Source organism: Staphylococcus gallinarum, from assembly GCF_029774255.1.
GTDB classification, from domain to species: Bacteria; Bacillota; Bacilli; order Staphylococcales; family Staphylococcaceae; genus Staphylococcus; species Staphylococcus gallinarum.
The window spans coordinates 865,072-922,742 of record NZ_CP069082.1; the positions used below are offsets into that span (position 1 = coordinate 865,072).

A 57,671-nucleotide genomic window follows, 5' to 3' on the forward strand; every position below is an offset into this window, starting at 1 on the left:
AGATGAATAGTTAATTTGTTTGTTATAGCAATGTACTTTAAAAAAAGGGGTTAATCAACGTGCTAATAGACTTAAATGGAATCTCAAGAAGAAAGCAAGGTAAAGAAATAATTCAAGATGTAACTTGGCAAATTCAAAAAGGTGAAAAATGGATGCTCTATGGCTTGAATGGCGCGGGTAAAACAACGCTATTAAATATTTTAAATGCCTACGAACCTATCACATCAGGTGAGATTAGTTTATTTAATATGAAACCTGGTAAACAAGGCTATTCTGCAGATGCTGTTCGTGAAAATATTGGATTTGTATCAAATAGTCTTATGGATCGTTTCCAGGATGGCGAAATAGTATTAGACGTTGTGATTAGTGGTATTTTCAAATCTATAGGCGTCTATCAATCAGTGACAAGTGAACATATTGAAAGAGCTAAACGCAGCTTACAACAACTTGGCATGACTGAATTTGAACAGCAGTATTATGGTTATCTTTCTACAGGTGAAAGACAAAAGGTATTAATCGCAAGAGCATTGATGGGAGAACCACAATTGTTAATTCTAGATGAGCCAGCTTCTGGATTAGACTTTATAGCTAGAGAAGATTTGTTATCAACATTAGATGAACTTTATGAACAACATCCAGAATTGGCAGTGATTTATGTCACACATTTCGTTGAAGAAATAACTGAACGGATTCAAAAAGGTTTCTTGTTAAAGAATGGTCAACGCTTTATGCAAGGGGACATAGAAAGTGTGTTAAACAGTGACACATTATCGAACTATTTTAATAGAAATGTAAGTATTATAAAACAAAATCGTCGTTATTCTTTATTTTTAAATGAGGATAAGATTGCGGAAAATCAGAGAAAGTGACATAATTTAGGACGATATTAAATGTTGGAGGCAAACAAATAATGGATAATGTAAAAGCAATATTTTTAGATATGGATGGAACTATTTTACATAAAAATAATAGAGTAGATTCTGAAACAGCAGATGTAATTGCACAATTGAGAAGTAAAGGGTTTAAGGTGTTTTTAGCAACTGGTAGAGCGCATAATGAAATTCATTATTTAGTCCCAGAAACATTTGAAGTTGATGGTATTATAAGTTCAAATGGTACGCTTGGCATGGTAAATGACGAAATTATCTTTAAACACAGTTTGTCGTTTAATGCAGTAAATGAAATTGTTAGCCGTGCACAACAGCAATCAATTTATTATGAGGTATTTCCGTTTGAAGGTAACAGAATTGTGCTTGCAGAAGATGAGGCTTGGGCTAAATCATTATTTGATGCTGAAACGCCACCTGGTAAGGTTGGAGAAAGTGAATGGACATCACGTAAAGAATCTATAGTTGAAAAGGTAGATTGGTCATCTGAATTACCAAGTACTACTTATTCTAAAATATATTTATTCTCAACTGATTTTGATAAAATTACTGCTTATAGAGAGCAATTAAAGAAAGATGCTGAGTCATTGCAAATTAGTGTATCAAATTCTTCTCGCTTTAATGCTGAAACGATGGCTTATCAGACTGATAAAGGTACAGGTATCAAAGAAATGATAGAACATTTTGGGATTGAGCAATCTGAAACGCTAGTCATTGGTGACAGTGATAATGATAGAGCGATGTTTGAGTTTGGTCATTATACTGTAGCAATGAAAAATGCGCGACCTGAAATACAGTCTCTAACAAAAGATGTAACTTCATATACCAATGAGGAAAATGGTGCAGCGCGCTATTTAGCAGAACACTTTTTAAAATAAAGATGTGTAATGATTTATTAATAAGTAAGTTAATGCTATAGTGCATCACAAAAATATTTTTTATTGAGGGATGCTGCAAATATTATATATGACACTTCGTGGATTAACTTTAATAATGTCTATTAAATTGTGCGAAGTGTCTTATTTTTTGTGTTTTGATGCGTAAATACCATAGGGTTAGAATGTTTGATTGTTTGGTATTTGAGTATGTGTAATGCCAATTGAGTTATATTCCTATACAAACGATACATTTAATACGGGCAACCTAAAGTATTTCAATGTAAAAATCATACGTTTTTGTAAAGTATGTTGGCGAGACTCCTGTGGAAACAGGACAAGCTGAAGACTACAGGCTGAAGCTGTCCCCCAGGAAAGCGAGCTAATATTACGAATATATTGTAAATCAAATCGTCAGTAAATGTAAGATTAGACATTTAATGATTAGCATTTAAGTTTATATATTCTGACACAAATTTAAAATGAAGTTCGTAATGTAATTTATTATTAATATGTAAAACAATATTTACTGAAAAGTATTATGGCGAGACTCCTGAGGGAGCAGGACAAGCTGAAGACTACAGGCTGAAGCTGTCCCCTAGGAAAGCGAGCCAATAATACAAAATATAAAAAAAGTAGCACTCAGATAAATTGAATTCAATTATCTGAGTGCTACTTTTCTAGGATTAAAAATCCAGATTTGTTTTAAATTGTTATAAAAACATGTTGTTATTTCTCTGACTGATTAAAATTGTCTTTTAGTTTAGAGCCTTCTGATTTAGCTTTATCTTGTACAGACTCTGTTTGTTCTGAAACATTAGATTTAGCTTTATCTTGTGCTAAATCTGTTTTATCAGAGGCACTTGCTTTAGCTTTTTCTGTAGCATTTGCAACGCTCTTATTCGCTTTAGCTTTCTTTTTAGCGTCAGGATCAATATTTTTGCCGTCAAGGTTATAATATTGAATTGTTGCTAAAATATTAATGTAATAGATAAACAATCTTACTAAAATAACAACGATTGTTACGATATAAACAATTACTGTAGCTATATTTTGTGAAATACCGCCTGTACCAATAGAAATTAATTGACTAACCGGATTTGCTAAGATAATTACAATTAGGTTTAATAGTAAGATGCCAAGGAAGAATTTGAACCAAGTTTTTTGGCCGTTTTTAACACCTTTAAAGCCACGTTTAACTGCCTTCCATGCACCATCTTCTGGTGACTTGATAAATGCAACTGTAAAATTGATAATAACAATAGCCATAAACCAAATGATAAATGATTGGATAAATAAAACGATTGTGGCTGCAATAATTTGGAAAGTAAGTGAAATTGCTAATGCATGGTCTGCACCACTAATAGGTCCTTGTAATGCAGTGTATAGACTTACAATTCCTAAATTTAGTAATTTAGCTAGTAATAAATTAATAGCCATAAATACTACCACAGTTAATAAAGTAAATAGAGATAATTTAACTGATTTTAAGTATTTACCCTTTTTAAACATGGCAAAGATATCTTTAAATTTAGCTTGATCTTTATTAATTGCTTTATCGATTGTGTAGATAGTTCCAGCAATAATAGGGTAACCTACAAAGATAACGACAATTAATGGAATTAAAATAGTTAATATGAGCAAGAACAACGGTTTAGCAATTGGTTGTTGCATTGCCATTGACATTACAAAGCTATATATTGATGTTTGCATTGGAATCAAAGTTAAATAAGTCAATGCAAATAGAATTACAAAACTCACTAATGTAAACAATAAAATTTTAGCATTTTGTGGTTTAGCATTTTGTAAAGCTAGTTTATGAAATTTAAACAAAATTTAAGCACTCCTTTTTGATGATAAGAATACGATATCAAAAATTTGAAGATTTTAAAATTAATAGGTAGCAAAATTGAAATAAAATGTTAAAATATCCAATTGAGTATGAAGGAAAGGTGGCAAAATCATGAAATTTGCAATTATAACTGATGTTCATGGAAATTTTGATGCATTAGAAGCAGTTTTAGATGATATTGATCGACGAGGAGATATCACTAAAATTTATAATTTAGGAGACAATATAGGTGTAGGGCATGAAACCAATAAAGTTTTAGATGCTATTTTTGAAAGAGATGACATGGAAATTATTGCTGGTAATCATGATGAAGCGGTCATGTCTTTAGTGAATGATACGCCATATCCAAGTGATTTAAAAGATAAGTTTTATGAACATCATCAATGGATTGAGAATCATCTAGATGAAGATTATTATGATGCATTGAATAACTTGCCGCGTGTTTTAGAGAAAAAAATTAATCATAAGGATGTTTTATTTATCCATTATGAAATTGAGAATGATAAATTACAAACACCAATCGATGGTCAACCGTTTAGTCCAATTGTTGAACCGACTGAGGATAATATCACCCAGTTATTTGAAGATAAAGATGCAGATCTTATTACATTTGGTCATAATCATACAGTTCATTTATTTGATGATAAGTCGACAATTTATTTTAACCCTGGTTCGGTAGGTCTAAATAATGGGGCATATGCAGTTTATGGTATTGTCACAATAGATGATAATGAAATAGCTTGTGATAGAATAAAGGTCCCATATGATAACGAAGAGTTTCTAAAAGGATTTGATGAAAAGCAAGTACCTGGTAAAGCTTTAATTTTTGATAAATTTATTTAATAAGGAATTGTTAAAAAAGTAAAGAATGAAAAGACATAAATGAGATATGACACTGTCATCAAATCGGTAAAAGTTATAAAGTTGATTGACTAAGTAAGTGTCCTAAGCTAAATAAGTTGATAATAAACTAAAAAAGCTGTTCCATTTGAAGTGACTTGATATACACTCCAAATGTTGGATCAGCTTTTTTATATAATATTAATTTATTGCAAGATATGGGGTTACATTAATATATCGTTAATGCGCATGTGAATGATGACTGTGATGGTGTGTATTTAGTACTGCGGAACATAATGTTTTATCATCATGTTTATGTGCACTTGTTTCTAATTGAATCGTCATATGCTGAATATTTAAATGTTCGAGTGTCTGCTCAATACGATGTAATAACTGCTCACCTTCGGCAATGGACATTTCATTATCAACAACGGCATGGCAACTTAATGCATTCATTTCATTGGAAATAGTCCAAATGTGGCAATCATGTACGGCATGTATAGCAGGCTCGCTTTTTATAGATGCAATCACTTGATTGATATCTACATTTGATGGCGTACCTTCCATCAAGATATTGAGTGAAGATTTAGTAATACCCCAACTACTTTTAATTATGAGTAGTGAGACAATAATACTCGCTATTGGGTCAGCTACGTACCAACCAAATGACCATATTAATATAGCTGCAATAATTGCTCCAACTGATCCTAATAAATCTCCTAGCACATGTAAGAAAGCACCACGCATATTTATATTCTCGTGGGTATCTCCACCTTTAAACATAAATGAGGCAACGATGATATTTACAATTAAACCAATGACGCTAATGATAAACATTTCAGTGGATTGGACATTTTCTGGTACAAAGAATCTACGAATGGCCTCAATAATAATGACTACCCCTATAACAAATAATGTCACACCATTAAATAGGGCAGCTAGAATTTCAAACCGTTTGTAGCCAAAGGTTTTGGACTTGGTAGCATTTTTTTCAGCATATATAAAGGCTAATAATGCGACGCCTAGTGAAACTGAATCACTTAACATGTGTAGTCCGTCTGATAAGAGTGCTAAACTATTAGCGAAAAAGCCACCTATAATTTCGATAATCATAAATAAACCGATTATAATAAAACTAATTAATAAGACCTTTTTATTGTTTGTGTGTACATGACCGTGTGCATGATTATGTCCATGATGATCTGACATTTGGATTTCCACCTTTCATCTATGCTTTATGTGTTGCGTGATGTATTGCTTGATCTAGTAATGTAGTGACATGTGTATCGTCTAAGGCATAAATCATAGATTGACCCGAACGATTTGATTTAACGAGATGTGCTTGCTTTAATGTGCGTAATTGGTGTGAAACATTAGATTGACTTAAATTCAAAGTGTGTGCGATATGGCCAACACTACAATCACCTTGAGATAATAAGTGCATAATCCTAATTCGGTTTGCATCACTTAAAGCTTTAAATATTTCTGTTACATGTTCTAAAGTTGATTCATCAAATGATTCTGTCATACTTTCACCTCACCATATTAATATATGAACATTTATTCATATATTAATATATATTTGTCTTTTTGTCAAAATGATGGGATGAGTCGTTTTAGTTTTAAATTCTTATAAAAGTGGTAGACTTTTATTATGAAATCAATAAGGAGGTAACGAATATATGAGTATTTTACTTATTGGAGCAAATGGTGGCGTAGGTAAACACTTAGTAAATCAATTTAAAGATAGTGATGAAGCATTTACAGCTGGTGTAAGAAAAGAAGACCAGGTAGAATCATTAAAAGCAGAAGGCGTAGATAGTTTATTAATCGATGTAGAAGCAGATGATATTGATACGCTCAAAGAAAAAATTAAAGGATTTGATAAAGTTATTTTTTCTGTTGGTTCTGGTGGAAGCACTGGTGCAGATAAAACAATAAGTGTTGATTTAGACGGTGCAATTAAATCAATCAAAGCAAGTGAAGCTAATAATGTAAAACAATATGTAATGGTATCAACATATGATTCTCGTCGTGAGGCATTTGATGCAAGTGGTAGCTTGAAACCATATACGATTGCAAAGCATTATGCTGATGAATATTTAAAGCAAGCCTCAGTGCCATATACAATCGTACATCCTGGTGGTTTATTGGACGAAGCAGGTAATAACAAAATAGAAGTAGGCGCATTCTTTGAAGGACGTGGATCAATACCACGTGAGGATGTTGCAACAGTATTAAAAGAAGTTGTGTCATCTGATGATTATATTAATACTGAATTCCAAATCATTAGTGGTGAAAAAGATATTAAATCAGCTTTAGCTGAATTTGTTAAATAAACAAATGGTTGAACGCATAAACTGCTAAGTCAAATGTGATTATATTGGTGTATATCATAATAAATCATATGTTAGTAGGAGTTTAGCATTATGAGCTGTTCTTCTTGAGAGTTAATCCGTTTATGGATTAACTCTTTTTTTATTGAGAAAGTTATTCAATTTTGAGCTCACAAGTATTAAAATTTGATACAATAATACATATCGTGTGGAGGTTATTATGAAGATTTCAAACACAAAAATATACGAACAAGTTGCAGATATCATATTAGAAAGCATTAAATCAGGTGAATATAAAGTTGGAGATCGTTTACCCTCAATACAACAGTTGGCTCAAATATACGGTGTTAGTGTTGCGTCTATACGAGAAGCTTTAAATGCTTTACGAACAATTGGTGTAATCGAATTAAAACAAGGTTATGGGACATTTATTAAGCAAGTAAAGCCTACATTTTTTGAATTAGGTGACAAGTTTACATCGATCGAGCAAATTAAAGAACTATTAGAATTGAGAGAAATAGTTGAGAGTGCTACAGTGGAAAAGGCTGCTTTAAATCGTAATGACAGTGACTTGGCTCAGTTAAAGCAATCACTAGATGACATGGGAAAGGCAGTTACAGATGGAACTTCAGGAGAAAAAGCGGATCTTCAATTTCATTTGGCGATTGCTAAAGCTGCGAAAAATACTTTGCTAGTAGAGTTACTTAATAATATTTCAGGTTTAATTCAAGATTCCATGGAAGAAACACGTAAAATATTTATATATAGTGCTCAAAAAACAATGCATCGTTTACATGAAGAACATGTACGCATATACAACGCTATCAAATCACAAGATTCCAGTGAAGCAGTCATGGCGATGGAGGCACACCTGACAGAAGTAAGGGATACAATATTAACAAACTTTAAGCAATATTAATTAGTTATATCTATGAGTATCGAAGTTAGACGTTGCTCATAGATTTTTAAGATTGTGATGACAATATGTGACTCAAAGCTAGTTTTTAGACTGGCTGCATTTATGTGATTAACCATTATTAATAGGATATAAACTAAAAATTTTACATAAAAAAGAAGCCCAAACTTTCCATGTTTGGACTCCCTAGCAAATTTTATATTGTTGAAGGGGTTAACAACCCATTCAAGTGCATAATTAATCTTTAACTACCTTATACGCAGAATGCGCATGGGATACATTTTGTAACCCGAAGATTATTATACTATCACTAAGTTTGAGAAAGCAAGTGTAAAATTAATTTAATTTTAACAAATTTAATATATTATATAATCGGTGGTGTGAAATCGTTTGAATAAATAGCAATTCTTCTGTTGTTACGTCACAACAAAGCTTGGGTTATGATTTAACTTGATAATTCAAATTTAAAAGATTAATGACTACAAACATAGAAGTAAAAATTAAACGTTTTTAATAACTTGAGCAAAATTATGATACAATAATAATCGTGTAAGCAATATAATGAAAGCTTTATTAATCCATAGATAGATAAATAATTTTAAAAATTTCGATAGATAAATAAACAAATTGAACAATTTGGAGGTGTAAGTCATGGCATTATTTCTCAAGCCTATTTTCCATGAAAAAATATGGGGTGGCACAAAATTAAGAGACTTAGGATATGATATTCCAAGTGATAAGACAGGAGAAGCCTGGGGCATAGCTGCACATCCCAACGGTAACTGTGAAATTTTAAATGGACCATACAAGGGCCAAACATTAGCAAATCTGTGGAATGAACATAGAGAATTATTTGGAGACTTTCCAAGTAAAGACTTTCCATTAATGACCAAGATTGTTGATGCTACAGAATCGTTATCGGTTCATGTACATCCAGATGATGCTTATGCATTTGAGATGGAAGCAGGCCAATACGGTAAATCAGAATGTTGGTATATTATTGCTGCAGAAGAAGGCGCAGAAATTGTATATGGATTAAATGTTGATCATAAAGAAGAAGCGATTGATGTGATTGATGACGCTGCATTTGATTCAGCATTTAACAAAGTTAAGGTTAAACCTGGCGAATTTTATTTTATTCCAGCTGGGACAGTGCATTCCATTGGTGCAGGTGTATTAGTATATGAAACAATGCAATCTTCGGATGTTACATATAGAATATATGATTATGATAGAACAGAAAATGACACAAAACGCACATTAGACCATGACAAAGCAAAAGATGTGATTGAGATATCGACTGAAAATATCAATATTGCGACAGATACAGAAATAATAGAGAATCATAGACGTACACAGTTGGTTTCTAATGATTTCTTTACTATGGTTAAGTGGGAAATTTCTGGAACTTTAAATTATATGAAACCAAGAGAATTTGTCTTAGTATCGGTTATTGGTGGCGAAGGACAAGTGATAGTAGATGGAACTGTTTTTGATGTGACACAAGGTCAGAATTTCATTTTAACTTCAGATGACTTAGATACAATATTTGAAGGAGACTTTGAATTAATCATAAGTTACTTATAGTACTTTATTGTGAAAGGAGAGATGTGTGATGTATAAATATCTATATATTTCGTTAATATGTGGCATTATTTCTGGTGCAGGTATTTTCTTAAAAATACCACAATATCCTAGTCTCTTCATTCCTATGGCTATCAGTTTAATTGGTATGATTGCTGCAATAGTGACAATTCGAGATAAACAGGTTAGTAGCATGTTGCGTTTAGGTGGTATTTTAATTAATTTAATGCCATTGTTAGGTGCGTTTACAGTGACACAATAGTTTAATAGATAAGTATCTTTGCATTTATTAATGTAGGAGATACTTTTTTTGTGAAACTGTATAATATTTATTCAATATATTAAAAATCTAAAGCATTAATTACTTTTTGCGTTGAAATTTATTTAATTGAAATAATAGAAGTAGACATGATGATTAATTTTGATGCTGTGATAATCGCTTTGAAAAGTTTTTAGAAGGAATGGTGACAGTGGAAAAGGTTAGAGGTATTATTATGACCTTAGTGATTGCGATGGTAGCAACGATATTAGGTAGTAAGTTTCCTGTTATAGGAAGTGCAATTTTTGCAATTATTATTGGTATAATAATTAACAATATATTTTGGATTGCTCCAAAATATCGAGCAGGGATACAATTTAGTAGTAAAAAAATACTGCATTATAGCATTATAGTATTAGGGTTTAGTCTTAGTTTTCAGTCAATAGGTAGCGTTGGTTGGAAATCATTACCAATTATAGTTGTCACATTATTTGCAGCTTTTTTCACTGTATTTCTATTTATGAAATTATTCAAAATCAATGAAAACTTAGGTATATTAATAGGTGTTGGCACATCTATTTGTGGTGGTTCGGCAATTGCAGCAACAAGTCCTGTTATCAAAGCGAAAGAGAGTGAAGTAGCATTTGCGATAACGACAATTTTTCTATTTAATATCATTGCTGTCTTTATATTTCCTCCATTAGGCCACATATTCCAGATGAATCAAGTTACGTTTGGTTATTTTGGAGGTACAGCAATTAATGATACATCTAGCGTTATAGCGGCAACTTCGAGTTATGGTGATCAAGCACTAGCAACAGGTGCTATAGTAAAACTTACACGAACGTTAATGATAATTCCGGTCGTCTTATACTTTACCTATCGCACGATTAAAAAAGAAAAAGAGCAACATACAAACGTTGCAATAAAAAATATATTTCCTTGGTTTATCCTTTGGTTTGTTATCGCATCAATCATTAGTACTGTATGTCATTTTCCATCACAATTGATTCAAATATTCCAACAGTTGTCAGTATTTTTAATAACAATGGCTATGGCTGGAATCGGCTTAACAGTTAACTTAAAACAATTTAAATCAGCAGGTATTAAACCGATTTTGTTAGGCTTAATTACATGGCTCATTGTCATAATAACTAGTATCATTACAATGAAGCTAATTAACTTAATGTAATGTTTGTTCAATAAGCAGTTTTTGCATATAATAGGTAAGATAGAATTTATAAATTAAGATAAGGAGCATCTAAATGGCAGAGGAAACGAGTTATTTTTGGTTGAATTGCGGATACAATCGCTGGAATCATAACGAACCATTAGTAGGGCAAACCACATTATTTGAATCAGGTGCACAATTTAGTCCTTCACAAGGTTTCCGATCATTCAAACAAGCAAAAATAGGTGACTATGTTATATTTTATCAAGTTCAGATGGATACTGGTTTATTAGGCTTTGGTCAAATTACTAGTGTGCAGACTGGCGCGCAAAACAAAATTAGAGTGCATTTTCAATTACAAGAGCAACTTAAACCATTGACTGCAGACTATTTAAAGCGTAGTGAGCAATTGGAATTTAGAATGAGCAATATGAAAGAAACATTGTTTAATCAAATTACTAAAGATGAATTTGATTTGATTGTTAGTCTTGGAAAAGGTGAAACAAAAGTGCCTAGATACTTTTTTGTTTCCGAAGAAGAAGAATACGAACCTGAGTCTACACACACAATTTTCACTCATACATATAATGGCATTAAACGTAATGGCTATCATTTTTACACACAATTAGAAATTGGAGATCAGTTAGTTTTTTATAATAGAAAAAAAGATCAATCTGTAATAGGCGTTGGTGAAGTAAGTCGACATATTCATGAAAAACCGCCAATTCCGGGTAGAACGAATAGCACGGCAATTGAAATTTATTTCGACAAGGCAATTGAACCTGTTTCATTGGGCACGTTAAATAAACATCCAAAATTAAAAAATCTATATTTCTTACAAGAAAATGCCAAACAAGCTATTGCCAGTATGTCAAAAACACAATTTGAAGCAATCATAGAAATGAGTGAGAATGACGGCTTAAAATCACAATTTGAAATGGTTAAAAATGAACAGGTTATTGATACACAAAGTGAGGATTTGAAACCATTTATACTATTGGTTGCCGATAAAGGGGAAGGTTTACAAGCAGCGGAAGATTTATTACAAAAGACAAATGCTAATCCGGTATTGGTTGCTGGACATCCGGACTTTTCAGAGGATATGTTGTATGGTAAATATTTACCTAATGAATCGGGTGCACTATATTATCGTGAGGGCTTTATTACTAATTTAATGCCGAGAAAAGATAAAAGTTATTTAGTGATTGATAACTTTAATCGTGTGGATCCAGATATTTTTCAGACATACATTAATGTGTTAGAAGGTTATGAAATGACAATGCCTAGATATAATAAAGAAGGTAATATGATTAAATGGTCGAGACAGAAAGACTCATATTATCACTTTAATCCGAATTGGCATATTGTAGGTATCACATATGATGACTTAAACGAAATTAAACATAAGTATACTGAGCAATTCTTGAAATATACAAGGATTGTAAAAGTTAAGCAAGACGATTAAATTAAATAGAATGATTTAAATTGAACTTACCACTGTCCTAATTTGGCTTGTTTTAAATAGAGCTAATCACATTATGGCGACGTGGTAAGTTTTTTTATTGTGTCGGAGCTAATCAAAATGAAAGATTAACACTTAGAAAATCATATTATGATTTATTATTATAGTTTTAGGATATAATAGAGGTATGAAGAAATAATATTCAAGTGGTATTGAAATTTCAAATTTCAAATTTCAAATAGGGGTGAAATAGATGCCAATAATTTATTATGATGGAACGTGTGTATATTGTTATAATTATGCGATTTGGTTAATACAAAACGGTCTGTCGAAACGCTATGAATTTGCGCAATTACAAGGAGAAACGGCGCAACATTTATTTGAGAATTATCCAGAAGCTGATGTGAAAAATAGTGTGATTTTGCAAAATGGTGATCAATTTGAATTTAAATCAGATGCGATTGCAACATTAATTACTTCACTGACAGGATATAAATGGTTGGGCATATTACTCAGATTAACACCCAAATTTTTAAGAGAGTTCGGTTATAATACGTTTGCAAACAATAGAAATCGTATGTGGAAGACACATTGGCATAAACCAAATAAATATGAACAATCATTTTTTATTGACTAATGAGTAATGACAACGGAGGAAAGACAAATGGGAAATATAATTGTAATAGGAAGTGCATCGATTGATTTAGTTGTAAAGACAGATATTATTCCAGAAGCTGGAGAGACAGTTATGGGGTCATCATTTTTTACAACGCCAGGAGGGAAAGGTGCGAACCAAGCGGTGGCAGCAGCTCGTCTAAGCGATCAAGTTTATATGATTGGTGCAGTAGGCGATGATGACTATGGACAACAAATACTAAGCAACTTAAAAGAAAATAATGTAGATACACAATTTATGGACGTCATAGATAATGAAAGTTCTGGTACTGCACATATCACATTATACGATAATGATAATAGAATTATTGTCGTACCTGCGGCGAATCAATATGTTACTGCAGAGCGAGTGTTACCAAAATTAGCACAATTCCAAGCAGGTGATATTATACTCATGCAACATGAGATACCTGAGGAAACAATCGAAGCGGTCGTAGATTACGCAGTACAGCATCAAATAAAGGTGATGCTTAATCCAGCACCATATCGTAAATTGCAGCAAGACATTTTAGATAAGGTGACTTGGTTAACCCCGAACGAAACAGAGAGTGAATTACTGTTTGATAATCAAGTAGACAGTGCTTTGCAATCATATCCAAGGAAGTTGATAGTTACAAAGGGTGCTGACGGTGCCGTCTTTTTTGATGGATCTCTACAAAAAGTACCAGGATTCAAAAAGGAAGTAATTGATACAACTGGTGCAGGCGATACATTTAATGGTGCATTAGCAGTTGCGCTAAATGATAATAAGACATTAGAAAAAGCCGTAGATTTTGCGAATTTAGCAGGCAGTTTTTCAGTGACTGGTTTGGGTGCTCAAGGTGCAATGCCATACAGAAAAGACTTAGATTAACAACTCGATTTTAGGGTAAATGACTATTGTGTGACAACCACACATTCAGATTATAATAATTCTAATTTAAGTAGGTCAAACACTTTACAGATTATAATTATTATAATATAATAGTTAATGTAATCAATAGAGAGATAAGCCTATTAGAAAGGCAAAGTAATAATATTAAGGAGAGGTTATATAATGGCAAATAATCAAGAAGTAGTAACAGTATTAAATCAACAAGTGGCAAACTGGACTGTAGCATTTACTAAATTACACAACTTCCATTGGTATGTTAAAGGACCAAACTTCTTTTCATTACACACTAAATTTGAAGAGTTATATGATGAAGCAAGTGGATATGTAGATGATTTAGCTGAACGTATTTTAGCTGTTGGAGGAAATCCAGTTGCAACATTAAAAGAAAGTTTAGAACTTTCAATTATTGATGAAGCAGGTAAAGGCTATAAAGCAGAAGAAATGGTAGAAGAATTATCTAAAGACTTTACTAATGTATCAAAACAATTAGAAGAAGCAATTGAAGTTGCGTCTAAAGCAGAAGATGATGTGACTGAAGATATGTTTATCGGTATGCAAACAAACATTGAAAAACATAACTGGATGTTAAAATCATACCTAGCTCAATAATAGATAGAATATTATATAATGTATTGCAAATGCCTTATGAATGGTGCTATTTAGCCTGTTCATAAGGCTTTTTTCTACAAATAAAAAACTATGAAGAAATCAAACGTTATAGATTTCTTCATAGTTTAACTGTTTATTAAATATGGTTAGGTATTAATATCCTAAGCACATAGTGATTGGAATGCGAATTATTCAGCTATCTCTAAAGCAATTTCCATCATTTGAGTAAATGAATTTTGACGTTCTTCGGCAGTTGTCGCTTCATCTCTTAATATATGATCACTTACTGTAAAGACGCCTAGTGCTTTTTTGTTAGCGTAAGTAGCATTTAGATACAATGCAGCTGATTCCATTTCAATTCCTAAGATACCCATACGTTGCCATCTTTCATTAAATGTTGAATCTGCATTGTAGAATGTATCAGAAGATAAGATATTACCTACATGTGACTTTGCACCAATTTCATCTGCTTTTTGTTTTGCTTTTAAAATTAAATCAAAGTCTGCTAATGGCGCATAATGTCCAGGAATATTGTATTGATCTACATAGCTTGAGTTTGTTGAAGCACCTTGAGCTATAATGATGTCATAAAGATTGACATTTTCTTGTAATGCGCCACAAGAACCAATTCGAATAATCGTGTCTACATCAAAGAAATTATATAATTCATAAGAATAGATACCGATACTAGGAATACCCATTCCAGATCCCATAACTGATACTTCTTTACCCTTATATGTACCTGTGTATCCAAACATATTTCTTACTTCGTTGAATTGCTCTACATTTTCTAAATAATTGTCGGCAATGTATTTTGCACGTAATGGATCCCCTGGCATTAATACTGTTTTAGCTATTTTAGTCCCATTAGGTTGAATATGAGGTGTTCCTTTTGTCATAATCATCTTCTCCTTTAAATTCTTTATCAAAATAAAGATAACATTTGTTTATTATTTTTGCGAATTTTTGTAGTATAGAGGTAAAGGGAAAGGCAATAAATCAAGTAAAAATTTACTTTTAACAATTTAAGTGAAGATAAATATTACTTTAAACAAAATTTAGGAGGATTCTAAATGAATTACGCAAAATATATAGACCACACATTATTAAAACCTGAGGCGACAAAGGATCAAATTGATAAATTAATTTCAGAAGCAAAAGAATATAATTTCAAATCAATTTGTATCAATCCAACACATGTGCAATATGCTGCAGAACAATTAACTGACAGTGATGTCTTAGTTTGTACTGTAATTGGTTTCCCATTAGGAGCAACAACAACAGAAACTAAAATCTTTGAAACTGAAGATGTCATCAAAAAAGGTGCTTCTGAAGTAGATATGGTAATTAATATTGGCGCATTAAAAGATGGGAATTATGATTTAGTTCAAAAGGATATTGAAGGCGTAGTAGGCGCTGCTAACGGAAAAACTGTCAAAGTGATTATTGAAACTTGTTTATTAACTGATGAAGAAAAAGTAAAAGCATCTGAATTAAGTAAAGCAGCTGGTGCTGATTTTGTTAAGACATCTACTGGTTTTGCAGGAGGAGGCGCTACACCTGAAGATGTTAAATTAATGAAAGATACTGTTGGAGATGCACTCGAAGTTAAAGCATCAGGAGGCGTTAGAAATCTTGAAGACTTTAATAAAATGATTGAAGCTGGAGCGACACGCATTGGTGCAAGCGCAGGTATCCAAATCATCCAAGGTCTAGAAAGTGATTCTGATTACTAATTATATTTTCAATTTATTGTTGAAATAAGGGAGGTCTACACATATGAGAATGGTAGATTTAATTGAAAAGAAACGTGATGGCCAAGCGCTAACAGAAGAAGAAATTAATTTCTTTATTGAAGGTTATACTAAAGGGGATATACCAGATTATCAAGCTTCTAGTTTAGCCATGGCAGTGTATTTTCAAGATATGAATGAAGCAGAAAGAGCAGCGTTAACTATGGCAATGGTTAATTCAGGAGATGTTATTGATTTATCCAATATTAATGGTGTGAAAGTGGATAAACATTCTACTGGTGGTGTCGGTGATACGACTACGCTTGTACTTGCACCATTGGTTGCTGCAGTAGGTGTACCAGTTGCAAAAATGAGTGGTAGAGGATTAGGACATACAGGCGGTACCATTGATAAATTAGAGTCAATTGAGGGCTTTCATGTTGAAATTTCGGAAGAGAAATTTGTAAAGTTAGTAAATGAAGATAAAGTAGCTGTAATTGGTCAAACTGGGAACTTAACACCCGCTGATAAAAAATTGTATGGCTTACGTGATGTAACAGGTACAGTGAATTCTATACCATTAATTGCATCATCTATCATGAGTAAAAAAATAGCAGCCGGTGCTGACGCGATTGTCCTCGATGTCAAAACAGGTAACGGTGCATTTATGAAGACATTAGAAGATGCAGAATCTTTAGCACGTGCGATGGTGAATATTGGCAATAATGTAGGTAGAAATACGATGGCCATTATATCAGACATGGGTCAACCCCTAGGTAATGCGATTGGCAATGCATTAGAAGTCAAAGAAGCAATTGAAACATTACAAGGTCAAGGACCAAAAGACCTAACTGATTTAGTATTAACGTTAGGTTCGCAAATGGTAGTTGTTGGAGGGAAAGCACAAGACTTAGCAGAAGCGCGTACTTTACTTGAAAATGCAATTGCTGACGGATCGGCACTAGCACGCTTTAAAACATTTATTGAAAATCAAGACGGTGATGGATCAGTAGTAGATGATGTATCAAAATTACCGCAAGCACAATATCAAATTGACTACCCAGCTACAAAGTCAGGGGTCGTAACGGAAATTGTAGCAAACGAAGTAGGTGTTGCATCAATGATGCTCGGAGCAGGTCGTCAAACGAAAGAGGACGATATTGATTTGAGTGTAGGCATTGTCTTGAATAAAAAAGTTGGAGATAAGGTAAAAGCTGGTGAATCATTATTAACAATACACAGTAATCGCGAACAAGTAGATGATGTTATTGAGAAGTTAAACGCGAGCATTACCATAAGTGATAGCGGTAAAGCACCAACATTAATTCACAAAGTAATTACTGAATAGGAGTGAAACACAATGACGACACCTTTTAACAGAGTACATTTAATAGTTATGGATTCGGTTGGTATAGGCGAAGGTCCGGATGCTAAAGCATTTAATGATGAGGGGAGCCATACTTTAAAGCATACACTTGAAGGATTTGATCAAACATTACCTAATTTACAACAATTAGGATTAGGAAATATCGAAGCTTTGCCAGTCGTTGACAAAGTTGATAAACCACTAGCTTTTTACACAAAAATGAGTGAAGCATCAGTAGGTAAGGATACAATGACAGGTCATTGGGAAATAATGGGCTTAAATATTATGCAACCATTTAAAGTTTATCCAGAAGGCTTTCCAGAGGAACTCGTTTCAGAAATTGAACGGTTAACTGGACGTAAAGTCGTTGCGAATAAACCAGCTTCAGGTACTCAAATCATTGATGAGTGGGGAGAACATCAAATGAAGACAGGCGATTTAATCGTTTATACTTCAGCTGACCCTGTATTGCAAATCGCTGCTCATGAAGAAGTTATTCCATTAGAAGAACTTTATGACATATGTGAAAAAGTGCGTGAATTAACTAAAGATCCTAAATATTTGATTGGTAGAATTATTGCTCGTCCATATGTCGGAGAGCCAGGCGCGTTTAAACGTACATCAAACCGACATGATTATGCTTTAAAACCATTCGGTCGTACAGTGATGAATGAATTAAGTGATAGTGGTTATGATGTTATTGCACTGGGTAAAATCAATGATATTTATGACGGCGAAGGTGTGACCGAAGCGGTTCGTACTAAAGATAATATGGATGGTATGGATAAATTAATTGAAACAGTTCAAAAAGACTTTACAGGATTGAGTTTCTTAAACTTAGTAGACTTTGATGCACTGTATGGCCACAGACGCGATAAGCCAGGCTATGCACAAGCGATTAAAGACTTCGATGAGCGTTTACTTGAACTAATGAAATATTTACGAGAAGATGATTTAGTGATTATTACAGCAGATCATGGTAATGATCCGACTGCGGATGGTACGGATCATACAAGGGAATATATTCCAGTATTGATGTATAGTCCTAAATTCCAACAAGGTCATGAATTGTCTGTAGACGATACATTTAGTTCAATAGGCGCGACAATCGCTGATAACTTTGGGGTAGCACTTCCGAAGTTTGGTAAAAGCTATTTAAAAGAAATGGGCGTTGAAAAATGAAACGACTTTTAAGTATCGTGTTCGGTTTAGCTTTTTCATTTGTAGGCGTATTACATTTTAAAAATGAGGCTAATTTCACACGAATTGTACCAGCATATTTACCATTTAAACGAACAGCTGTTATAGTAACAGGGATAATAGAGTGTATTTTTGGCATATTATTATTGATTAAACAACCAACTACACGTTTGAAAAATGCAATTTCCGCGTTCTTATTGGCAGTATTCCCTGCAAATATTTATATGGCGCGTAAACAATTGCCTTTAGGGGATAAGACGCTTTCGCCTTGGGCATTATATCTACGTTTACCAATGCAGTTTCTATTCATTGGCATAATTCGTAAATTATAGAAACGAATGTATTAAATAATAAAGAAAGGTATGCAAAGACTTAATTAAGTCACGCATACCTTTCTTTGTGTTTTTCTAAAATAATCAAAATTTACGAGTAGAAATGAGATTATGTCACTTATTTCAACAGCATAGAGACATTAATGTACAATAAGACGAGATAATTGATGAAAGTATATGATAAGAAAAAATTTGTAGTTGAGTTTATTAAGGTGATGGTAATTTAAAAGTCACAAATGTTTTCAATGTATTTTGACGAGACTCCTGTTGTAGGACGAGCTGAAGACTACAGGGTGAAACTTTCCCCTAGGAAAGCGAGCCAACAATACGAATAAGATGAATAAAAATAAGCACTCAGATAAATTAAATTATCTGAGTGCTATTTTTCTGGAATTTATGTTCCAGGGTGGTCTTAGTAATGCTTAGAGCAGTCTCACGATCAAGATGTATATGACTCGGTAATTATTTGGAGTTATATACTTTATAGCGTGAAATGATTATTTATTTTCACCATAAACATCGTTCCATTCTGAACGTTTGTCTAAAAAGGCTTGCGCTATTTCTTTGGCACCTTCTAATGAATGACTCGCTGCCCATCCACATTGGACCTCATTACAAGCAGGTACTTCTGTAGCTGCTAATACATCTTTAATTGTTAATTCGATGATATTTAACACATCATTATAATCATCATGGTTAATGAATGAAACATAAAATCCAGTTTGACAACCCATTGGACTTAGATCGACAACTTTATCAGAATGATTTCTAATATTTTCAGCCATTAGATGTTCTAATGAGTGAAGGCCAGGCATCTCCATATGCTCTTTGTTTGGTTGTTTGAAACGAATATCATACTTATGAATGACATCGCCATTGGCACCTTCCATTTTTCCTGCAAGTCTTACAAAAGGCGCATCAACAATTGTATGATCTAAATTAAAACTTTCAACGTTCATTTTTGGCATTATGCTTCCTCCTAAAATCTTAATAAAGTTATTGTAACAAGATGAACCTGCTTTTACAATTTGTTAAATGTGGTATAGAGACTAATACAAAAGTAAAAATGTTTTAAATTTCAGAAAATTAATGACAGAATACAATAAAGCCGATAGAATAAGTAATAATTAAAAGTGTTTTGTACACTTGATTAGATAATTAAATGAATTGGTATTGCATATAATTTCTTAAAATTTAAGTAATAACTAGCTCGTAGTAATGTGGAAAGTAGGGTTTCAGCAATGGAAAATAAACAAAATATTTTAGATTATATAGAAAATGAAAAGAATAAATATATAGAATTAAGCCATCAAATACATCAAAGACCAGAACTTGGTAATGAAGAAATTTTTGCATCTCGAACATTAATTGAGCAATTAAATCGCCATAATTTTGAGGTAGAGACTGATATTGCAGGTCATGCTACAGGGTTTATAGCTAAATATGATTCATCGAAACCCGGTCCGACAATTGGTTATCTAGCGGAATATGATGCTTTGCCGGGGCTAGGCCATGCATGTGGACACAATATAATTGGAACAGCAAGCGTATTAGCTGGGATAGCCTTAAAGCAAGTGATAGATAAAGTTGGGGGACAAGTGATTGTCTTGGGCTGTCCTGCCGAAGAAGGTGGAGAGAATGGTAGTGCCAAAGCATCATATGTTAAGGAGGGCATTATTGATGAATTAGATATCGCATTAATGGTGCATCCAGGTAATGAAACGTATCGTACGATAAATACTCTAGCAGTAGATGTGCTAGATATTAAGTTCTATGGTAAGAGTACACATGCATCTGAAAATGCACATGAAGCAAGAAATGCTTTAGATGCAATGATTTCTTATTTTAATGGTGTGGCGCAATTGAGACAACACATTAAAAAGAGTCAACGTGTACATGGAGTAATTTTAGATGGAGGAAAGGCAGCAAATATTATTCCAGATTTCACACATGCAAGATTTTATACTAGAGCAACAACTAGAAAAGATTTAGACGTCTTAACTGAAAGAGTTGGTCAAATTGCGAGAGGTGCAGCGATTCAAACGGGTTGTGACTATGAATTTGGCCCAATTCAAAATGGTGTGAATGAATTTGTAAAAACTTCAAAGTTAGACGATTTATTCGCAAAATATGCGACTGAAATGGGTGAAGCCGTTATTGATGATGATTTCGGATATGGTTCAACAGATACAGGAAATGTGAGTCATGTTGTACCAACGATTCATCCCCATATTAAAATAGGTTCTCGAAATCTAGTTGGTCACACACACCGCTTTAGAGAAGCAGCAGGTAGTACACACGGTGATCAAGCATTAATTCGAGGCGCAAAAATATTATCCTTAATGGGCTTAGAATTAATAGAAGATAGCGCACTATTTAAAGAAATTGTTGAACAACATCAATTTATAAAGGAGCACAAAAAATGACAAAACAAAGTTCTCTAAGACCTAAAATAACACTTAGTGATCTTTATGATTCAAATATAGTATATACGTCTCGTCCATCATATATTTCAAATCCGTGGTTAGAGCCAGAAGAACACCAATCTAATTTTTTAACTGGTAGAGAATTATTGATTGCTAATCAAATGCCTGTGATTGTACATGAAGCGAGTGTTACAGAAAATTTAGCACAATTATTTCAATTAATTGGTCAAGATATGCCTAGTAATATTTATAAATTTAACGATAAATCTAGTTATGAACAATTACTAGCTACGTTAGCGCAAAGTCTTGATAAAAAAATTTATTTTCAATATATACATGATGAAGCGATATTGAAAAAACACTACTATGCATTGAATAAAGATATATTTGTTGCTTTAAATAATAAATCTCGTATACCAGAGTGGACGAATAATAAATATTTGCCAAAACGAGAAGTAGTGAATATAGAGGACTTTGAACAAGCAATCAAGCATTGGGAGTTTCCATTTGTTTTAAAACCAGGTGATGATCTACCTACAGCTGGTGGTTATGGTGTAATGATTTGTTATAATCAAACAGATTTAGATAAGGCATCCAAACGAATCGAGAAGGCTAAAAGCGAAACAGACACAATCATAATTGAACAGAAAATTGAAGCAGTTGCAAACTATTGTGTGCAATTTGCATATACACCGAAACTCGGTGTGCAATATATTGGAACATCACAACAACTGACTGACAAATACGGTCATTATAATGGTAATTTGAATGTTCAAGATGTACCAAAGAAAGTGATACAAGCTGGTAAAGAAATTATGGAAATCGGTGTTGCTCAAGGATATTATGGTGTTGCAGGCTTTGACTTATTAGAGGATGCACAGGGTGATATTTTTGCGATTGATTTGAATTTCAGACAAAATGGTTCTACAAGTATGTTATTACTCGAACCGATTTTAACCCAAGGATTCCATAAGTTTTATAGTTATATTTCACCGGGGGATAATAAACATTTCTTTGATACGATTGTAAAGTATATTAAAAAAGGCGTGTTATTTCCGTTATCATACTATGATGGTGATTGGTACACAGAAGAGCAAGTGAGTTCAAGATTTGGTTGTATTTGGCACGGTGAATCACAAAGTCAAATAGAAAAATTAGAATTACAGTTCCTTGAAGATTTAAAAAAAGGATAAATATGAGATAATGTATTTTAATGTGAATCAAAACATTTGCTATGTCATGTTTATAAATACTAATTGAGGTGTTTGACTGTATTATATATGTCATTTATATTTTGATTAGATTAAAAATATAAAATGAAATGAAGGTGTTAGGATGTCCTATAAAGAAAATTCATTTTATCAAGATATTTTGGTAAGTGAGTGCTTTTATGTTGCAACGGAAGCAAAGCAATTAGTCAGTTATGAAATACTAGGTGAGTCACGCGTGTGTTTGTGGAGTGACAAGTCATTAGCTCAACCATTCCTTGATGCTAAAGATATTGCGTTTGATAAAGTAAAGAAAATTGATGTGGATCGATTTGTTACTTATGAATTAGATGATATATTTAACGAAGGAGATCAAGTGTTGGTCAATCCAACTTCGAAATCAGATGGTGATTTAATAGATGTCGTGAAAGTTAGTGATGAATTAATGTCTGATTTAGATAGTATACGTTTGAAGGAATTTGCTAAAGATGTAGCAAAAGAGGATGCAGTTTTTGGATTATCTGAAAAGGGTGCAAAGCAATTTGCATTAATTAGTGACGATGAACATCAAAGGCCACATATTATGCCCGTATGGAGTATAAAAAGTAGAGCGGAAAAAGTCCGTCGAGAAGACTTTGACAATCTTGAATTAGTTGAGATTGAAGGCGCTGTTTTTGATGAGTGGTTAGATACGTTAAGAGATGATGATAAAGCTGTAGCTATTGATTTGAAACCTGGTGTAGTGGGTACCGTTGTTTCAGCGCAAAAAGTGATTGATCAACTTGCGCTATAGAACGAGTAATTACGAAATTGAAATATGATGATTTGAATGATGTCTTATATAATTTATTTATAAAAAATTAAGGTCAACAAACGTATCTGGAATGTCTCAGATACGTTTGTTGACCTGTTTCGTTTTATAGATGAAGTGCACCAAGAGCACCAGAAAAAGCACCATGTTCAATGTAATAAGGTTTGAATCCTCGTAATACAGTATAATCTTCAATAACGTGTCGTAATAGTTGATTATTGATAAACGTTGAGCCAATATAAGCGACATTTTCGGTTTTGTGTTCTCGTGCTACTGTAATAGCCATCGTTGTAATTGCTTCACCCACTACACCAATTACAGAAGAAAGTTTATCGGCATCGGTAAATGATTTATCCAAGTTATGTAAGACATTACCGAAATTAGCTGCCGTTAAATCTCCTGGAATAGGAGGTTGAGTGTTTTTATAGATATGTTTTACCTTTAAATCGATGATATCTCTATTGCCATCTTGAGCAGTATCCGTCAATAACTGATAATCTTGAATGCCAGTTAATAAATAACCTAAACCTTGAATCATACCGCCACCGGTACCTACACCACCAACACGTTTTTGAGCTTTACCGTCATAATAATGAATTGACGTACCAGTCCCAACGTTAGCAAATATGTAATCATCTAGTTGATGGCCTTGTTCAGTTAATAATATATTTAATCCGACAGCCGAAGCATCGAATTCAACAAATATATTAGATTCGCATTTAAGTTGTTGTTGAATTGTAGCAGCCTGACCACCAGTTAAACTGATACGCTCTGCATCAATTGAATTTAACCATTCTATAACTTGATCAATCTCAGTCGTTAGCTTTGTATTATATGAACGTTTGCCATTCTCGTCTTGAACTATTTTTATTAATGTGCCCCCAGCATCAATGCCTATTTTCATAATGGTATTCCCCCAAATATTTTCATTCTTACTTATAGTATAATAAAATATAAGAAAATCAAATATGAAAGTAAAGGGAGCGATTGATTTATGATGCAATTAAGTCCTTACATTATTGTTGATGATGTAGAAGAAGCGTTAGATTTCTATAAAACGGCATTTAGTGGAGAAATAAAGATATTAAATGAAACGAATGGACGTTTGTTACATGCTGAATTACATGTAAGTGATGATGTAGTATTACATATTTCTAGCAGTTATGGTCGACCAACGTCTAACGATAATACCAATATTATTTTGACTTTCGATCGTTTGGAAGAACAACGTCAAGTTTACGAGGCACTCAGTGTGGAAGGGGATCCGCATATGCCATTAGATAAAACTTTCTTTAATGCCATGCATGGACAAGTCAAAGATAAATACCAAGTGAATTGGCTGATGAATTGTTTTTTAACTTCATAAAAACGGTTAGTAAGTTCATATAAGTGGTATGTTTTTGATAGATATATAAAACAGTTTAAATAGGGGATTAAATATGTTTACAAAAGAACAATTTGAAGATATTACAGTGCAGGTGTATGAAGATAAATACAAAGAAGCACTCTATGATTTTGAATTAAGTGAGCGCCAGCAAATTTATTCATCTCTGCCAAAGGATGTATTAGATGAAGCGTTAGAGGATGATGATAGAATAGCGAACATTGCATTAAACAGTGATGGAGAAGTGGTAGGTTTCTTTGTACTACACCAATATTATCAACATGAAGGTTACGATACACCAAATCAAGTTGTATATGTTCGCTCATTATCCATTAATGAAAAATATCAAGGCTGTGGATACGGAACTAAAATGATGATGTATTTACCGCAATATGTGCAAATCTTATTTCCGAACTTTAATCATTTGTATTTAGTGGTTGACGCAGAAAATAAAGGTGCTTGGAATGTATACGAGCGCGCAGGATTTATGCATGCTGCAACGAAAGAAGAAGGTCCGATTGGTAAAGAAAGATTGTATTATTTAGATTTAGACTCTAAATATGTTTCATCTTTAAAATTACAAAAGAGTACAGATGAAACACCATATAATATTCATATGATAGATTTACTAAAAGATGGACAGAAAGTCGGCTTTATAGCGATTGAAAAGCATGAAAATCGTATGAATATTTCATCTATTGAAGTGAATGAAGATGAAAGACATCACGGTATTGCTGAAAGTGCATTACGCCAATTATCAACGTATATTAGAAAGCATTTTAATGATGTGGCTGTGCTGACAATCACCTTATATGGGGAACATAATGAATTAAAGCCTTTATGTATAAATAGTAATTTTGTTGAAATTGAAAGTGCTGATGATTTTATCACTTTTGAAAAATATATAAATTATTAATAGCGATTGCGAAATCAAGCATTGTCATTTATAATTTACATTTGTTATTATTACTTAAGAAAACATAGTACTGATTTGGATAAATGCCTTTGAAAGGAAGAATATATAATATGAGAATTCAAGATTATACAAAAGAAATGGTTGATGAGAAATCATTTATTGACATGGCTTACACGTTATTACACGAAAAAGGCGATACAATGAATCTGTATGATATCATTGATGAATTTAAAGCGATTGGACATTATGAAGATCACGAAATTGAAGATAGAATTGTGCAATTCTATACAGACTTAAACACTGATGGACGTTTCTTAAATATTGGTGAAAATATTTGGGGCTTACGTGACTGGTATTCAGTTGATGATATTGAAGAGAAAATTGCGCCAACTATTCAAAAATTTGATATTTTAGATGACGATGATGAAGAAGATAAAACATTGAAATTACTTGGTGAAGATGAAGCGGATGACGATGATGATATCCCTACAGTAACGGATGACCAAGAGACACTAAACGATCCTGAAGATCCAGAAGATGAAGAAGTGGACGAAGAGATTGAAGAGTCTGATATTGTAATTGATGAAGAAGATGAAGACTTAGAAGACGAAGAAGAAGAAGATGAGTACGAGGAAGATGAATTCACAGAAAATTAATTCTGCGATATTTAATTGACTTTTTTCGTGAACATGATAAAATTTTATTCGGGCTCCTTTAATTAGGACGACGTGTATAAATCATATACGCTCCCCCTTACAAATTTGTGAGAGGGAGCGATTTTTTTATTTTATAAACTAGTTAACTTATTATTTTTAATATCGTTACTTGTGTATTGGCGCTATTGTTAACGCTAAACCAATCTCCCATTAAAAATAATTTAAAAATGTAAAACATTAGATTAAAGTTTAACGATTCAATTGAAGTTAAGCATGTCAATTGCTGGTATTAATTTCTATACCATTATATTTATAGGAGGCAGAACATGACAAAATTTATTTTTGTAACTGGTGGAGTAGTTTCTTCATTAGGTAAAGGTATTACAGCAGCATCTTTAGGAAGATTGTTAAAAGATAGAGGATTGAAGGTTACAATTCAAAAATTTGATCCTTATTTAAATGTTGACCCAGGTACAATGAGTCCGTATCAACATGGTGAAGTATTTGTAACTGATGACGGTGCTGAAACAGATTTAGATTTAGGACACTATGAAAGATTTATCGATATCAACTTAAATAAATATTCAAATGTTACAGCTGGTAAAGTATATTCTCACGTATTGAAAAAAGAACGCCGTGGTGATTATTTAGGTGGTACAGTCCAAGTTATTCCACATATCACAAATGAAATTAAAGAACGCTTATTATTAGCTGGCGAAAGTACCAATGCGGATGTAGTCATTACTGAGATTGGTGGAACGACTGGTGATATTGAATCATTACCATTTATTGAAGCAATTCGTCAGATTAGAAGTGATTTAGGTAGAGAAAATGTGATGTATGTACACTGTACATTACTACCGTATATTAAAGCTGCAGGCGAAATGAAAACAAAACCAACACAACACAGTGTTAAAGAATTACGTGGTTTAGGTATTCAACCAGATTTAATTGTTGTACGTACTGAGTATGAATTAACACAAGACTTAAAAGATAAAATTGCATTATTCTGTGACATTAATAAAGCAAGTGTTATCGAATGTCGTGATGCAGATTCTTTATATGAAATTCCTTTACAATTAAGTAAACAAAATATGGATGACATCGTAATTGATCGTTTAGAGTTAGATGCAAAATATGATACACAATTAGATGAATGGCAGTACTTGTTAGATACAGTGAATAACTTAGATGGCAAAGTAACTATTGGCTTAGTAGGTAAATATGTAAGCTTGCAAGATGCTTACTTATCAGTAGTTGAATCCTTGAAACATGCAGGTTATCCATTCAAGAAAGATGTAGAGGTAAAATGGATTGACTCAAGTGAAGTGACAGATGACAATGTTGCACAATATTTAGCTGATGTTGATGGTATCCTTGTACCAGGTGGTTTTGGGTTCCGTGCAAGTGAAGGAAAAATTTCAGCAATCAAATATGCTCGTGAAAATAATGTACCATACTTTGGTATCTGCTTAGGTATGCAATTAGCTACTGTAGAATTTGCAAGAAATGTTATCGGTTTAGAAGGTGCACATTCAGCAGAATTAGATCCAAATACACCTTATCCAATCATTGATTTACTTCCAGAACAAAAGGATATAGAAGATTTAGGTGGTACATTACGCTTAGGTTTATATCCTTGTACGATTAAAGAAGGTACATTAGCACATAAAATTTATGATGCACAAAATATTGAAGAACGTCATCGTCATCGTTATGAATTTAACAATGAATATAGAGAGCAATTAGAAGAAAATGGAATGGTCTTCTCTGGTACTAGTCCAGATGGTCGATTAGTCGAAATGGTAGAAATACCAGAAAATGATTTCTTTGTGGCTTGTCAGTTCCATCCTGAGTTTTTATCAAGACCTAACCGTCCACAACAAATTTTCAGAGCATTTGTTGAAGCTTCATTGAAACATCAAAATAACAAATAACTATAATATATAGTTGAATATCTTTTGACTGTCGACCGTGTATCGGTCGGCAGTTTTTTTATAAAAATGAAGTAAGAAATATAAAAAGGTTGGAACATGGAATTTGTCCCAACCAGAATAATGCGATTGATATTGAAGTATTGATTTAAATTCAACATAATTTATAAATCTAAATCATTTATCATTTCAACCATTTGTGTATAAATATCATAATAGATGTAATTAAAAGCGATAGGGTGAGGCGTGACAACTTTGTCATAGTCCTCTGTATAGACAATGGGTCTAGGCGTGCTTAAATTAACAAAGTGAAATAAATGATCAGAAAAATCTACATCCTTTGGCTTATTACAAATCAACACAAAGTCTACATCTGCAGCTATTAATGCATCTACATCCTTTGCGACTGTAGAAGTATAATTAGGAGCGAACAAGCATACTCTATCTGTTGTATCTAATTGATCGATAGATGATAAATCAGTTAAACGTTTGCTTGATTTCAATCGCTCTTCACTTTCTAAAATATATGACTCATAAAACTTTAAATCATCGTAGCCCTTTATATAGACATGACCTTCACCGCCAATTGCTTGAATCAAACATTGGCTAGCCATTTGTATATCAAGTTCTTGGGTTTCAATGCGATTAAAAATTCCGTTAAGTTGCGTATTCAATATTTTTGACATACAACGTACCTCCATTCTACTCATTTAACTATTGTAAATAAGCTTTTAAGATATTGCAATTTTATAAAAATAGGTGCAAAAATACGAAGTTTGCAGAAATTAAAAATAAAAGTTTAAATAAAAACGCTTACAATTGTATAGAATAATGCAAAAAGTTTATGGTTTTGATATAATTAGATTGTAAAAATATGTGCTTAAAGCACCAAGGAGGAACTTTCATGCCTTTAGTTTCAATGAAAGAAATGTTAATCGATGCAAAAGAAAACGGTTATGCGGTTGGTCAATACAACTTAAATAACTTAGAATTTACACAAGCTATTTTAGAAGCTTCTCAAGAAGAGAACGCACCTGTAATCTTAGGTGTTTCTGAAGGTGCTGCTCGTTACATGGGTGGTTTCTACACAGTCGTTAAAATGGTTGAAGGTTTAATGCACGATAAAGAAATCACTATTCCAGTAGCGATTCATTTAGACCACGGTTCAAGCTTTGAAAAATGTAAAGAAGCAATCGACGCTGGTTTCACATCAGTAATGATTGATGCTTCACATGACCCATTCGAAGAAAATGTTGCAACTACTGCTAAAGTAGTTGAGTATGCTCACGAACACGGTGTTTCTGTTGAAGCAGAATTAGGAACTGTTGGTGGACAAGAAGATGACGTTGTTGCTGAAGGTGTTATCTATGCAGATCCTAAAGAGTGTCAAGAACTAGTTGAAAGAACTGGTATTGATACACTTGCACCAGCATTAGGTTCAGTACACGGACCTTATAAAGGTGAACCAAAATTAGGATTTAAAGAAATGGAAGAAATCGGTGCTTCAACTGGTTTACCATTAGTATTACACGGTGGTACTGGTATCCCAACTAAAGATATCCAAAAAGCAATCCCATTTGGAACTGCTAAAATCAATGTAAATACTGAAAACCAAATTGCATCAGCACAAGCTGTTCGTGACGTATTAAACAATGATCAAGAAGTTTATGATCCACGTAAATATTTAGGTCCAGCTCGCGAAGCAATCAAAGCAACTGTAATCGGTAAAATTAAAGAATTTGGTACTTCAAACCGTGCTAAATAATTTTAATCGTAAAAATAACTATTATACTTCGGTATAATAGTTATTTTTTTTAACATCAAAATCAAATAAAACTAAAAATAAACAGTTAATGGAATTAAAATTTACATAAAATTTATAAGAAAAAACCTTTGTTTATGATTTGAGTTGTGAAACATTGGGAAATAAAAGGTATAACAATTAATTTTTACATACTGTATATGTACTTAATATCATTTTTAATAGGTTTTGTTAGATTAATGTATTTTGCAAACACTAATGTTTTCATAGTATAATGCTAATGATGTTAAGAAAAAGAACGATTGAAAGTATGGTAAAGGAGAACGGATAAATGGGTCAAGAAGTGATAAAAATTAGAGGTGGTCAAACACTTAAAGGTGAAGTAAATATCAATGGTGCAAAAAATAGTGCAGTTGCTATTATTCCGGCAGCTATATTGGCCGAAGATAATGTAACAATTAAAGGTTTGCCACAAATTTCAGATGTTGAAACATTGGTGAGCTTATTAGGTGATTTGAATATTAAAACAAATTTAACAGGTACGACACTCGAAGTGGATCCTGAAGAAATAATAAATGCCCCATTACCAAATCAAAAGGTAGAATCATTACGTGCTTCTTACTATATGATGGGAGCAATGCTTGGAAGATTTAATAAATGTGTTATCGGTTTACCGGGAGGATGTCCATTAGGACCAAGACCCATAGATCAACATATTAAAGGTTTTAAAGCTTTGGGTGCGACAATCGATGAATCTAGTGAAACTTCTATGAAAATTGAAGCGGATAAATTAGTCGGTGCCAATATCTTTTTAGATATCGTAAGTGTGGGCGCAACAATCAATATTATGCTCGCTGCAGTTCGTGCTGAGGGTCAAACTGTAATTGAAAATGCAGCAAAGGAACCAGAAGTAGTAGATGTTGCAAGATTCTTAATTAGCTTAGGTGCTGATATTAAAGGTGCAGGTACAAGTACATTAAAGATTAATGGTGTAAAACATTTACATGGCTCAGAACATCAAGTTATTCCTGATAGAATAGAAGCTGGCACTTATATGTGTATTGCAGCTGCTTGTGGTGAAGAAATAAAAATAAATAACATTATACCTACACACGTTGAACCATTGATCGTAAAATTAAAAGAATTAGGTTTAGATATTAATGTTGGTGAAGATCATACTCAGATTAAACGTGGAAACAAATATACTAGTGTTGATATTAAGACGCTTGTTTATCCAGGATTTGCAACAGATTTACAACAACCGATTACACCGTTGTTATTTATGGCTGATGGTGTATCATTTGTAACTGAGACGATTTATCCAGCACGCTTTAAGCATGTAGACGAATTGAAAAATATGGGTGCGGATATTGTAGCTGACAATGGTACTGCAACGATCAAACCATCTAAATTAAAAGGTGCTAAGGTTTATGCGAGTGATTTACGTGCGGGTGCAAGTCTAATTGTTGCCGGATTAATTGCTGAAGGCGTAACAACTATTTATAATGTGAAACATATTCATAGAGGTTATACAAATATTGTGAATACATTGAAATCACTTGGTGCAGACATTTGGACTGAAGAAGTTTAGGATTTGTGGTATAATAAATATACTACATAATTGAAGCGCACTATCCTAACTTTAATCTTCAATTATAATATTAAGTGATATGAGGTGATGACCATGGAGGTTTGCCCTTATCTTGAAGAAACCTTTAAAATAGTAGGTAGAAGTTGGAATGGTTTAATCATTAATTATTTGTCTCGGTGTACTGAAAAATCAGCACATTTTTCAGATATGAAACGTGATTTGAAAACAATCACGCCACGTGCACTAAGCATTAAATTAACTGATTTAATGGAATGGGGACTAGTTGAAAAGAATGTTGTTTCTACTAGCCCAGTCAATATCATATACCAACTTACAGATAAAGGTAATGCACTAGCGGCAGCATTAGTACCAATGGAAAAGTGGGCCCAAGAATATATTGAGCTCGAAAGTTAATGTATTGAAAAAAGTATTTAATAAATAAAATAGCATTCGACTTCTATTTAAACTGTAAACAACTATTGTGTTGTTTACAGTTTTTATTTTATTGCAAATTCATACATACTCTCATGAACCTTCAATAATAGTTTGAAATTTGGTATTAAATAGCATAACACAGGGAATAAAAGAATGTGCACATATGCAAAGTGTAATTATAATCGAAAACGTTTTATTCATAAAATTATATATCTTTGTGAGCAGTTTAGTTTAATTTTAAAATATCTAGGTTAAAATATGATTAGTAATTTACTTAAGGAGTGAATAATTAATGAGAAATTTCACTAAACAATTTATCAATGGAGAATGGGTAGAAAGCGCTAGTGGAGAGACTATAGAAGTAATCAATCCTGCAACAGAAGAGGTTGCTGGCACTGTAGCTAAAGGAAACAAAGAAGATGTGGATAAAGCAGTTGATGCTGCAGAAAGTGTATATTTAAAATTTAGACATACTTCTGTTAAAGAAAGACAACAATTATTAGATAATATCGTTAAAGAATATGAAAATAGAAAAGATGACATAGTTGATACTATCATCGATGAATTAGGTTCACCTGCATCAGTAGCGGAAAGTGTTCATTATCAAATGGGCTTAGATCATTTCACTGCAGCACGTGATGCATTAAATGACTTTGAATTTGAAGAACGACGTGGAGATAACTTGGTTGTAAAAGAAGCGATTGGCGTTGCAGGACTAGTAACACCATGGAACTTCCCAATGAATCAAACGTCATTAAAATTAGCAGCAGCATTTGCGGCAGGTAGCCCAGTGGTCCTTAAACCATCTGAAGAAACACCATTTGCGGCAGTTATTTTGGCTGAAATCTTTGAAAAAGCTGGCCTACCAAAAGGTGTGTTTAACTTGGTTAATGGTGACGGACAAGGTGTCGGACGTCCATTAAGTGCACATCCAAAAGTAAGAATGATGTCATTCACAGGTTCAGGTCCAACTGGATCAAGCATTATGAAAGAAGCGGCTGAAGATTTCAAAAAAGTATCACTTGAATTAGGTGGTAAATCACCATTTATCGTATTAGAAGATGCTGATATCAAAGAAGCTGCTAAAGCAGCAACGAATAAAGTTGTTCATAATACTGGTCAGGTTTGTGCTGCCGGTACAAGAACACTCGTACCAGCAAGTATTAAAGAGGAATTCCTAACTGCAGTTAAAGAAGAATTTAGCAATGTTAAGGTTGGAAATCCAAGAGAAGAAGGCACGCGTGTCGGACCAATTATCAGTAAAAAACAATTTGACCAAGTTCAATCTTATATCGATAAAGGCATTGCAGAAGGTGCTGAATTATTATTCGGTGGCCCTGGCAAACCTGAAGGCCTAGAGACTGGATATTTTGCAAGACCAACTATTTTCAATAATGTGAATAATGACATGGTTATTGCTCGTGAAGAGATATTTGGGCCGGTAATGTCAATTATTACGTATAATGATTTAGATGAAGCAATTGAAATTGCAAATGATACAGAATATGGCTTAGCAGGTTATGTATTTGGTACTGATAAGGACACATTATTAAAAGTTGCTCGTTCAGTTGAAGCGGGTACAATACAAATTAATGAAGCACCACGTCGTCCAGACCTACCATTTGGCGGTTATAAAAAATCTGGAATTGGTCGCGAATGGGGAGACTTCGGTATCGAAGAATTCTTAGAAGTTAAAGCTATCGCTGGTTACTTCAATTAATTTAAATAATATTATAATATGTCAATGTCTGAGACTTAAATTGAATCTTAGATGACCTTAATAGCGACAACTTCTATTGTGTAATGAAATAGAAGTTGTCGCTTTCTTTTTTTATTGAAGTAATGTATACGCATGGTGTGGTGGTTTTTAAGTTATGTAATCATTTTTAAATTTGAGAAAATGAAATACATTTTGTAATTAAAAAGAAAATTTGCTATAGTTAAAAAAGTAAATAGCGTAGTATTTATTACGTTGTTTAAAAACTTATTTATGAAATGGGTGCAAGATAATGCCTGAAAAAGAACGTACATCACCTCAGTATGAATCGTTCCACGAATTATACAAAAATTACACTACTAAAGATCTCACTCAAAAAGCAAAATCTCTTAAATTGATAAATTATAGTAAATTAAATAAAAAAGAATTGGTGCTTGCAATTATGGAAGCACAAATGGAAAAAGATGGAAACTATTATATGGAAGGTATCTTAGATGATATCCAACAAGATGGTTATGGTTTCCTTCGAACTGTAAATTATTCAAAAGGTGAAAAAGATATCTATATTTCAGCTAGTCAAATACGTCGTTTCGAAATTAAACGTGGCGATAAAGTGACTGGTAAAGTTAGAAAGCCTAAGGATAATGAAAAATACTATGGTTTATTACAAGTTGACTTTGTTAATGATGAGAATGCAGAGGAAGTAAAGAAACGACCGCATTTCCAAGCGTTGACACCTTTATATCCAGAAGAACGCATAATGTTAGAAACAACACAGCAAAATTATTCTACACGAATTATGGATTTGATCACGCCGATTGGACTTGGTCAACGTGGACTTATCGTTGCACCACCAAAAGCAGGTAAGACCTCATTACTAAAGGAAATTGCCAATGCGATTGCTACGAATAAACCAGAAGCAGAATTATTTGTCCTACTTGTTGGAGAAAGACCGGAAGAGGTTACAGATATTGAAAGATCTGTTGAAACTGCAGAAGTAGTTCATTCTACATTTGATGAACCGCCTCAACACCATGTAAAAGTAGCAGAATTATTATTAGAACGTGCAAAGAGACTCGTGGAAATTGGTAAGGACGTTATTATCTTAATGGATTCAATTACACGACTGGCACGTGCATACAACTTAGTAATCCCACCTAGTGGTCGAACATTATCAGGTGGTCTAGACCCAGCATCATTACACAAACCTAAAGCATTCTTTGGTGCGGCAAGAAATATTGAAGCTGGTGGAAGTATGACTATTTTAGCGACTGCTTTAGTTGATACTGGATCACGTATGGATGACATGATTTATGAGGAGTTTAAAGGTACGGGTAATATGGAATTACATCTTGATCGTAAACTTGCAGAACGTCGTGTATTCCCTGCTATTGATATTGGTAGAAGTTCAACACGTAAAGAAGAATTACTAATTTCACCAAAAGAATTAGAATCTTTATGGCAATTGCGTAATATGTTTACAGATTCACTCGATTTTACAGAACGTTTTGTACGTAAATTAAAACGTACAACTGATAATAAAGAATTCTTTGAACAGTTACAAAAAGCTGCAGAAGAAAGCACAAAGACAGGAAAGCCAATTATTTAATAGAAGAAACATATTTGTTTAAGCTGTAATCTTAGATTTAGGGTTGCGTTTTACATGTATAGCTATTATAATTACGTAGTATTGGGTAAAAAACTCACAAACAACTCTGTTCCGGATGGTTCAGGGCAAAGGAGCTGAAAGTAATGAGACAAAATATTCATCCTGAATACCACAAAGTTATCTTTTTAGATACAACTACAGATTTTAAATTCTTAAGTGGTTCAACAAAATCATCATCTGAAACAATGGTATGGGAAGATGGAAATGAATACCCAGTTATTCGTTTAGATATTTCATCTGACTCACATCCATTCTACACAGGTCGCCAAAAATTCGCTGCTGCGGATGGTCGTGTGGAACGTTTCAACAAGAAATTCGGATACAAATCAAGCAACGAATAATCGTTGGTTTAAGGCATTCTCATTTTATGAGGATGCTTTTTTCGTTTAAAATAGTCATATGCTATTAAATAGAAGTATATTGATGAATAAAGCTGATACATAAAATAGTAAATATCTTTCAAAAATTGCACATTTCAAATAAAAAAATATGATATAATGAGACGATTATGTTTTGAAAAAAGGTGGAACGAATCATGTATGAAACTTATCATTCCGGGTGGATTGAATGTATTACTGGAAGCATGTTTAGTGGTAAATCGGAAGAATTAATACGTCGGTTAAGACGTGGTCTTTATGCTAAACAAAAAGTAGTCGTATTTAAACCGGCTATCGATGACCGCTATCATAAAGATAAGATTGTTTCTCATAATGGTAATGCAATCGAAGCGATTAATATTTCGACTGCTGCTGAAATACTTAAACACGATTTATCAGATGTCGATGTTATTGGCATTGACGAAGTACAATTCTTTGAATCTAAAGTTGTAAATATAGTTGAGCAATTAGCAGAAAGAGGCCATAGAGTAATCACTGCAGGATTAGATATGGATTTTAGAGGGGAGCCTTTTGAACCAATACCGCATTTACTTGCAGTTAGCGAAGATGTAACGAAATTACAAGCAGTATGTGCTGTCTGTGGTTCTTCTTCTAGTCGTACCCAAAGATTGATTGATGGAAAACCAGCTAAGGTAGATGATCCAGTTATATTGGTGGGCGCAAACGAAAGTTATGAACCTAGATGTAGAGCGCATCATATTGTTGCACCTAGTGATAATGAGAAGGAGGAAATGTAGTGTTTGATCAATTAGATATTGTAGAAGAAAGATATGAACAATTAAATGAACTATTAAGTGATCCCGACGTTGTAAATGATCCTGATAATTTAAGAAAGTATTCAAAAGAGCAAGCAGATTTACAAAAAACTGTTGAAGTTTATCGCGAATATAAACAGGTTAAAGAGGATATTTCTGAAATCGAAGAAATGTTGAATGATACCAAAGATAAAGATGAAATCGAAATGCTAAAAGAAGAAAGCCAAGGTTTAGCGAGTCGTGTACCAGAATTAGAAGAATCATTGAAATTATTATTAATTCCAAAGGACCCTAATGATGACAAAAACGTAATTGTTGAAATTCGAGCGGCTGCAGGTGGCGATGAAGCTGCAATTTTTGCTGGTGACTTATTTAGAATGTATTCTAAATATGCGGAAGCACATAATTATAAGACAGATATAGTAGAAGCTGCTGAAAGTGATCATGGTGGTTACAAAGAAATTAGTTTCTCAGTTTCTGGAGCAGATGCTTATAGTAAATTGAAATTTGAAAATGGTGCACACCGAGTTCAACGTGTACCCGAAACTGAATCGGGTGGCCGTATTCACACTTCTACAGCAACAGTTGCAGTATTGCCAGAAGTAGAAGATGTTGAAATAGAGATAAGAAATGAAGATATTAAAGTCGATACGTATCGTTCAAGTGGTGCAGGTGGACAACACGTAAATACGACAGATTCTGCAGTTCGTATTACCCATTTACCAACGGGTATTATTGCAACATCTTCAGAGAAATCCCAAATTCAAAACCGTGAAAAGGCAATGAAAGTATTGAAAGCACGTTTATTTGATATGAAATTGCAAGAAGAACAACAAAAATACGCAGCGCAACGTAAATCGGCTGTTGGTTCAGGAGATCGTTCTGAACGTATTAGAACATATAATTATCCGCAGAGTCGTGTGACCGATCACCGTATTGGATTAACTTTACAAAAGTTAGATCAAATTATGGAAGGTAAGTTAGATGAAGTGATTGACGCACTAACAGTATCAGAACAAACTGAGAAATTGAAAGAATTAAATAATGGTGAGCTTTAAATCAGTACTTGATCGTGCGAAGTTAGAATGTAGCGAACAGAATATTGAAACGACGAGAGTAGAATGGTTAATGATGGATATGTTTCAATGGTCTAGAGCAGCGTTGATCGTACACTTGAATGATGAAATGACTACTGAACAATTACAACGGTTTGATATTGCCAAAGCGAGAATGTTGAAAGGTGAGCCTATTCAATATATTGTCGGCTATCAATCCTTTTATGGTGAAAATTTCAAAGTTAACCGTCATTGTCTGATTCCACGCCCAGAAACAGAAGAAGTTATGTTGCATTTTTCTCAAAGCCTCAAGCATGGCGATACGATCGTCGATATTGGTACAGGTAGTGGAAATATTCCAATCATGTTGAAGAAAATAGACACTTCATTGATTGTGTATGCGACAGATATTAGTGAAGAAGCACTGACAGTAGCTAAAGAAAACGCACAACAGCATCAAGTCGATATAGAATTTCTAAAGGGTGATGCATTGAAACCTTTAATTGCACAAGGCGTTAAAGTGAATGGTCTGATTTCGAATCCACCGTATATAGACCAAGCAGATGCAACATTTATGGAGGATACTGTTTTATCATATGAACCACATTCAGCACTATTTGCTAATGATCAAGGATATCGTGTTTATAATGATATTTTAGCTGATTTACCAAAAGTATTATTGCCTGGCGCGCAAGTTGTCTTTGAAATAGGTTATAACCAAGGACCAACGTTAAAAGATAAAATTCAAACAATGTATCCAGAGCTAATGGTATCGATTGTTCAAGATATTAACCATAATGATAGAATTATCAGTTTTAAATGGCATGACTAAGTTATGTATGTCTCATGTTTCACCATGAGCGTGCATAACTTTTTATTTTGCTTTAAAATTAAAAAAGTACAGGAAAGGATGTGTTTAAGTGGACACAAAAATATGGGACTTTAGTAATCAAAATGATATCAATAACAATGTAAATGTAGCTCATATCAACGAAATAGCTTCCATATATAATGAAGGTGGATTAATTGCTTTACCAACAGAAACTGTATATGGGTTGGGAGCAGACGCTAGAAATGATGTAGCAATAAAAAAAATTTATGAAGCAAAAGGAAGACCATCTGACAATCCGTTAATCGTACATATTTATGATATGGATCAAATGAAACAATTTACTACAAACTTAACGGAGAATGTAAAAATATTAATGAAACATTTTTGGCCTGGTCCAATTTCATTTATTCTTCCATTAAAGGAAGGCTATTTATGTGATAGAGTGAGTGGAGGTTTAGGTTCAATTGCCGTCAGAATGCCAAGTCATCCGGTTGGTCGAGCTATTCTTAAACAGGTCTATTTACCGATAGCTGCTCCAAGTGCTAATTTGAGTGGCAGACCATCACCCACAACATTTGACCATGTCTTCAATGATTTGAATGGTAGAATTGATGGGATCATCAAGGCCGAGCAAAGTGAAGAAGGATTGGAAAGTACAGTATTAGATTGTACACAGTATCCTTATAGAATTGCACGACCTGGCTCTGTAACTAAGCAAATGATTGAACAAATTTTGCCAGGCAGTATAGAAGATAAAGCATTGAACACTGAAAAGCCTATTGCACCAGGAATGAAATATAAGCATTATTCACCAGACACGCCTTTAACCATAGTTCGACATTTAGAACGTCAACCAAATACTGAAAAAGATTGGACTCGAACAGCCTTTATTTTACCGAAGGATCATGAAACATGTGTGCCTAATCAAGCAAAATTCATTCCATTATGTAATAATAAAAACGATATAAAGGGTGCAAATCACAATTTATATCAAATATTGCATGAATTGGATAAAAATGAAGATATTCAGAATGCATATATATATGGTTTTGACATAAATGATCAGACTACAGCAATCATGAATCGTATTATGAAAGCTGCAAATCAAACTATTGTTGAAGGTGAAACACTATGAAAGTAATCTTTGTATGTACTGGCAATACTTGTAGAAGTCCATTGGCTGAAGGTATAGCTAAACAGAAAATACCAAATATTGAATTCGCATCAAGAGGTATATACGCAATGGATGGACATCCTATTTCAAATAATTCACATCAAATTGGTTTAACTGAAAGTTTGGCAATGCCATCGCATTCGACAAAATTTGTTGCAAGTGATCTATCGGCAGATTTAATACTTACTATGTCTAATTCTCATAAATTGGCATTGTGTCAAATGTATAATAATACAGAAAATGTATTTACCATAAATGAGTATGTCGGGGCAACTGGAGAAGTTTCAGACCCGTTTGGTGGCACAATAGAAGACTATAGAGAAATATTTAATGAATTAAATTGTTTAATTGACAGATTAAAAAATAAAATATTAAAGCAATAAATTTATGAAATTGGTATAAGTGAGTTACTAAATAAGTTATAATGATTACGTGTAGCAAATTTGCTATCAATCATTTTCGTATGTTTTTTTTATTAGGATTTGCATATTACTTTTTTTATTTAGTTAAAAGGGGTGGGAAAATGGAAAGTTTAAAGTTATTACTCGATGAATTAAAGTCAAATTCATTCTTTAAAGCAGATGAATTGTGTATCATTGGCTGCTCTACGTCAGAAGTTATTGGAGAACGTATTGGTTCTGTAGGTTCAATGGACGTCGCCCGTGAAATATTCACGGCGCTGAAGGAAATTGAACGTGAGACAGGCGTATCATTTGTCTTCCAAGGTTGTGAACACATCAATCGAGCGGTCACAATCGAGCGTTCTCATTTTAACCCTTTAACAATGGAAGAAGTTACTGTAGTTCCAGATGTACATGCTGGTGGTAGTCTAGCCACATATGCATACCAGTATATGGACGATCCAATGGTCGTTGAACACATTACTGTGCCAAAAGGTATAGATATTGGTCAAACGTTAATAGGCATGCACATCAAGCATGTTGCAATTCCAGAACGTACAAGTGTAAAGCAAATTGGTGAAGCGGTTGTTACAATAGCTTCTTCAAGACCAAAAAAAATTGGTGGCGAAAGAGCAAAATATAACTAATACAGAAAAGAGGAATATATCCATGTCATTTATTCAAGAGCAAGATAAAGAAATCTATGAAGTGATTCAAAATGAGTTCAATCGTCAAAACAATAACATCGAACTTATCGCTTCAGAAAACTTTGTTTCAGAAGCTGTTATGGAAGCACAAGGTTCAGTATTAACTAACAAATATGCTGAAGGTTATCCAAACAGAAGATATTATGGCGGTTGTGAATATGTAGATGTATCAGAAACGTTAGCGATTGAACGCGCGAAACAAATCTTTGGTGCAGAACATGTAAACGTGCAACCTCACTCTGGTTCACAAGCCAATATGGCGGTTTATCTCGTAGCATTGGAGCACGGTGATACTGTATTAGGAATGAACTTAAGTCATGGTGGGCATTTAACACACGGCGCACCTGTTAACTTTAGTGGTCAATTTTACAACTTCGTAGAGTATGGAGTTGATAAAGAAAACGAACAAATCAATTATGACGAAGTATTAAAAGCAGCAAAAGAACACCAACCAAAATTAATTGTAGCTGGTGCTTCTGCTTATTCACGTACAATTGATTTTAAACGCTTCAAGGAAATTGCTGATGAAGTCGGCGCGAAATTGATGGTAGATATGGCTCATATCGCAGGATTAGTTGCTGCTGGATTGCATCCTAACCCAGTTGAATATGCAGACTTTGTTACTACAACAACTCACAAAACTTTACGTGGACCACGTGGTGGTATGATTTTATGTAAAGAAGAATACAAAAAGCAAATTGATAAAACAATCTTCCCTGGTATCCAAGGTGGACCTTTAGAGCATGTGATTGCAGCAAAAGCAATTGCATTTGGTGAAGCATTACAAGATGATTTCAAGACTTATCAACAACAAGTTGTTAAGAATGCTAAAACTTTAGCAGAAACTTTAATTAATGAAGGTTTCAAAGTGGTATCAGGTGGAACAGATAACCATCTTGTTTCTTTAAATGTTAAAGATTCAGTAGGTATTACAGGTAAAGTTGCTGAAGAAACATTAGATGCTATTGGTATTACTTGTAATAAAAATACAATCCCATTTGATCAAGAAAAACCATTCGTTACAAGTGGTGTGCGTTTAGGTACGCCTGCAGCAACAACTCGTGGTTTTGACGAAGCAGCATTTGAAGAAGTTGCTAAAATTATTAGCTTAGTATTAAAAAATCCAGAAGATGAAAAAGCATTAGAAGAAGGAAAAGAAAGAGTTAAGGCATTAACAACAAAACATCCTTTATATAATTAAAATTGGAGGAAGTAAATTATGGGCAAAGTACATGTTTTTGATCACCCACTTATTCAACACAAATTAAGTTATATTCGTGATGTACATACAGGGACAAAAGAATTTAGAGAATTAGTAGATGAAGTCGGTATGTTAATGGCATACGAAGTGACGAGAGATTTAGAATTACAGGATGTTGAAATTGAAACGCCTGTAACCAAAATGGTTGCCAAACGTTTAACAGGTAAAAAATTAGCTTTCGTACCAATTTTACGTGCAGGACTAGGCATGACTCAAGGTATTTTAAATCTGGTACCGGCAGCAAGAATTGGTCATGTTGGTTTATATCGAGATCCAGAAACATTAGAAGCGGTAGAATATTTTGTTAAATTACCTCAAGATATTGAAGAACGTGAAATTGTTGTAGTGGATCCAATGTTAGCGACTGGTGCATCAGCAATTGAAGCAATTAACTCACTTAAAAAACGTGGCGCGAAACACATTCGTTTTATGTGCTTGATTGCTGCTCCAGAAGGTGTAGAAAAATTACAAGAAGCGCATGAAGATGTTGATATCTTTATCGCAGCATTAGATGAAAAGCTAGACGACCATGCATATATTACACCTGGCTTAGGTGATGCTGGAGATCGTCTGTTTGGTACAAAATAGTTTCTCCTAGGAGTGGAGTTGTATGAAGAAAATAATGACTGTATTCGGTACAAGACCGGAAGCAGTGAAAATGGCACCACTTATTTTAGCATTGCAAGAAGACCCTGATCTACAACCAATTGTTGTCGTGACGGCACAACATAGAGAAATGTTAGATTCTGTGTTAGCTAGTTTTGATATCAAACCAGATTATGATTTGGATATCATGAAACAAGGACAAACACTTTCTGACATTACTTCACGCATACTTACTAGAATAGAGGATGTTATCAAAGAGGAACGACCAGACATGATACTTGTTCACGGTGATACCATGACAACCTTTGCTGGTAGTTTAGCGGCATTATATAATCAAATACCTATCGGTCATGTAGAAGCAGGATTGAGAACATTTGATAAATATGCTCCATTTCCAGAAGAAATGAATAGACAGATGGTAGGGGTAATGGCAGATTTACACTTTGCTCCTACCAATAATGCTGCAACAAATTTATTAAATGAAAATAAACCATCTGAAACCATTGTAGTTACAGGAAATACAGCAATAGATGCAATGAACACGACCATACATGAATCATATGAATCAACTATTATAAATAAACATAAAGATAAACGAATTATCTTACTCACTGCTCATAGAAGAGAAAACATTGGTGAACCAATGACACATATCTTTAAGGCAGTACGAGATATAGTTGATAGGTATGAAGATGTTGTCGTTGTTTATCCTGTACATAAAAACCCAAAGGTTAGAGAAATTGCAGACAAATATTTGTCTGATCATTCACGCATTGAATTAATTGAACCGTTAGAAGTGGTTGATTTTCATAATTTTGCTCATCAAGCGTATTTAATATTAACGGATTCTGGTGGTGTACAAGAAGAAGCACCTTCACTGGGAAAACCAGTATTAGTGCTACGAGATACAACAGAACGACCAGAAGGTGTCGAAGCTGGCACATTAAGAATTGTTGGCACTAATGAAGAAAATATCTTTGAAGCGACGCAACAACTATTAGATAATGCTACTTTATATGAGCAGATGAGTCATGCACGCAATCCATATGGTGATGGCTTAGCGTCTAAAAGAATTTGCGAGAATATCAAATATTATTTTCAGTTAATTTCTGAAAAACCGGAATCATTTAAATAAATAAAGGTGGTTAATGTGTCGAAAATGTGACAAGTTTGTAAAAATTTTAACTACAATTTGAATAGAATTGACACGTTAACCGCCCTATATTATTATTAAAACTATATGAATGGAACGGTTTTCATAAATGAACTACAAAATGAAATGAGGCACAAAATGAAACGTTTCAGCATCATTTTTAAACAGTACTTACAATACTATTTATATGGTATAATTGTGCTCTTTATTGTGTTTATTTTCACAAGGTCACCAGTTGTATTAGGACTTATTTTAGGACTTACAGGTTCTTTATGTATTACATATACATTTGAATATTACCTTGCAAAAGCTAAAGATAAGGATAATATACATATTTCAACGGGCAACGTTTGGAGATATTTAACTGTGATTATAGCTTGTTGTATTTGGGTTCTATATAAGGAATATATCAATATTTTTGGTGTCATTGTTGGTTTATCAGTTTCTTATGTTTTAATTATTTTAAAACCTTTGATTCAAAAGAATTAAATATTAATCGTGAAAGAGGTGAGAACAGATGCAACATGAAGATCCTCTAGTTGGTTGGAAATTGTTTGGTATAGACATCGTGTTTAATCTTTCATCTATTATGATGTTGATTATTACAGCGGTTATTGTTTTTGTCATAGCTATTATTTGTACACGAAACCTCAAAAAACGTCCTTCCGGCAAGCAAAACTTCATAGAATGGGTTTTTGATTTTGTAAGAGGCATTATTGAAAGTAACTTATCATGGTCTAAGGGTGGACAATTCCATTTCCTTGCAGTGACATTGATATTGTTTTTATTTGTCAGTAATATGCTAGGTTTACCTTTTTCAATTGTTTCAGGGCATACCCTATGGTGGAAATCACCAACGGCTGATGCCACTGTAACCTTAACGTTATCAACGTTAATTATTCTACTAACACATTATTATGGTATTAAGATGCGTGGTACTAAGAAGTACTTTGGCAACTACACGAAACCAATTTTCTTGATGCCAATTAATTTGTTCGAAGAATTTACTTCAACGTTAACGTTAGGTCTTCGACTTTATGGTAATATCTATGCAGGTGAATTATTACTAACATTACTTTCAGGTTTAGTTGTTAATCACTTGGCATGGGGTTGGATTATCGGTGTGCCAGGATTAATTGTTTGGCAAGCATTCTCGATATTTATCGGTGCAATCCAAGCATATATTTTCATCATGTTATCAATGGTTTACATGTCCCACAAAGTATCGGACAGCCATTAATAATATAATTTAAAAAATAAAAAAAGAGAAAAATTAGGAGGATTTTATAAATGAATTTAATCGCAGCAGCAATCGCAATTGGTTTATCAGCACTTGGTGCAGGTATTGGTAACGGTCTTATTGTATCTAGAACAGTAGAAGGTGTAGCACGTCAACCAGAAGCACGTGGACAATTGATGTCAATTATGTTCATCGGTATCGGTTTAGTTGAGGCATTACCAATCCTTGGTCTTGTTATTTCATTCATCGTAATGTTCATGTAATTACAATTTTAGTTAAAGGCGAAGTCGATTCCGACTTTCGCCGTTCGTTTTATCTTAAAGAATTACGATTAATTTGAATGAAAGGAGTGTCTATGTAAGTGACTGCTACGACAAACATGTTTGTGCTTGGTGCAACCGAAGCTACAGGCGTTCAGTGGGGAACAATAATCGTTACAGCTATAACATTTTTAGTCTTACTAGCTTTATTGAAAAAGTTCGCATGGGGTCCTTTAAAAGAAGTTATGGATCAACGTGAACGTGATATTAATAAAGATATTGACGATGCTGAACAAGCAAAATTAAATGCACAAAAATTAGAAGCACAAAACAAACAAACGCTAAAAGAAACACAAGAAGAGGTTCATAAAATTCTAGAAGAATCTAAAATTCAAGCGCGCAAACAACATGAAGAAATTATTCACGAAGCTAATATTAGAGCTAACGGCATGATCGAAACTGCACAAAATGAAATCAATAGTCAAAAAGAACGTGCTATCGCTGATATTAATAATCAAGTTTCTGAGCTTTCAGTATTAATCGCATCTAAAGTCTTACAAAAAGAAATTTCAGAGCAAGATCAAAAAGCATTAGTTGAAAAGTACATAAAAGAGGCAGGCGATAAATAATGGCTAAGATAGCAAAAAAATATGCCAAAGCATTATTTGATACCGCTGTTGATCATAATGAACTAGAGACAATGTATGAATCATTTTCAACAATAGATAGCGCTGTAGAACCAGAAACTACAAAATTAAAAGAATTAGATGAGGACCCACAAAAGGATGCTGAACAACGCATCCGTTTTGTGACGTTAGTCTTTGGCGAAACGAATCAGTATTTACTTAATATGTTGAAAATATTAGCTAAAAATCGCCATCTTTCGTATATTCATGAAATATTTAAGGCTTTTGAAGCATTATATAATCTACATCATAAGCAAGATTTTGCAGTTGTCGAATCTGTTTATGCTTTATCTGAAGATGATTTAACCCAAATCGAGACAATTATCAAAAAGCGTACTAACTTAGAAAAAGTGATGTTAACGAATCATATTAACCCAGAGTTAATCGGTGGCGTTCGAATTAAAGTTGGTACAAAAGTAATGGATGCAAGCGTTCAGAATGACCTTGCTCAATTAGAAAAGCAATTTATACGAGTGAAATAAAAAATTGGAGGAGTGACATAGATGGCCATTAAAGCTGAAGAAATCAGTGCATTACTTCGCTCTCAAATAGAAAACTATGAGTCAGAAACTTCTGTTACCGATGTAGGTACGGTCTTACAAATCGGTGATGGTATTGCATTAATCCACGGATTAAATGATGTTATGGCTGGAGAGCTAGTAGAATTTAAAAGCGGCGTTCTAGGTTTAGCTCAAAACTTAGAAGAATCAAATGTTGGTGTCGTGATTTTAGGACCATACGCAGACATCAAAGAAGGGGACGAAGTAAAACGTACTGGACGTATTATGGAAGTGCCTGTTGGTGAAGAACTAGTAGGTCGCGTAGTGAATCCACTAGGACAACCAATTGATGGACAAGGTCCAATCAATACTACAAAGACACGCCCAATCGAAAAGAAAGCAACTGGAGTTATGGATCGTAAATCAGTTGACGAGCCATTACAAACAGGTATTAAAGCCATCGATGCGTTAGTACCTATCGGTAGAGGTCAACGTGAGTTAATCATTGGTGACCGTCAAACTGGTAAAACAACAGTTGCTATAGATACAATACTTAATCAACATGATCAAGATACAATTTGTATTTATGTTGCCATTGGTCAAAAGGATTCAACAGTTCGAGCTAACGTTGAAAAATTACGACAAGAAGGCGCGTTAGATTATACAATTATCGTTTCAGCGTCTGCAGCTGATCCAGCCCCAATGTTGTATATTGCACCTTATGCTGGTGTGACAATGGGTGAAGAATTTATGTTTGCTGGTAAAGATGTACTAATTGTTTATGATGATTTAACAAAACAAGCATCAGCTTACCGTGAACTTTCATTATTACTTCGTAGACCACCAGGTCGTGAAGCATACCCAGGTGATGTCTTCTACTTACATAGTAGATTATTAGAAAGAGCTGCAAAGTTAAATGATGAATTAGGTGGCGGTTCAATCACTGCGTTACCAATCATCGAAACACAAGCTGGAGATATTTCAGCTTATGTACCTACAAACGTAATTTCTATTACAGATGGTCAGATCTTCTTACAATCTGATTTATTCTTCTCAGGCGTTCGCCCTGCGATTAATGCAGGACAATCTGTATCACGTGTAGGTGGTTCTGCACAAATTAAAGCTATGAAAAAGGTAGCAGGTACGTTACGTTTAGATTTAGCGTCATATCGTGAATTAGAATCATTTGCTCAATTTGGTTCTGATTTAGATGAATTTACAGCTCAAAAATTAGAACGTGGTAAACGTACTGTTGAAGTGTTGAAACAAGACCAAAACAAACCACTACCTGTAGAGAACCAAGTGTTAATCATTTATGCATTAACTAAAGGATACTTAGACGATATTCCAGTTGTTGATATTACTCGTTTTGAAGAGGAATTCAACCAATGGGCTAAATCAAATGCATCAGAGTTATTAAATGAAATTAAAACTTCAGGTGGCTTACCAAGCGACGAAACTTTTGAAACTGCAATTCAAGACTTTAAAAAGAGTTTCAGTAAAACAGAAGCATAATATCGTAAAGTAAAATAAAGGTGGTGAGATAATGGCCTCTCTTAAAGAGATAGATACACGTATAAAATCAACAAAAAAGATGAAACAAATTACGAAGGCAATGAACATGGTATCGAGTTCGAAATTGCGTCGTGCTGAGAAAAACACGAAACAATTTAGACCATACATGGAAAAAATGCAAGATGCGATAACAGCAGTAGCTGGTGCGAATAAACATACACATCATCCTATGTTAAAGCAACGTGAAGTAAAGAAAAGTGGATATTTAGTAATTACCAGTGATAAAGGTCTTGCTGGCGCTTATAATGCGAACGTGTTAAAACGTCTACTCAAAGATATCGAACAGAAACATAACAGCAAAGATGAGTATACTATTTTGGTCTTAGGCCAAGTTGGTGTAGATTTTCTAAAGAATAAAGGATATGACATCAAAGAATCATTAGTTGATGTTCCTGATCAACCTTCTTTTAAAGAAATACAAGCGATTGCTAAAAAAGCAATTGATTTATATAGCGATGAAGAAGTAGATGAAGTTAAAATTTACTTCAGTCATTTCGTCAGTGTATTAGAACATAAACCATCAATGAAGACCGTACTTCCATTATCTCCAGAAGATTCAAGTTTAGGTCATGGTCAAATGTCATCTTATGAATTTGAACCAGACAAAGAATCAATATTGAGTGTCATACTACCTCAATATGTTGAGAGTTTAATATACGGAACAATATTAGATGCAAAAGCGAGTGAGCATGCAACACGTATGACAGCTATGAAAAATGCATCAGATAATGCGACAGAACTTATTGATGATTTATCACTAGAATATAACAGAGCGAGACAAGCAGCAATTACACAGCAAATCACTGAAATTGTTGGTGGTTCAGCTGCACTTGAATAATAATTAAAGGAGGAAAACAGCATGGGATTAGGCCGTGTAACACAAGTTATGGGTCCAGTAATTGATGTTCGTTTTGAACACAATGAAGTTCCGGAAATTAATAATGCTTTAGAAGTTGAAGTTGTAAAAGACGATGAAACAGTTTCTTTAACATTAGAAGTAGCATTACAACTTGGTGATGACGTAGTTCGTACGATCGCTATGGATTCGACTGATGGCGTAAAGCGTGGTACAGAAGTTAAAGATACCGGTAAAAGTATTAGCGTTCCTGTAGGTGACGCAACATTAGGTAGAGTGTTTAACGTTCTTGGAGATACAATTGATTTAGAAGAAAAAATTGATGACTCTGTCAGACGTGACCCTATCCATAGAGAGTCTCCTGCATTTGATCAATTATCAACAAAAGTTGAAATTTTAGAAACAGGAATTAAAGTTGTTGATTTGTTAGCACCATATATTAAAGGTGGTAAAATCGGATTATTCGGTGGTGCCGGTGTAGGTAAAACCGTTTTAATTCAAGAATTAATCAACAATATCGCACAAGAACACGGTGGTATTTCCGTTTTTGCCGGTGTAGGAGAGCGTACACGTGAAGGTAATGATTTATACTTCGAGATGAGCGATAGTGGTGTTATTAAGAAGACAGCGATGGTCTTTGGTCAAATGAACGAACCACCTGGTGCTCGTATGCGAGTAGCACTTTCTGGTTTAACTATGGCTGAGTATTTCCGTGATGAAGAAGGGCAAGATGTTTTACTATTTATCGATAATATCTTCAGATTCACACAAGCTGGTTCTGAGGTTTCAGCATTATTAGGCCGTATGCCTTCAGCAGTAGGTTACCAACCTACACTTGCTACTGAAATGGGTCAATTACAAGAACGTATTACGTCAACGAATAAAGGTTCTGTAACGTCAATCCAAGCGGTATTCGTACCTGCCGATGACTATACTGACCCTGCACCAGCAACGGCATTTGCTCACTTAGATGCTACAACAAACTTAGAGCGTAAGTTAACTGAAATGGGTATTTACCCAGCAGTTGACCCACTGGCTTCAACTTCAAGAGCACTTGAGCCTACAATTGTTGGACAAGAACATTATGAAATTGCACGTAATGTCCAAGCTACTTTACAAAAGTATAGAGAGCTACAAGATATCATAGCTATTTTAGGTATGGATGAGTTATCTGAAGAAGATAAACAAACAGTTGAACGCGCACGTCGTATTCAATTCTTCTTATCACAAAACTTCCATGTAGCTGAACAATTTACTGGTCAAAAGGGATCTTATGTACCAGTGAAGAAAACTGTAGAAGACTTCAAAGCAATCCTTGATGGTAAATACGATCATATTCCTGAAGATGCGTTCCGTTTAGTCGGTGGCATGGAAGATGTAATCGCAAAAGCAAAAGATATGGGTGTTGAAGTTTAAAAATTAGGAGGTATGGATAGTGAGTAATACATTAAGCCTTAATATTGTCACTCCTAATGGTTCTGTTTACGACCGAGACGATGTAACGCTAGCAGTTTTGCAAACAACTGCTGGTGACATCGGGGTTATGTATGGACATATACCTACAGTTGCAGCGCTAGAAATTGGCTATGCCAAAATTAACTTTGATGGCGGTTCAGAATATATTGCAGTGAGTGAAGGTTTTGTCGAGGTTAGACAAGATAAGTTATCTATTATTGTTCAAACTGCAGAACCTGCAAATGATATAGATGTATCAAGAGCTGAACAAGCTAAATCTAAAGCAGAGTCGCATTTAAACGATAGCAATGGTAATAGTGACATTAATAGAGCCAAACGTGCACTAGAACGCGCAAATAACCGTATTCGTGTTGCTAACTTACAATAGTTTTATGAAATTGAAGTTCCTTAATTTTAAGGAGCTTCATTTTTTTTGGTGAAATTGTACATGTTAATCTATTTAAAAATGAGTAAACTACTTTAAATTCGGGAAAAATAATATAGTGTAATTTAATCGTGTATCTAATTTACTGCTTAAGTATCTTTTCAAGCTTATTTCATGTAAAATAAGTAGATAGTGAATTGAATAGTGAGGTGCAGAAATTATGGAATACATGGCACAATTTTCAATAGTTCACCTAATCTTGCATGTTATTTGTATTTGTATTGCTTATTGGGCTTTAAACGCCGTGAGATTAGATCAGTTTTTTAAAAAGGGGTATCCCTTACAAATTCAAATCTGTATGATATTTTTAGCTATTTTATTAGGTACTGCTGTAAGTAATTTTCTTGTAGATTTATTACAATTTTCAACACAAATAAAATATTTGGCACAATAGTTCAAATGCTTGTACCTTTTTTAAAATACTAGATATAATGATTTGGAAGAATCATGAATTAAATAAAATTAGATGAAAATATTTATAAGTAGTAAAGTGGAGGATTTTAAGATGGATAAGATAGAAATTAAAGGTGGAAATAGATTAACAGGGGAAGTTAAGGTATCTGGTGCAAAAAACGCGGTATTACCTATACTAACTGCATCATTACTAGCATCTGATGGTGAAAGTAAATTATTAAATGTTCCTGCACTAAGTGACGTTGAAACAATTAATAACGTACTTTCAACATTAAATGCTGAAGTATCTTATAACAAAGAAGAAGATGCTGTAACAGTTGATGCAACGAAACAGTTAAATGAAGAAGCGCCATATGAATACGTAAGTAAGATGCGTGCAAGCATCTTAGTAATGGGACCATTATTAGCGAGATTAGGACATGCTAAAGTAGCACTTCCTGGTGGCTGTGCAATTGGTTCAAGACCTATTGAGCAACATATCAAGGGCTTTGAAGAACTAGGTGCAGAAATTCATATGGATGGTGGTTTCATTTATGCGACTACTAAAGATGGTTTGAAAGGTACAACAATCCATTTAGATTTTCCTAGTGTAGGTGCTACTCAAAATATTATTATGGCTGCATCACTTGCAGAAGGTAAGACTGTGCTTGAAAATGTTGCACGTGAACCTGAAATCGTCGATCTTGCTAATTACATTAATGAAATGGGAGGAAATGTAATTGGCGCAGGAACTGACACGATTACGATTCACGGCGTTGAGAAATTACATGGAGTAGAACATTCAATTATTCCAGATAGAATCGAAGCAGGTACATTGATTATTGCTGGTGCAATTACACGTGGTGACATTATTGTTCATGGTGCAATTAAAGAACATATGACAAGCTTACTATATAAGTTAGAAGAAATGGGTGTGGAATTAGAATATAACGGTGATTCTATACATGTTAAAGCAGAAGGTGAGTTAAAACCTGTAGATATTAAGACACTTCCGCATCCAGGATTCCCTACTGATATGCAATCACAAATGATGGCATTACTGTTGACTGCTGAAGGTCATAAAGTAGTTACAGAAACAGTATTTGAAAACAGATTTATGCATGTTGCAGAATTTAAACGTATGAATGCACGTATTACTGTAGAAGGTAGAAGTGCTAAAATAGAAGGTAAGAGTCAACTTCAAGGTGCTCAAGTTAAAGCAACAGACTTACGTGCAGCTGCAGCACTTATCTTAGCTGGTTTAGTTGCAGACGGTGTAACACAAGTTACAGAATTAAAGCACTTAGATAGAGGATATGTTGATTTACATGGTAAACTTAATGGATTAGGTGCAGATATTAAACGTACCCAAGACTAATCATAGTACGATATGAAACAGCAATGAATATTGAGTTGGAGGAAATAAGTCATGGAAACAATTTTTGATTACAATCAAATTAAGGAAATCATCCCACATAGACAACCATTTTTATTGATTGATCGTGTTGTCGAATATGAAGAAGGTCAACGTTGCGTAGCGATAAAGCAAGTTTCAGGAAACGAACCATTTTTCCAAGGACATTTTCCAGAATATGCGGTAATGCCTGGTGTATTGATAACTGAGGCTTTGGCTCAAACAGGTGCCGTCGCAATGTTAAACAATGAAGCCAATAAAGGAAAGTTAGCTTTGTTTGCAGGTATCGATAAATGCAGATTTAAAAAGCAAGTAACTCCTGGAGACACTTTAAAATTAGAAGTGGAAATTACGAAGATGAAAGGGCCAATTGGTAAAGGTAATGCTAAAGCAACTGTAGATGGACAAGTTGCATGTAGCTGTGAACTAACATTTGCCCTACAAGATAGTAAATAATAAAAATAACCGTAAAAGTTTTATGTATGTAAATACTATAACTTTTACGGTTATTTTATTTTTATTCTTTTTCAAACTTTTCATCTTTTAATCGAGGTTTAGATTGCATCATTCTATTAAATGATTTCTTGAGTTCTTCTCCAGATAATCCTTCATCGATTAATTGTTCTAATAAGCTTTCAGCATAAACTTGTCTCAATGTATAAATATGACATTCAAAAACTACCGAAATCGACTGTGCTTGTTCCAATTTACTAATATGTTTTATCGTGGCATCAAACAATGCAGGATCATTGGCTGGACGTGTAATAACTACACGGATATCTAGTAGTGTTTCATCGTCCATATATTTTTTCATTGTTTCATAATGAAAATCTGAAATGACGATTTCAAGCAACCAGCCAGTGCCACTACTCTCTTTATTGATAATGACACCATCATCTAATTCGTATTCAGTTACACCACCATTTTCTGATACAATTTGAAATCGAACGGCTTTAAAGGTCTTCATCGTCTTCACATCCAATTATAATTTTTAAAATCTACGATATTTCTATTTATAGTAGTATTATAACGTAATTTTAATTGAGAAAGGTAATATTTATAAAAATGTGATGAATCTACTCTTAATATATGTATATAATTGTGTTTTGACTATAAAGACCGCTTTGCATATGATAAGGCTATGAAGGAGGTGACACATGATTAATAACATTGTCATTGTCGGTAGACTGACAAAGGACCCACAAATATATGAGAAGGAGGGAAAGAAATTAGCTACGTTCTGTGTAGCTGTTAATCGGAGTTACAAAGACAAAGACCAGAATACCATTTGTGATTATTTATATTGTAAAGCATTCGGTAAACTAGCTCATAATATTGAACACTATATCAACCAAGGTTCACTAGTCGGCGTTACTGGCCAGTTACAATCTAGTAAATATGAGAAAGAAGGTCAGACACATTTTGTATCTGAAATATTTGTCGAATCAATTAAGTTCATGTCTAAACGTGCTACGAAAGAAAGTACATCACTTTATGAAACTATCCCACTAGATGCGCAACAACAATTAACCGAACAATCTGAAATAGCAAACAATAAATTATTTGAAATTGTTTAATACATCCACTTTATAACAAATAATCCCTTTTATAATCCATTCAAATTAATATACATTTAATCCTACTATTCATTATACTTTTCAGGCTATTCTTCTCTAATGATTGAAATTGAGAAGGATAGCTTTTGTCATGTTGAAAATAAAGATAATCACATTCAAATAGAGTGTAATAACACACCAAAAAACACTGTTGTGACAGTTTTTATTGACTGAATAGTCAGATAAATTACAATAATATTACGCAGTTAATAACAATCACAAACGCTTAAAAGCTTTCATAGCAATCTAAAACAGTTTAAATTCAAAAAATATATAATTTTTTTGATGTAACTAGGATGTAAAAAAGACTGTTGTTTTTTTATTTCTCTGTAACCTACAGGTATGTTTTGAATGTTATAGTTGCTTTAGCAAATTAATCATAAAACTAATTACCTTATAGGAGGAATTTTTAGAAATGAAAAAGACAGTAATTGCATCAACATTAGCAGTAGGTTTAGGAGTAACAGGCGTTGCAGCAGGAAATTCAGCAGACGCTTCAGAACAAGGTGTTAATAAAGCTGAGTTAGCGCAATTAGCTCAATCAAATCCACAACAATTAAATGAATCTCCAGTACATGAAGGTTCATATAACTATAACTTTAACTTAAACGGTGTCAACTATAACTTTGAATCAAATGGTGAAACATGGTCATGGAGTTATGGCGAAGGCGCTTCAAATAATAATTCTGGTTCAACTGAAGTTGAACAACCACAACAACAAACAACTACACAAACTGAACAACCAGCTCAAGAAGCAGCACCACAAACTGAACAAACACAACAACCACAACAAGAAGCAACAACACAACAAGCTTCAACACAACAAAGTTCAAGTAGTGAAGAATCAACTGGTTCATCAGTAAATGTAAATAGTCATTTACAACAAATCGCACAACGTGAATCAGGTGGCGATCTTAAAGCTGTAAACCCATCAACAGGTGCAGCAGGTAAATATCAATTCTTACAAAGCACTTGGGATTCAGTAGCTCCTGATGAGTACAAAGGCGTATCTCCAACAGAAGCTCCAGAATCAGTTCAAGACGCAGCAGCAGTTAAATTATATAATACAGCTGGTGCTTCACAATGGGTAACTGCATAATATATATGAAATAAGTTATTTTAAGCTCACTCCAGACTAGGGGTGAGCTTATTTTGTGAATTGGACTTTATTGCAATGTTATAAACATTTTGTTATGTTTAAATAAATATAAAGATTAAAAAATACTACTAGGGGAGCCAAATGGCTGAGATGAATAAATTCAGACCCTTACAACCTGATTTGGTTAGTACCAACGTAGGAAAGTAGTGCAATTTATAGTAGGTCATGTTTTGTTACGACTTCTATAGATTTACTACATTCCTATTGTTGGAATGTAGTTTTTTTTATTATAGGAGGACTTTGATTTTGTTATTTTCAGAAGAATTAAAAAAAGCAGCAGCACCTATTTTAAATGACATATATGATGATCCATTTATCCAAGACATGCTCCATGGAGAGTTGTCGTACGAGGCGACAAAATTTTATTTAAGAGCAGATGCGTCTTATTTGAAGGAATTTGCGAATATATATGCATTGTTGATACCAAAAATGCCTGAATTGACAGATGTTAAGTTCTTAGTTGAACAAATTCAATTTATAGTAGATGGTGAAGTTGAAGCACACGAAATTCTTGCGGATTATGTGCAAGCTCCATATGATGAAATCGTTAAAGAAAAGGTTTGGCCCCCAAGTGGAGACCATTATATAAAACATATGTATTATTATGCCTTTGCTAAAGAAAATGCAGCATATACAATAGCTGCTATGGCACCTTGCCCATATGTATATCAAGTGATTGCTAATAGAGCACTTCAAGATCCAGAATTAAATACAGATTCAATTTTAAAACAATGGTTTGACTTTTACAGTACTGAAATGGATGAATTGGTTAAAGTCTTTGATGATTTAATGAATAAATTAACAGCACATGTTAGTAAAGATGAACGAAATGAAATTAAAGAATCATTTTTACAAAGTACGATACATGAAAAAAACTTTTTTGCAATGTCTTATAATCAAGAGGCATGGTCATTTGGAGGAGATAAAGATGAATAAACCTAAAATAGCTTTGACAATAGCAGGTACTGATCCTACAGGCGGAGCAGGTGTTATGGCTGACTTGAAATCATTTCATGCATGTGGTGTTTATGGTATGGCGACAATAACAAGTATTGTTGCTCAAAATACAAAAGGCGTACAACATATTCATAATTTAGAAACAGAATGGTTAAAAGAACAATTAGAAAGTGTCTTTGATGATGAATTGCCTCAAGCTATAAAGACAGGGATGATTGCATCTAAAGAAATGATGGAGTTAATTGCACAATATTTACAAGCATATCCAGAAATTCCATATGTCATAGATCCAGTGATGCTTGCAAAAAGTGGAGATGCCTTAATGGATGACGAAGCAAAAGCAGATTTACAGAATATCTTATTACCATATGCCACTGTTGCAACGCCAAATATCCCGGAAGCAGAGGAAATTGTTGGATTTAAGATTAATTCTGAAGCAGATATATATAAAGCAGGAAAGTTATTTATCGAAGAAATTGGAAGTAAAGGTGTTGTGATAAAAGGTGGACATTCTACAGATTTAACGACTGCTAAAGATTACTTGTTTACCACGGAAGACGTTTTTACGTTCGATTCACCTCGTTATGAAACAAAGCATACACATGGTACAGGTTGTACATTTTCAGCAGTTATTACAGCAGAATTAGCCAAAGGCAAATCAATTTATGCTGCTGTGCAAAAAGCTAAAAACTTTATAGCGTTAAGTATTAAACATACACCAGAAATCGGACAAGGTAGAGGACCAGTAAATCACTTTGCATATATGAAAGAAGTGGGGTTAGATGATGAATAATTTAGATAAGATAAAAACCATGCAGCCATTAATTATTTGTTATACCAATGGCGTTGTTAAACATTTTACTGCAAATGGCTTACTGAGTTTAGGGGCAAGTCCGGCAATGAGTGAAGCACCTGAAGAAGCGACAGAAATGTTATCCGTTGCACAAGCATTATTAATCAATATTGGCACAATTACTAAAGATAGAGCGAAAGATATGTTAGAAATTGCTAAAATTGCAAATAAAGTTGGTACACCTGTGATATTTGATCCAGTTGCAGTTGGTGCATCTGATTTTAGAAAACAGTTCTGTAAGCAATTTATAGAGGAAATTGATATCGCAGTCATTAAAGGTAATGCTTCTGAAGTACTAACACTAATCGATGATGAAACAACGATGAAAGGTACAGATAGTGATGTGAATTTAGATGCAATAGATATCGCACGTAAAGCACTTGATCAATTACAAACAGCGATTGTAATTACAGGTAAAGAAGATATTATAGCGCAGGATA

The 57,671-nt window shown here is 33.7% G+C and carries 64 protein-coding genes and 1 riboswitch (2 of these 65 only partly in view); of the genes, 56 read left to right on the forward strand and 8 right to left on the reverse strand.

Going from position 1 to position 57,671, the window contains the following annotated elements; genetic code table 11:
• The 3 genes in view from JN168_RS03835 to JN168_RS03845 are tightly spaced (at most 58 nt apart) and all read left to right on the forward strand, a layout consistent with a single transcriptional unit that may run on beyond the window.
• Position 1 carries a 1-nt sliver of a DUF2200 domain-containing protein gene (locus tag JN168_RS03835; RefSeq protein WP_107512925.1) on the forward strand. It extends 356 nt beyond the left edge of the window, so just 1 of its 357 coding nucleotides falls inside the window; its start codon lies off the left edge, out of view; its stop codon straddles the left edge of the window (only 1 of its three bases is visible, at position 1).
• Positions 2–59: 58 nt separating this feature from the next.
• Positions 60–869 (forward strand): ABC transporter ATP-binding protein, encoded by an 810-nt coding sequence (locus JN168_RS03840; protein ID WP_279526185.1) that lies wholly within the window; start codon positions 60–62, stop codon positions 867–869.
• Between the two features lie 41 nt (positions 870–910).
• Entirely contained in the window at positions 911–1,765 is an 855-nt protein-coding gene (locus JN168_RS03845) for an HAD family hydrolase (protein WP_042739461.1), read from the forward strand.
• Between the two features lie 726 nt (positions 1,766–2,491).
• On the opposite strand, the gene JN168_RS03850 is transcribed toward JN168_RS03845, so the two are convergent.
• Positions 2,492–3,595, reverse strand: coding sequence for a hypothetical protein (locus tag JN168_RS03850; protein ID WP_279526186.1), 1,104 nt, complete (start codon positions 3,593–3,595; stop codon positions 2,492–2,494).
• 130 nt (positions 3,596–3,725) lie between these two features.
• Here JN168_RS03850 and JN168_RS03855 point away from each other — a divergent pair, with 130 nt between their 5' ends.
• Entirely contained in the window at positions 3,726–4,457 is a 732-nt protein-coding gene (locus JN168_RS03855; RefSeq protein WP_042739463.1) for a metallophosphoesterase family protein, read from the forward strand.
• Positions 4,458–4,694: 237 nt separating this feature from the next.
• On the opposite strand, the gene czrB is transcribed toward JN168_RS03855, so the two are convergent.
• Both czrB and JN168_RS03865 read right to left on the reverse strand, forming a co-directional pair.
• Entirely contained in the window at positions 4,695–5,663 is a 969-nt protein-coding gene (czrB, locus tag JN168_RS03860; RefSeq protein ID WP_042739464.1) for a CDF family zinc efflux transporter CzrB, read from the reverse strand.
• Between the two features lie 19 nt (positions 5,664–5,682).
• Positions 5,683–5,982 (reverse strand): ArsR/SmtB family transcription factor, encoded by a 300-nt coding sequence (locus JN168_RS03865; RefSeq protein ID WP_042739465.1) that lies wholly within the window; start codon positions 5,980–5,982, stop codon positions 5,683–5,685.
• A gap of 154 nt (positions 5,983–6,136) precedes the next feature.
• Between JN168_RS03865 and JN168_RS03870 the strand changes: the two genes are divergently transcribed.
• The 9 genes from JN168_RS03870 to JN168_RS03910 all read left to right on the forward strand — a co-directional run bounded on the left by JN168_RS03870 (position 6,137) and on the right by JN168_RS03910 (position 14,340).
• Positions 6,137–6,793 carry an SDR family oxidoreductase gene (locus JN168_RS03870; RefSeq protein WP_042739466.1) on the forward strand — a complete coding sequence of 219 codons (657 nt, stop codon included), beginning with the start codon at positions 6,137–6,139 and terminating at the stop codon, positions 6,791–6,793.
• Between the two features lie 217 nt (positions 6,794–7,010).
• Positions 7,011–7,709, forward strand: a complete 699-nt coding sequence (locus JN168_RS03875) for a FadR/GntR family transcriptional regulator (RefSeq protein ID WP_042739467.1) — start codon at positions 7,011–7,013, stop codon at positions 7,707–7,709.
• A 648-nt stretch (positions 7,710–8,357) separates the two neighbouring features.
• Complete coding sequence (locus JN168_RS03880) at positions 8,358–9,293, forward strand: type I phosphomannose isomerase catalytic subunit (RefSeq protein WP_042739468.1); 936 nt, start codon at positions 8,358–8,360, stop codon at positions 9,291–9,293.
• A gap of 28 nt (positions 9,294–9,321) precedes the next feature.
• Positions 9,322–9,552, forward strand: coding sequence for a hypothetical protein (locus tag JN168_RS03885; RefSeq protein ID WP_042739469.1), 231 nt, complete (start codon positions 9,322–9,324; stop codon positions 9,550–9,552).
• 208 nt (positions 9,553–9,760) lie between these two features.
• On the forward strand, positions 9,761–10,741 hold the full coding sequence (locus tag JN168_RS03890; RefSeq protein WP_042739470.1) for a YeiH family protein: 981 nt from the start codon (positions 9,761–9,763) through the stop codon (positions 10,739–10,741).
• Between the two features lie 73 nt (positions 10,742–10,814).
• Positions 10,815–12,185 carry an EVE domain-containing protein gene (locus JN168_RS03895; RefSeq protein WP_042739471.1) on the forward strand — a complete coding sequence of 457 codons (1,371 nt, stop codon included), beginning with the start codon at positions 10,815–10,817 and terminating at the stop codon, positions 12,183–12,185.
• A 250-nt stretch (positions 12,186–12,435) separates the two neighbouring features.
• Positions 12,436–12,819: a thiol-disulfide oxidoreductase DCC family protein gene (locus JN168_RS03900; protein ID WP_042739472.1), complete on the forward strand. Its 384-nt coding sequence runs from the start codon at positions 12,436–12,438 to the stop codon at positions 12,817–12,819.
• 27 nt (positions 12,820–12,846) lie between these two features.
• The gene (gene rbsK / locus JN168_RS03905; RefSeq protein ID WP_042739473.1) at positions 12,847–13,710 is read left to right on the forward strand and encodes a ribokinase; all 864 of its coding nucleotides are present in this window, start codon (positions 12,847–12,849) and stop codon (positions 13,708–13,710) included.
• A 183-nt stretch (positions 13,711–13,893) separates the two neighbouring features.
• Complete coding sequence (locus JN168_RS03910) at positions 13,894–14,340, forward strand: Dps family protein (protein WP_042739474.1); 447 nt, start codon at positions 13,894–13,896, stop codon at positions 14,338–14,340.
• A 188-nt stretch (positions 14,341–14,528) separates the two neighbouring features.
• Here JN168_RS03910 and deoD read toward each other — a convergent pair whose 3' ends face one another.
• Positions 14,529–15,239, reverse strand: coding sequence for a purine-nucleoside phosphorylase (deoD, locus tag JN168_RS03915; protein WP_042739475.1), 711 nt, complete (start codon positions 15,237–15,239; stop codon positions 14,529–14,531).
• 174 nt (positions 15,240–15,413) lie between these two features.
• Here deoD and deoC point away from each other — a divergent pair, with 174 nt between their 5' ends.
• From deoC to JN168_RS03935, 4 genes are read left to right on the forward strand one after another with little or no spacing between them, the layout of a single operon-like run.
• The gene (gene deoC / locus JN168_RS03920) at positions 15,414–16,076 is read left to right on the forward strand and encodes a deoxyribose-phosphate aldolase (RefSeq protein WP_107512397.1); all 663 of its coding nucleotides are present in this window, start codon (positions 15,414–15,416) and stop codon (positions 16,074–16,076) included.
• A gap of 43 nt (positions 16,077–16,119) precedes the next feature.
• Entirely contained in the window at positions 16,120–17,421 is a 1,302-nt protein-coding gene (locus JN168_RS03925; RefSeq protein WP_107512396.1) for a pyrimidine-nucleoside phosphorylase, read from the forward strand.
• A gap of 12 nt (positions 17,422–17,433) precedes the next feature.
• Positions 17,434–18,621, forward strand: a complete 1,188-nt coding sequence (gene deoB, locus JN168_RS03930) for a phosphopentomutase (RefSeq protein WP_279526187.1) — start codon at positions 17,434–17,436, stop codon at positions 18,619–18,621.
• Positions 18,618–18,971: a DoxX family protein gene (locus JN168_RS03935; protein WP_042739479.1), complete on the forward strand. Its 354-nt coding sequence runs from the start codon at positions 18,618–18,620 to the stop codon at positions 18,969–18,971. Before deoB ends, JN168_RS03935 begins: the two co-directional genes overlap by 4 nt.
• A 497-nt stretch (positions 18,972–19,468) precedes the next feature.
• Here JN168_RS03935 and JN168_RS03940 read toward each other — a convergent pair whose 3' ends face one another.
• Positions 19,469–19,939 (reverse strand): S-ribosylhomocysteine lyase, encoded by a 471-nt coding sequence (locus JN168_RS03940; protein ID WP_042739480.1) that lies wholly within the window; start codon positions 19,937–19,939, stop codon positions 19,469–19,471.
• A 273-nt stretch (positions 19,940–20,212) separates the two neighbouring features.
• Between JN168_RS03940 and JN168_RS03945 the strand changes: the two genes are divergently transcribed.
• The 3 genes from JN168_RS03945 to JN168_RS03955 all read left to right on the forward strand — a co-directional run bounded on the left by JN168_RS03945 (position 20,213) and on the right by JN168_RS03955 (position 23,398).
• Positions 20,213–21,397 (forward strand): M20 family metallopeptidase, encoded by a 1,185-nt coding sequence (locus JN168_RS03945; RefSeq protein WP_042739481.1) that lies wholly within the window; start codon positions 20,213–20,215, stop codon positions 21,395–21,397.
• Positions 21,394–22,590 (forward strand): L-aspartate--L-methionine ligase LdmS, encoded by a 1,197-nt coding sequence (ldmS, locus tag JN168_RS03950; protein WP_279526188.1) that lies wholly within the window; start codon positions 21,394–21,396, stop codon positions 22,588–22,590. Before JN168_RS03945 ends, ldmS begins: the two co-directional genes overlap by 4 nt.
• 142 nt (positions 22,591–22,732) lie before the next feature.
• Positions 22,733–23,398, forward strand: coding sequence for a DUF2750 domain-containing protein (locus JN168_RS03955; protein ID WP_042739483.1), 666 nt, complete (start codon positions 22,733–22,735; stop codon positions 23,396–23,398).
• 124 nt (positions 23,399–23,522) lie between these two features.
• Here JN168_RS03955 and coaW read toward each other — a convergent pair whose 3' ends face one another.
• Positions 23,523–24,320, reverse strand: a complete 798-nt coding sequence (coaW, locus tag JN168_RS03960; RefSeq protein WP_042739484.1) for a type II pantothenate kinase — start codon at positions 24,318–24,320, stop codon at positions 23,523–23,525.
• A 90-nt stretch (positions 24,321–24,410) separates the two neighbouring features.
• Here coaW and JN168_RS03965 point away from each other — a divergent pair, with 90 nt between their 5' ends.
• From JN168_RS03965 to JN168_RS03980, 4 genes are all read left to right on the forward strand, one after another.
• Positions 24,411–24,782 (forward strand): VOC family protein, encoded by a 372-nt coding sequence (locus JN168_RS03965; RefSeq protein WP_042739485.1) that lies wholly within the window; start codon positions 24,411–24,413, stop codon positions 24,780–24,782.
• Positions 24,783–24,855: 73 nt separating this feature from the next.
• The gene (locus JN168_RS03970) at positions 24,856–25,716 is read left to right on the forward strand and encodes a GNAT family N-acetyltransferase (RefSeq protein WP_042739486.1); all 861 of its coding nucleotides are present in this window, start codon (positions 24,856–24,858) and stop codon (positions 25,714–25,716) included.
• Positions 25,717–25,826: 110 nt separating this feature from the next.
• The gene (rpoE, locus tag JN168_RS03975; protein WP_042739487.1) at positions 25,827–26,372 is read left to right on the forward strand and encodes a DNA-directed RNA polymerase subunit delta; all 546 of its coding nucleotides are present in this window, start codon (positions 25,827–25,829) and stop codon (positions 26,370–26,372) included.
• A gap of 326 nt (positions 26,373–26,698) precedes the next feature.
• Complete coding sequence (locus tag JN168_RS03980; protein ID WP_042739488.1) at positions 26,699–28,309, forward strand: CTP synthase; 1,611 nt, start codon at positions 26,699–26,701, stop codon at positions 28,307–28,309.
• A 161-nt stretch (positions 28,310–28,470) separates the two neighbouring features.
• Here JN168_RS03980 and JN168_RS03985 read toward each other — a convergent pair whose 3' ends face one another.
• On the reverse strand, positions 28,471–28,992 hold the full coding sequence (locus JN168_RS03985) for a DUF2529 family protein (protein ID WP_042739489.1): 522 nt from the start codon (positions 28,990–28,992) through the stop codon (positions 28,471–28,473).
• A 218-nt stretch (positions 28,993–29,210) separates the two neighbouring features.
• Between JN168_RS03985 and fdaB the strand changes: the two genes are divergently transcribed.
• The 27 genes from fdaB to fabZ all read left to right on the forward strand — a co-directional run bounded on the left by fdaB (position 29,211) and on the right by fabZ (position 53,102).
• Positions 29,211–30,071, forward strand: a complete 861-nt coding sequence (gene fdaB, locus JN168_RS03990) for a class IIb fructose-bisphosphate aldolase FdaB (RefSeq protein WP_042739490.1) — start codon at positions 29,211–29,213, stop codon at positions 30,069–30,071.
• A gap of 328 nt (positions 30,072–30,399) precedes the next feature.
• Positions 30,400–31,659, forward strand: coding sequence for a UDP-N-acetylglucosamine 1-carboxyvinyltransferase (locus tag JN168_RS03995; protein WP_042739491.1), 1,260 nt, complete (start codon positions 30,400–30,402; stop codon positions 31,657–31,659).
• A gap of 93 nt (positions 31,660–31,752) precedes the next feature.
• A complete protein-coding gene (locus JN168_RS04000) occupies positions 31,753–32,073 on the forward strand; it encodes a winged helix-turn-helix transcriptional regulator (RefSeq protein WP_042739492.1) in 321 nt (106 codons plus the stop codon).
• 313 nt (positions 32,074–32,386) lie between these two features.
• On the forward strand, positions 32,387–33,814 hold the full coding sequence (locus JN168_RS04005; RefSeq protein WP_229366895.1) for an aldehyde dehydrogenase family protein: 1,428 nt from the start codon (positions 32,387–32,389) through the stop codon (positions 33,812–33,814).
• A gap of 289 nt (positions 33,815–34,103) precedes the next feature.
• Positions 34,104–35,420 carry a transcription termination factor Rho gene (gene rho, locus JN168_RS04010; RefSeq protein ID WP_042739494.1) on the forward strand — a complete coding sequence of 439 codons (1,317 nt, stop codon included), beginning with the start codon at positions 34,104–34,106 and terminating at the stop codon, positions 35,418–35,420.
• Positions 35,421–35,563: 143 nt separating this feature from the next.
• Positions 35,564–35,821 (forward strand): type B 50S ribosomal protein L31, encoded by a 258-nt coding sequence (locus JN168_RS04015; protein ID WP_042739495.1) that lies wholly within the window; start codon positions 35,564–35,566, stop codon positions 35,819–35,821.
• Between the two features lie 194 nt (positions 35,822–36,015).
• Entirely contained in the window at positions 36,016–36,615 is a 600-nt protein-coding gene (locus tag JN168_RS04020; RefSeq protein ID WP_042739496.1) for a thymidine kinase, read from the forward strand.
• Positions 36,615–37,691, forward strand: coding sequence for a peptide chain release factor 1 (gene prfA / locus JN168_RS04025; protein WP_107512794.1), 1,077 nt, complete (start codon positions 36,615–36,617; stop codon positions 37,689–37,691). The genes JN168_RS04020 and prfA overlap by 1 nt, the downstream gene beginning before the upstream one ends.
• On the forward strand, positions 37,678–38,520 hold the full coding sequence (gene prmC, locus JN168_RS04030; protein WP_042739498.1) for a peptide chain release factor N(5)-glutamine methyltransferase: 843 nt from the start codon (positions 37,678–37,680) through the stop codon (positions 38,518–38,520). Before prfA ends, prmC begins: the two co-directional genes overlap by 14 nt.
• Before the next feature lie 88 nt (positions 38,521–38,608).
• Positions 38,609–39,655, forward strand: coding sequence for an L-threonylcarbamoyladenylate synthase (locus tag JN168_RS04035; RefSeq protein ID WP_279526189.1), 1,047 nt, complete (start codon positions 38,609–38,611; stop codon positions 39,653–39,655).
• Positions 39,652–40,077: a low molecular weight protein arginine phosphatase gene (locus tag JN168_RS04040; protein WP_279526190.1), complete on the forward strand. Its 426-nt coding sequence runs from the start codon at positions 39,652–39,654 to the stop codon at positions 40,075–40,077. The genes JN168_RS04035 and JN168_RS04040 overlap by 4 nt, the downstream gene beginning before the upstream one ends.
• A gap of 140 nt (positions 40,078–40,217) precedes the next feature.
• Positions 40,218–40,742 (forward strand): TIGR01440 family protein, encoded by a 525-nt coding sequence (locus JN168_RS04045; protein WP_279526191.1) that lies wholly within the window; start codon positions 40,218–40,220, stop codon positions 40,740–40,742.
• A gap of 22 nt (positions 40,743–40,764) precedes the next feature.
• Positions 40,765–42,003, forward strand: a complete 1,239-nt coding sequence (glyA, locus tag JN168_RS04050) for a serine hydroxymethyltransferase (RefSeq protein WP_107512789.1) — start codon at positions 40,765–40,767, stop codon at positions 42,001–42,003.
• Positions 42,004–42,021: 18 nt separating this feature from the next.
• The gene (upp, locus tag JN168_RS04055; RefSeq protein WP_042739544.1) at positions 42,022–42,651 is read left to right on the forward strand and encodes a uracil phosphoribosyltransferase; all 630 of its coding nucleotides are present in this window, start codon (positions 42,022–42,024) and stop codon (positions 42,649–42,651) included.
• A gap of 22 nt (positions 42,652–42,673) precedes the next feature.
• Positions 42,674–43,804, forward strand: a complete 1,131-nt coding sequence (gene wecB / locus JN168_RS04060) for a non-hydrolyzing UDP-N-acetylglucosamine 2-epimerase (protein ID WP_042739543.1) — start codon at positions 42,674–42,676, stop codon at positions 43,802–43,804.
• A gap of 156 nt (positions 43,805–43,960) precedes the next feature.
• Positions 43,961–44,311, forward strand: a complete 351-nt coding sequence (locus JN168_RS04065; protein ID WP_042739542.1) for an ATP synthase subunit I — start codon at positions 43,961–43,963, stop codon at positions 44,309–44,311.
• Between the two features lie 28 nt (positions 44,312–44,339).
• The gene (gene atpB / locus JN168_RS04070) at positions 44,340–45,062 is read left to right on the forward strand and encodes a F0F1 ATP synthase subunit A (RefSeq protein ID WP_042739541.1); all 723 of its coding nucleotides are present in this window, start codon (positions 44,340–44,342) and stop codon (positions 45,060–45,062) included.
• Positions 45,063–45,112: 50 nt separating this feature from the next.
• Entirely contained in the window at positions 45,113–45,325 is a 213-nt protein-coding gene (gene atpE / locus JN168_RS04075) for a F0F1 ATP synthase subunit C (RefSeq protein WP_002510315.1), read from the forward strand.
• A 98-nt stretch (positions 45,326–45,423) separates the two neighbouring features.
• Positions 45,424–45,951 carry a F0F1 ATP synthase subunit B gene (locus JN168_RS04080; RefSeq protein ID WP_042739540.1) on the forward strand — a complete coding sequence of 176 codons (528 nt, stop codon included), beginning with the start codon at positions 45,424–45,426 and terminating at the stop codon, positions 45,949–45,951.
• Positions 45,951–46,490, forward strand: a complete 540-nt coding sequence (locus JN168_RS04085; protein WP_042739539.1) for a F0F1 ATP synthase subunit delta — start codon at positions 45,951–45,953, stop codon at positions 46,488–46,490. Before JN168_RS04080 ends, JN168_RS04085 begins: the two co-directional genes overlap by 1 nt.
• Before the next feature lie 21 nt (positions 46,491–46,511).
• Positions 46,512–48,023 (forward strand): F0F1 ATP synthase subunit alpha, encoded by a 1,512-nt coding sequence (gene atpA / locus JN168_RS04090; RefSeq protein ID WP_042739538.1) that lies wholly within the window; start codon positions 46,512–46,514, stop codon positions 48,021–48,023.
• 31 nt (positions 48,024–48,054) lie between these two features.
• Positions 48,055–48,921, forward strand: coding sequence for an ATP synthase F1 subunit gamma (gene atpG / locus JN168_RS04095; protein WP_042739537.1), 867 nt, complete (start codon positions 48,055–48,057; stop codon positions 48,919–48,921).
• 21 nt (positions 48,922–48,942) lie between these two features.
• Positions 48,943–50,355, forward strand: coding sequence for a F0F1 ATP synthase subunit beta (gene atpD, locus JN168_RS04100; RefSeq protein WP_042739536.1), 1,413 nt, complete (start codon positions 48,943–48,945; stop codon positions 50,353–50,355).
• Between the two features lie 19 nt (positions 50,356–50,374).
• On the forward strand, positions 50,375–50,782 hold the full coding sequence (locus JN168_RS04105) for a F0F1 ATP synthase subunit epsilon (protein WP_042739535.1): 408 nt from the start codon (positions 50,375–50,377) through the stop codon (positions 50,780–50,782).
• Positions 50,783–50,999: 217 nt separating this feature from the next.
• Positions 51,000–51,233, forward strand: a complete 234-nt coding sequence (locus JN168_RS04110) for a DUF1146 family protein (protein WP_042739534.1) — start codon at positions 51,000–51,002, stop codon at positions 51,231–51,233.
• Between the two features lie 111 nt (positions 51,234–51,344).
• Entirely contained in the window at positions 51,345–52,610 is a 1,266-nt protein-coding gene (murA, locus tag JN168_RS04115; protein WP_042739533.1) for a UDP-N-acetylglucosamine 1-carboxyvinyltransferase, read from the forward strand.
• A gap of 51 nt (positions 52,611–52,661) precedes the next feature.
• Positions 52,662–53,102: a 3-hydroxyacyl-ACP dehydratase FabZ gene (gene fabZ / locus JN168_RS04120; RefSeq protein ID WP_279526192.1), complete on the forward strand. Its 441-nt coding sequence runs from the start codon at positions 52,662–52,664 to the stop codon at positions 53,100–53,102.
• Positions 53,103–53,163: 61 nt separating this feature from the next.
• Here fabZ and JN168_RS04125 read toward each other — a convergent pair whose 3' ends face one another.
• Complete coding sequence (locus JN168_RS04125; RefSeq protein ID WP_042739531.1) at positions 53,164–53,613, reverse strand: YwpF-like family protein; 450 nt, start codon at positions 53,611–53,613, stop codon at positions 53,164–53,166.
• 190 nt (positions 53,614–53,803) lie between these two features.
• Between JN168_RS04125 and JN168_RS04130 the strand changes: the two genes are divergently transcribed.
• The 5 genes from JN168_RS04130 to thiM all read left to right on the forward strand — a co-directional run.
• Positions 53,804–54,223, forward strand: coding sequence for a single-stranded DNA-binding protein (locus JN168_RS04130; RefSeq protein WP_107512523.1), 420 nt, complete (start codon positions 53,804–53,806; stop codon positions 54,221–54,223).
• 454 nt (positions 54,224–54,677) lie between these two features.
• Positions 54,678–55,361 (forward strand): transglycosylase family protein, encoded by a 684-nt coding sequence (locus tag JN168_RS04135; RefSeq protein ID WP_229366892.1) that lies wholly within the window; start codon positions 54,678–54,680, stop codon positions 55,359–55,361.
• A 120-nt stretch (positions 55,362–55,481) separates the two neighbouring features.
• A riboswitch (TPP riboswitch) is annotated at positions 55,482–55,580 on the forward strand.
• Positions 55,581–55,667: 87 nt separating this feature from the next.
• On the forward strand, positions 55,668–56,357 hold the full coding sequence (gene tenA, locus JN168_RS04140; RefSeq protein ID WP_279526193.1) for a thiaminase II: 690 nt from the start codon (positions 55,668–55,670) through the stop codon (positions 56,355–56,357).
• Complete coding sequence (thiD, locus tag JN168_RS04145; RefSeq protein ID WP_042739527.1) at positions 56,350–57,171, forward strand: bifunctional hydroxymethylpyrimidine kinase/phosphomethylpyrimidine kinase; 822 nt, start codon at positions 56,350–56,352, stop codon at positions 57,169–57,171. Before tenA ends, thiD begins: the two co-directional genes overlap by 8 nt.
• Positions 57,164–57,671, forward strand: the 5' portion of a protein-coding gene (thiM, locus tag JN168_RS04150) for a hydroxyethylthiazole kinase (RefSeq protein WP_279526194.1). 281 nt of this gene lie beyond the right edge of the window; 508 of the gene's 789 nt are visible here — the first part of the coding sequence; it begins with the start codon at positions 57,164–57,166; the stop codon falls past the right edge of the window. The genes thiD and thiM overlap by 8 nt, the downstream gene beginning before the upstream one ends.

What these genes read in the sequence shown, in the direction of transcription:
- JN168_RS03865 (WP_042739465.1), bottom strand. Translation starts at nt 5,982, where the DNA reads ATGACAGAATCATTTGATGAATCAACTTTAGAACATGTAACAGAAATA.
- JN168_RS04110 (WP_042739534.1), top strand. Translation starts at nt 51,000, where the DNA reads ATGGAATACATGGCACAATTTTCAATAGTTCACCTAATCTTGCATGTT.
- prmC (WP_042739498.1), top strand. Translation starts at nt 37,678, where the DNA reads ATGGTGAGCTTTAAATCAGTACTTGATCGTGCGAAGTTAGAATGTAGC.
- JN168_RS04020 (WP_042739496.1), top strand. Translation starts at nt 36,016, where the DNA reads ATGTATGAAACTTATCATTCCGGGTGGATTGAATGTATTACTGGAAGC.
- JN168_RS03875 (WP_042739467.1), top strand. Translation starts at nt 7,011, where the DNA reads ATGAAGATTTCAAACACAAAAATATACGAACAAGTTGCAGATATCATA.
- deoD (WP_042739475.1), bottom strand. Translation starts at nt 15,239, where the DNA reads ATGACAAAAGGAACACCTCATATTCAACCTAATGGGACTAAAATAGCT.
- coaW (WP_042739484.1), bottom strand. Translation starts at nt 24,320, where the DNA reads ATGAAAATAGGCATTGATGCTGGGGGCACATTAATAAAAATAGTTCAA.
- wecB (WP_042739543.1), top strand. Translation starts at nt 42,674, where the DNA reads ATGAAGAAAATAATGACTGTATTCGGTACAAGACCGGAAGCAGTGAAA.
- JN168_RS03880 (WP_042739468.1), top strand. Translation starts at nt 8,358, where the DNA reads ATGGCATTATTTCTCAAGCCTATTTTCCATGAAAAAATATGGGGTGGC.
- JN168_RS04000 (WP_042739492.1), top strand. Translation starts at nt 31,753, where the DNA reads ATGGAGGTTTGCCCTTATCTTGAAGAAACCTTTAAAATAGTAGGTAGA.
- JN168_RS03900 (WP_042739472.1), top strand. Translation starts at nt 12,436, where the DNA reads ATGCCAATAATTTATTATGATGGAACGTGTGTATATTGTTATAATTAT.
- upp (WP_042739544.1), top strand. Translation starts at nt 42,022, where the DNA reads ATGGGCAAAGTACATGTTTTTGATCACCCACTTATTCAACACAAATTA.
- atpE (WP_002510315.1), top strand. Translation starts at nt 45,113, where the DNA reads ATGAATTTAATCGCAGCAGCAATCGCAATTGGTTTATCAGCACTTGGT.
- JN168_RS03855 (WP_042739463.1), top strand. Translation starts at nt 3,726, where the DNA reads ATGAAATTTGCAATTATAACTGATGTTCATGGAAATTTTGATGCATTA.
- murA (WP_042739533.1), top strand. Translation starts at nt 51,345, where the DNA reads ATGGATAAGATAGAAATTAAAGGTGGAAATAGATTAACAGGGGAAGTT.
- JN168_RS03925 (WP_107512396.1), top strand. Translation starts at nt 16,120, where the DNA reads ATGAGAATGGTAGATTTAATTGAAAAGAAACGTGATGGCCAAGCGCTA.
- fdaB (WP_042739490.1), top strand. Translation starts at nt 29,211, where the DNA reads ATGCCTTTAGTTTCAATGAAAGAAATGTTAATCGATGCAAAAGAAAAC.
- deoC (WP_107512397.1), top strand. Translation starts at nt 15,414, where the DNA reads ATGAATTACGCAAAATATATAGACCACACATTATTAAAACCTGAGGCG.
- JN168_RS03885 (WP_042739469.1), top strand. Translation starts at nt 9,322, where the DNA reads ATGTATAAATATCTATATATTTCGTTAATATGTGGCATTATTTCTGGT.
- JN168_RS03935 (WP_042739479.1), top strand. Translation starts at nt 18,618, where the DNA reads ATGAAACGACTTTTAAGTATCGTGTTCGGTTTAGCTTTTTCATTTGTA.
- JN168_RS03910 (WP_042739474.1), top strand. Translation starts at nt 13,894, where the DNA reads ATGGCAAATAATCAAGAAGTAGTAACAGTATTAAATCAACAAGTGGCA.
- rbsK (WP_042739473.1), top strand. Translation starts at nt 12,847, where the DNA reads ATGGGAAATATAATTGTAATAGGAAGTGCATCGATTGATTTAGTTGTA.
- JN168_RS04065 (WP_042739542.1), top strand. Translation starts at nt 43,961, where the DNA reads ATGAAACGTTTCAGCATCATTTTTAAACAGTACTTACAATACTATTTA.
- JN168_RS03945 (WP_042739481.1), top strand. Translation starts at nt 20,213, where the DNA reads ATGGAAAATAAACAAAATATTTTAGATTATATAGAAAATGAAAAGAAT.
- JN168_RS03985 (WP_042739489.1), bottom strand. Translation starts at nt 28,992, where the DNA reads ATGTCAAAAATATTGAATACGCAACTTAACGGAATTTTTAATCGCATT.
- atpG (WP_042739537.1), top strand. Translation starts at nt 48,055, where the DNA reads ATGGCCTCTCTTAAAGAGATAGATACACGTATAAAATCAACAAAAAAG.
- fabZ (WP_279526192.1), top strand. Translation starts at nt 52,662, where the DNA reads ATGGAAACAATTTTTGATTACAATCAAATTAAGGAAATCATCCCACAT.
- rho (WP_042739494.1), top strand. Translation starts at nt 34,104, where the DNA reads ATGCCTGAAAAAGAACGTACATCACCTCAGTATGAATCGTTCCACGAA.
- JN168_RS03895 (WP_042739471.1), top strand. Translation starts at nt 10,815, where the DNA reads ATGGCAGAGGAAACGAGTTATTTTTGGTTGAATTGCGGATACAATCGC.
- JN168_RS04015 (WP_042739495.1), top strand. Translation starts at nt 35,564, where the DNA reads ATGAGACAAAATATTCATCCTGAATACCACAAAGTTATCTTTTTAGAT.
- atpD (WP_042739536.1), top strand. Translation starts at nt 48,943, where the DNA reads ATGGGATTAGGCCGTGTAACACAAGTTATGGGTCCAGTAATTGATGTT.
- atpA (WP_042739538.1), top strand. Translation starts at nt 46,512, where the DNA reads ATGGCCATTAAAGCTGAAGAAATCAGTGCATTACTTCGCTCTCAAATA.
- JN168_RS04130 (WP_107512523.1), top strand. Translation starts at nt 53,804, where the DNA reads ATGATTAATAACATTGTCATTGTCGGTAGACTGACAAAGGACCCACAA.
- rpoE (WP_042739487.1), top strand. Translation starts at nt 25,827, where the DNA reads ATGAGAATTCAAGATTATACAAAAGAAATGGTTGATGAGAAATCATTT.
- JN168_RS04040 (WP_279526190.1), top strand. Translation starts at nt 39,652, where the DNA reads ATGAAAGTAATCTTTGTATGTACTGGCAATACTTGTAGAAGTCCATTG.
- atpB (WP_042739541.1), top strand. Translation starts at nt 44,340, where the DNA reads ATGCAACATGAAGATCCTCTAGTTGGTTGGAAATTGTTTGGTATAGAC.
- JN168_RS04085 (WP_042739539.1), top strand. Translation starts at nt 45,951, where the DNA reads ATGGCTAAGATAGCAAAAAAATATGCCAAAGCATTATTTGATACCGCT.
- JN168_RS03980 (WP_042739488.1), top strand. Translation starts at nt 26,699, where the DNA reads ATGACAAAATTTATTTTTGTAACTGGTGGAGTAGTTTCTTCATTAGGT.
- JN168_RS03845 (WP_042739461.1), top strand. Translation starts at nt 911, where the DNA reads ATGGATAATGTAAAAGCAATATTTTTAGATATGGATGGAACTATTTTA.
- JN168_RS03965 (WP_042739485.1), top strand. Translation starts at nt 24,411, where the DNA reads ATGATGCAATTAAGTCCTTACATTATTGTTGATGATGTAGAAGAAGCG.
- JN168_RS04045 (WP_279526191.1), top strand. Translation starts at nt 40,218, where the DNA reads ATGGAAAGTTTAAAGTTATTACTCGATGAATTAAAGTCAAATTCATTC.
- JN168_RS04125 (WP_042739531.1), bottom strand. Translation starts at nt 53,613, where the DNA reads ATGAAGACCTTTAAAGCCGTTCGATTTCAAATTGTATCAGAAAATGGT.
- JN168_RS03970 (WP_042739486.1), top strand. Translation starts at nt 24,856, where the DNA reads ATGTTTACAAAAGAACAATTTGAAGATATTACAGTGCAGGTGTATGAA.
- JN168_RS04135 (WP_229366892.1), top strand. Translation starts at nt 54,678, where the DNA reads ATGAAAAAGACAGTAATTGCATCAACATTAGCAGTAGGTTTAGGAGTA.
- czrB (WP_042739464.1), bottom strand. Translation starts at nt 5,663, where the DNA reads ATGTCAGATCATCATGGACATAATCATGCACACGGTCATGTACACACA.
- JN168_RS03870 (WP_042739466.1), top strand. Translation starts at nt 6,137, where the DNA reads ATGAGTATTTTACTTATTGGAGCAAATGGTGGCGTAGGTAAACACTTA.
- deoB (WP_279526187.1), top strand. Translation starts at nt 17,434, where the DNA reads ATGACGACACCTTTTAACAGAGTACATTTAATAGTTATGGATTCGGTT.
- JN168_RS03995 (WP_042739491.1), top strand. Translation starts at nt 30,400, where the DNA reads ATGGGTCAAGAAGTGATAAAAATTAGAGGTGGTCAAACACTTAAAGGT.
- glyA (WP_107512789.1), top strand. Translation starts at nt 40,765, where the DNA reads ATGTCATTTATTCAAGAGCAAGATAAAGAAATCTATGAAGTGATTCAA.
- thiD (WP_042739527.1), top strand. Translation starts at nt 56,350, where the DNA reads ATGAATAAACCTAAAATAGCTTTGACAATAGCAGGTACTGATCCTACA.
- JN168_RS04005 (WP_229366895.1), top strand. Translation starts at nt 32,387, where the DNA reads ATGAGAAATTTCACTAAACAATTTATCAATGGAGAATGGGTAGAAAGC.
- ldmS (WP_279526188.1), top strand. Translation starts at nt 21,394, where the DNA reads ATGACAAAACAAAGTTCTCTAAGACCTAAAATAACACTTAGTGATCTT.
- JN168_RS03955 (WP_042739483.1), top strand. Translation starts at nt 22,733, where the DNA reads ATGTCCTATAAAGAAAATTCATTTTATCAAGATATTTTGGTAAGTGAG.
- JN168_RS03940 (WP_042739480.1), bottom strand. Translation starts at nt 19,939, where the DNA reads ATGCCAAAAATGAACGTTGAAAGTTTTAATTTAGATCATACAATTGTT.